48 protein-coding genes, 1 tRNA gene and 1 pseudogene (2 of these 50 only partly in view) are annotated in these 57,671 nt (G+C 59.8%); 31 read left to right on the top strand and 19 right to left on the bottom strand.

Going from position 1 to position 57,671, the window contains the following annotated elements; all coding sequences use genetic code 11:
- The 11 genes from AB7M25_RS03200 to AB7M25_RS03150 all read left to right on the top strand — a co-directional run.
- Positions 1 to 237, top strand: partial view of an LPS-assembly protein LptD gene (locus tag AB7M25_RS03200; protein ID WP_429386681.1) — the final stretch only. The gene continues 2,574 nt to the left of window position 1, outside the view; only the last 237 of its 2,811 coding nucleotides appear in the window; its start codon lies off the left edge, out of view; the stop codon is at positions 235 to 237.
- Positions 212 to 1,534 (top strand): peptidylprolyl isomerase SurA, encoded by a 1,323-nt coding sequence (surA, locus tag AB7M25_RS03195; RefSeq protein WP_429386679.1) that lies wholly within the window; start codon positions 212 to 214, stop codon positions 1,532 to 1,534. Before AB7M25_RS03200 ends, surA begins: the two co-directional genes overlap by 26 nt.
- Positions 1,531 to 2,520, top strand: coding sequence for a 4-hydroxythreonine-4-phosphate dehydrogenase PdxA (pdxA, locus tag AB7M25_RS03190; RefSeq protein ID WP_454236971.1), 990 nt, complete (start codon positions 1,531 to 1,533; stop codon positions 2,518 to 2,520). Before surA ends, pdxA begins: the two co-directional genes overlap by 4 nt.
- Entirely contained in the window at positions 2,517 to 3,335 is an 819-nt protein-coding gene (rsmA, locus tag AB7M25_RS03185; RefSeq protein ID WP_429386677.1) for a 16S rRNA (adenine(1518)-N(6)/adenine(1519)-N(6))-dimethyltransferase RsmA, read from the top strand. The genes pdxA and rsmA overlap by 4 nt, the downstream gene beginning before the upstream one ends.
- A gap of 115 nt (positions 3,336 to 3,450) precedes the next feature.
- Complete coding sequence (apaG, locus tag AB7M25_RS03180; protein WP_007980214.1) at positions 3,451 to 3,831, top strand: Co2+/Mg2+ efflux protein ApaG; 381 nt, start codon at positions 3,451 to 3,453, stop codon at positions 3,829 to 3,831.
- Entirely contained in the window at positions 3,831 to 4,712 is an 882-nt protein-coding gene (locus AB7M25_RS03175) for a symmetrical bis(5'-nucleosyl)-tetraphosphatase (RefSeq protein ID WP_429517738.1), read from the top strand. The genes apaG and AB7M25_RS03175 overlap by 1 nt, the downstream gene beginning before the upstream one ends.
- A 33-nt stretch (positions 4,713 to 4,745) precedes the next feature.
- Positions 4,746 to 5,075, top strand: a complete 330-nt coding sequence (glpE, locus tag AB7M25_RS03170) for a thiosulfate sulfurtransferase GlpE (RefSeq protein ID WP_104450002.1) — start codon at positions 4,746 to 4,748, stop codon at positions 5,073 to 5,075.
- Positions 5,076 to 5,372: 297 nt separating this feature from the next.
- A complete protein-coding gene (locus tag AB7M25_RS03165) occupies positions 5,373 to 7,295 on the top strand; it encodes a PrkA family serine protein kinase (protein ID WP_007980217.1) in 1,923 nt (640 codons plus the stop codon).
- Between the two features lie 204 nt (positions 7,296 to 7,499).
- Positions 7,500 to 8,771 carry a YeaH/YhbH family protein gene (locus AB7M25_RS03160; protein WP_007980218.1) on the top strand — a complete coding sequence of 424 codons (1,272 nt, stop codon included), beginning with the start codon at positions 7,500 to 7,502 and terminating at the stop codon, positions 8,769 to 8,771.
- Positions 8,768 to 10,330, top strand: coding sequence for a SpoVR family protein (locus tag AB7M25_RS03155; protein WP_007980219.1), 1,563 nt, complete (start codon positions 8,768 to 8,770; stop codon positions 10,328 to 10,330). The genes AB7M25_RS03160 and AB7M25_RS03155 overlap by 4 nt, the downstream gene beginning before the upstream one ends.
- Before the next feature lie 63 nt (positions 10,331 to 10,393).
- Complete coding sequence (locus AB7M25_RS03150) at positions 10,394 to 11,617, top strand: multifunctional CCA addition/repair protein (RefSeq protein WP_429517740.1); 1,224 nt, start codon at positions 10,394 to 10,396, stop codon at positions 11,615 to 11,617.
- A gap of 85 nt (positions 11,618 to 11,702) precedes the next feature.
- On the opposite strand, the gene folK is transcribed toward AB7M25_RS03150, so the two are convergent.
- Both folK and folB read right to left on the bottom strand, forming a co-directional pair.
- On the bottom strand, positions 11,703 to 12,221 hold the full coding sequence (folK, locus tag AB7M25_RS03145; protein WP_429386670.1) for a 2-amino-4-hydroxy-6-hydroxymethyldihydropteridine diphosphokinase: 519 nt from the start codon (positions 12,219 to 12,221) through the stop codon (positions 11,703 to 11,705).
- Positions 12,212 to 12,568, bottom strand: coding sequence for a dihydroneopterin aldolase (gene folB / locus AB7M25_RS03140; protein ID WP_007980224.1), 357 nt, complete (start codon positions 12,566 to 12,568; stop codon positions 12,212 to 12,214). The genes folK and folB overlap by 10 nt, the downstream gene beginning before the upstream one ends.
- 74 nt (positions 12,569 to 12,642) lie before the next feature.
- Between folB and plsY the strand changes: the two genes are divergently transcribed.
- The gene (gene plsY / locus AB7M25_RS03135) at positions 12,643 to 13,212 is read left to right on the top strand and encodes a glycerol-3-phosphate 1-O-acyltransferase PlsY (protein WP_007993197.1); all 570 of its coding nucleotides are present in this window, start codon (positions 12,643 to 12,645) and stop codon (positions 13,210 to 13,212) included.
- Positions 13,213 to 13,234: 22 nt separating this feature from the next.
- On the opposite strand, the gene tsaD is transcribed toward plsY, so the two are convergent.
- Positions 13,235 to 14,260 carry a tRNA (adenosine(37)-N6)-threonylcarbamoyltransferase complex transferase subunit TsaD gene (gene tsaD / locus AB7M25_RS03130; protein WP_429517741.1) on the bottom strand — a complete coding sequence of 342 codons (1,026 nt, stop codon included), beginning with the start codon at positions 14,258 to 14,260 and terminating at the stop codon, positions 13,235 to 13,237.
- Between the two features lie 199 nt (positions 14,261 to 14,459).
- Here tsaD and rpsU point away from each other — a divergent pair, with 199 nt between their 5' ends.
- The 5 genes from rpsU (at position 14,460) to AB7M25_RS03105 (ending at position 23,000) form a co-directional block, all read left to right on the top strand.
- Positions 14,460 to 14,675 (top strand): 30S ribosomal protein S21, encoded by a 216-nt coding sequence (gene rpsU, locus AB7M25_RS03125; protein WP_002551877.1) that lies wholly within the window; start codon positions 14,460 to 14,462, stop codon positions 14,673 to 14,675.
- Between the two features lie 480 nt (positions 14,676 to 15,155).
- Positions 15,156 to 17,123: a DNA primase gene (gene dnaG / locus AB7M25_RS03120; protein WP_429386667.1), complete on the top strand. Its 1,968-nt coding sequence runs from the start codon at positions 15,156 to 15,158 to the stop codon at positions 17,121 to 17,123.
- A gap of 67 nt (positions 17,124 to 17,190) precedes the next feature.
- Positions 17,191 to 19,038, top strand: a complete 1,848-nt coding sequence (gene rpoD, locus AB7M25_RS03115) for an RNA polymerase sigma factor RpoD (protein ID WP_104450007.1) — start codon at positions 17,191 to 17,193, stop codon at positions 19,036 to 19,038.
- A 123-nt stretch (positions 19,039 to 19,161) separates the two neighbouring features.
- On the top strand, positions 19,162 to 22,908 hold the full coding sequence (locus tag AB7M25_RS03110) for an EAL domain-containing protein (protein WP_454236970.1): 3,747 nt from the start codon (positions 19,162 to 19,164) through the stop codon (positions 22,906 to 22,908).
- 15 nt (positions 22,909 to 22,923) lie between these two features.
- A tRNA-Ile gene (locus AB7M25_RS03105) sits at positions 22,924 to 23,000 on the top strand.
- Positions 23,001 to 23,073: 73 nt separating this feature from the next.
- On the opposite strand, the gene AB7M25_RS03100 is transcribed toward AB7M25_RS03105, so the two are convergent.
- Together AB7M25_RS03100 and AB7M25_RS03095 are read right to left on the bottom strand one after the other, a co-directional pair.
- Positions 23,074 to 23,379, bottom strand: coding sequence for a helix-turn-helix domain-containing protein (locus tag AB7M25_RS03100; RefSeq protein ID WP_429517742.1), 306 nt, complete (start codon positions 23,377 to 23,379; stop codon positions 23,074 to 23,076).
- Positions 23,372 to 23,589 (bottom strand): annotated as a pseudogene (locus tag AB7M25_RS03095) (hypothetical protein). Before AB7M25_RS03095 ends, AB7M25_RS03100 begins: the two are co-directional and overlap by 8 nt.
- A gap of 484 nt (positions 23,590 to 24,073) precedes the next feature.
- Here AB7M25_RS03095 and AB7M25_RS03090 point away from each other — a divergent pair.
- Positions 24,074 to 24,382 carry a DUF3077 domain-containing protein gene (locus AB7M25_RS03090; protein WP_126047892.1) on the top strand — a complete coding sequence of 103 codons (309 nt, stop codon included), beginning with the start codon at positions 24,074 to 24,076 and terminating at the stop codon, positions 24,380 to 24,382.
- A 92-nt stretch (positions 24,383 to 24,474) separates the two neighbouring features.
- On the opposite strand, the gene AB7M25_RS03085 is transcribed toward AB7M25_RS03090, so the two are convergent.
- On the bottom strand, positions 24,475 to 25,155 hold the full coding sequence (locus AB7M25_RS03085; RefSeq protein WP_454236969.1) for a peptidase M41: 681 nt from the start codon (positions 25,153 to 25,155) through the stop codon (positions 24,475 to 24,477).
- Positions 25,156 to 25,230: 75 nt separating this feature from the next.
- Here AB7M25_RS03085 and AB7M25_RS03080 point away from each other — a divergent pair, with 75 nt between their 5' ends.
- Positions 25,231 to 25,962 carry a hypothetical protein gene (locus AB7M25_RS03080; protein WP_454236968.1) on the top strand — a complete coding sequence of 244 codons (732 nt, stop codon included), beginning with the start codon at positions 25,231 to 25,233 and terminating at the stop codon, positions 25,960 to 25,962.
- Between the two features lie 60 nt (positions 25,963 to 26,022).
- On the opposite strand, the gene AB7M25_RS03075 is transcribed toward AB7M25_RS03080, so the two are convergent.
- Positions 26,023 to 28,377, bottom strand: a complete 2,355-nt coding sequence (locus tag AB7M25_RS03075; RefSeq protein ID WP_454236967.1) for a glucose/quinate/shikimate family membrane-bound PQQ-dependent dehydrogenase — start codon at positions 28,375 to 28,377, stop codon at positions 26,023 to 26,025.
- Between the two features lie 186 nt (positions 28,378 to 28,563).
- Between AB7M25_RS03075 and AB7M25_RS03070 the strand changes: the two genes are divergently transcribed.
- The 10 genes from AB7M25_RS03070 to AB7M25_RS03025 all read left to right on the top strand — a co-directional run bounded on the left by AB7M25_RS03070 (position 28,564) and on the right by AB7M25_RS03025 (position 39,592).
- Positions 28,564 to 29,025: an Lrp/AsnC family transcriptional regulator gene (locus tag AB7M25_RS03070; RefSeq protein ID WP_007980298.1), complete on the top strand. Its 462-nt coding sequence runs from the start codon at positions 28,564 to 28,566 to the stop codon at positions 29,023 to 29,025.
- Between the two features lie 287 nt (positions 29,026 to 29,312).
- Complete coding sequence (locus AB7M25_RS03065; RefSeq protein WP_454236966.1) at positions 29,313 to 30,995, top strand: flavin monoamine oxidase family protein; 1,683 nt, start codon at positions 29,313 to 29,315, stop codon at positions 30,993 to 30,995.
- A 12-nt stretch (positions 30,996 to 31,007) separates the two neighbouring features.
- Complete coding sequence (locus tag AB7M25_RS03060) at positions 31,008 to 31,802, top strand: carbon-nitrogen hydrolase family protein (protein WP_217836530.1); 795 nt, start codon at positions 31,008 to 31,010, stop codon at positions 31,800 to 31,802.
- A gap of 38 nt (positions 31,803 to 31,840) precedes the next feature.
- The gene (gene pqqF, locus AB7M25_RS03055; protein WP_429517753.1) at positions 31,841 to 34,270 is read left to right on the top strand and encodes a pyrroloquinoline quinone biosynthesis protein PqqF; all 2,430 of its coding nucleotides are present in this window, start codon (positions 31,841 to 31,843) and stop codon (positions 34,268 to 34,270) included.
- A gap of 157 nt (positions 34,271 to 34,427) precedes the next feature.
- The gene (gene pqqA / locus AB7M25_RS03050) at positions 34,428 to 34,502 is read left to right on the top strand and encodes a pyrroloquinoline quinone precursor peptide PqqA (protein WP_003444522.1); all 75 of its coding nucleotides are present in this window, start codon (positions 34,428 to 34,430) and stop codon (positions 34,500 to 34,502) included.
- Positions 34,503 to 34,583: 81 nt separating this feature from the next.
- Entirely contained in the window at positions 34,584 to 35,495 is a 912-nt protein-coding gene (gene pqqB / locus AB7M25_RS03045) for a pyrroloquinoline quinone biosynthesis protein PqqB (protein WP_429517754.1), read from the top strand.
- Positions 35,496 to 35,631: 136 nt separating this feature from the next.
- Entirely contained in the window at positions 35,632 to 36,384 is a 753-nt protein-coding gene (gene pqqC / locus AB7M25_RS03040) for a pyrroloquinoline-quinone synthase PqqC (protein ID WP_429517756.1), read from the top strand.
- Positions 36,381 to 36,656, top strand: a complete 276-nt coding sequence (pqqD, locus tag AB7M25_RS03035; protein WP_008051583.1) for a pyrroloquinoline quinone biosynthesis peptide chaperone PqqD — start codon at positions 36,381 to 36,383, stop codon at positions 36,654 to 36,656. Before pqqC ends, pqqD begins: the two co-directional genes overlap by 4 nt.
- On the top strand, positions 36,628 to 37,800 hold the full coding sequence (gene pqqE / locus AB7M25_RS03030) for a pyrroloquinoline quinone biosynthesis protein PqqE (RefSeq protein ID WP_429517759.1): 1,173 nt from the start codon (positions 36,628 to 36,630) through the stop codon (positions 37,798 to 37,800). Before pqqD ends, pqqE begins: the two co-directional genes overlap by 29 nt.
- A complete protein-coding gene (locus AB7M25_RS03025; protein WP_429517761.1) occupies positions 37,766 to 39,592 on the top strand; it encodes a S9 family peptidase in 1,827 nt (608 codons plus the stop codon). The genes pqqE and AB7M25_RS03025 overlap by 35 nt, the downstream gene beginning before the upstream one ends.
- A 102-nt stretch (positions 39,593 to 39,694) precedes the next feature.
- Here AB7M25_RS03025 and AB7M25_RS03020 read toward each other — a convergent pair whose 3' ends face one another.
- The 4 genes from AB7M25_RS03020 to AB7M25_RS03005 form a co-directional block, all read right to left on the bottom strand.
- Positions 39,695 to 39,853 (bottom strand): YqaE/Pmp3 family membrane protein, encoded by a 159-nt coding sequence (locus AB7M25_RS03020; protein ID WP_003228885.1) that lies wholly within the window; start codon positions 39,851 to 39,853, stop codon positions 39,695 to 39,697.
- An 83-nt stretch (positions 39,854 to 39,936) separates the two neighbouring features.
- Positions 39,937 to 40,257 carry a helix-turn-helix domain-containing protein gene (locus AB7M25_RS03015; RefSeq protein ID WP_007980317.1) on the bottom strand — a complete coding sequence of 107 codons (321 nt, stop codon included), beginning with the start codon at positions 40,255 to 40,257 and terminating at the stop codon, positions 39,937 to 39,939.
- The gene (locus AB7M25_RS03010; RefSeq protein WP_007980319.1) at positions 40,250 to 40,606 is read right to left on the bottom strand and encodes a type II toxin-antitoxin system RelE/ParE family toxin; all 357 of its coding nucleotides are present in this window, start codon (positions 40,604 to 40,606) and stop codon (positions 40,250 to 40,252) included. The genes AB7M25_RS03015 and AB7M25_RS03010 overlap by 8 nt, the downstream gene beginning before the upstream one ends.
- A 252-nt stretch (positions 40,607 to 40,858) precedes the next feature.
- The gene (locus AB7M25_RS03005; protein WP_429517763.1) at positions 40,859 to 42,142 is read right to left on the bottom strand and encodes an aspartate aminotransferase family protein; all 1,284 of its coding nucleotides are present in this window, start codon (positions 42,140 to 42,142) and stop codon (positions 40,859 to 40,861) included.
- 169 nt (positions 42,143 to 42,311) lie between these two features.
- Here AB7M25_RS03005 and AB7M25_RS03000 point away from each other — a divergent pair, with 169 nt between their 5' ends.
- Positions 42,312 to 43,241, top strand: coding sequence for a LysR family transcriptional regulator (locus AB7M25_RS03000; protein ID WP_429517765.1), 930 nt, complete (start codon positions 42,312 to 42,314; stop codon positions 43,239 to 43,241).
- A 227-nt stretch (positions 43,242 to 43,468) separates the two neighbouring features.
- Here AB7M25_RS03000 and AB7M25_RS02995 read toward each other — a convergent pair whose 3' ends face one another.
- The 4 genes from AB7M25_RS02995 to AB7M25_RS02980 form a co-directional block, all read right to left on the bottom strand.
- Positions 43,469 to 45,247: an acyl-CoA dehydrogenase C-terminal domain-containing protein gene (locus tag AB7M25_RS02995; RefSeq protein WP_429391658.1), complete on the bottom strand. Its 1,779-nt coding sequence runs from the start codon at positions 45,245 to 45,247 to the stop codon at positions 43,469 to 43,471.
- A gap of 263 nt (positions 45,248 to 45,510) precedes the next feature.
- Positions 45,511 to 47,307, bottom strand: coding sequence for an acyl-CoA dehydrogenase C-terminal domain-containing protein (locus AB7M25_RS02990; RefSeq protein WP_454236965.1), 1,797 nt, complete (start codon positions 47,305 to 47,307; stop codon positions 45,511 to 45,513).
- An 85-nt stretch (positions 47,308 to 47,392) separates the two neighbouring features.
- A complete protein-coding gene (locus AB7M25_RS02985) occupies positions 47,393 to 48,685 on the bottom strand; it encodes a GGDEF domain-containing protein (protein ID WP_104450023.1) in 1,293 nt (430 codons plus the stop codon).
- Positions 48,686 to 48,836: 151 nt separating this feature from the next.
- The gene (locus tag AB7M25_RS02980; RefSeq protein WP_454236964.1) at positions 48,837 to 50,924 is read right to left on the bottom strand and encodes a cytochrome-c peroxidase; all 2,088 of its coding nucleotides are present in this window, start codon (positions 50,922 to 50,924) and stop codon (positions 48,837 to 48,839) included.
- Positions 50,925 to 52,081: 1,157 nt separating this feature from the next.
- Between AB7M25_RS02980 and AB7M25_RS02975 the strand changes: the two genes are divergently transcribed.
- Positions 52,082 to 53,863, top strand: a complete 1,782-nt coding sequence (locus AB7M25_RS02975) for a hypothetical protein (RefSeq protein ID WP_454236963.1) — start codon at positions 52,082 to 52,084, stop codon at positions 53,861 to 53,863.
- Positions 53,864 to 53,943: 80 nt separating this feature from the next.
- Here the strand turns inward: AB7M25_RS02975 and AB7M25_RS02970 are convergent, their stop codons facing one another.
- The 4 genes from AB7M25_RS02970 to bioC form a co-directional block, all read right to left on the bottom strand.
- A complete protein-coding gene (locus tag AB7M25_RS02970; protein ID WP_429391649.1) occupies positions 53,944 to 55,749 on the bottom strand; it encodes a phenylacyl-CoA dehydrogenase in 1,806 nt (601 codons plus the stop codon).
- 279 nt (positions 55,750 to 56,028) lie between these two features.
- Positions 56,029 to 56,325 carry a pyrroloquinoline quinone biosynthesis protein PqqE gene (locus AB7M25_RS02965; RefSeq protein WP_454236962.1) on the bottom strand — a complete coding sequence of 99 codons (297 nt, stop codon included), beginning with the start codon at positions 56,323 to 56,325 and terminating at the stop codon, positions 56,029 to 56,031.
- A gap of 122 nt (positions 56,326 to 56,447) precedes the next feature.
- Positions 56,448 to 57,128, bottom strand: coding sequence for a dethiobiotin synthase (gene bioD, locus AB7M25_RS02960; RefSeq protein WP_429386619.1), 681 nt, complete (start codon positions 57,126 to 57,128; stop codon positions 56,448 to 56,450).
- Positions 57,125 to 57,671: the 3' portion of a malonyl-ACP O-methyltransferase BioC gene (gene bioC, locus AB7M25_RS02955; RefSeq protein ID WP_429517773.1), read on the bottom strand. 266 nt of this gene lie beyond the right edge of the window; 547 of the gene's 813 nt are visible here — the last part of the coding sequence; its start codon lies beyond the right edge, outside the window; its stop codon occupies positions 57,125 to 57,127. Before bioC ends, bioD begins: the two co-directional genes overlap by 4 nt.

The following is a 57,671-nucleotide window of genomic DNA, read 5'->3' as shown; positions in this document are numbered from 1 at the left end:
GAAGCCTTCGGTGGCTTCGAGTACGACAGCTGCTGCTGGAAACTGCGCCTGATCAACCGTTACTTCGTTGATTACGACGAGTTCAGCCAGCAGGCACCGGAAAACGAAAAAGGCGACCATGGCGTCTTCCTCCAAATTGTTCTGAAGGGACTCGGCGGCCTCACCGGCGCCAAGGCAGAGAGCTTCCTCGACAAAGGCATTCAAGGTTATCGTGAACGTGAAGACCAAGCTTTCTGATTGTCTGCGCCCGCTGATGCTGGGCGCGCTGTTCCTGAGTACGGCGGCCAGTGCCGCCGTGCAGTCCATCGACAAAGTGGTGGCCATCGTCGACAACGACGTGGTCATGCAGAGCCAACTGGACCGACGCGTCCATGAAGTTCAGCAAACCATTGCCAAGCGTGGTTCTGCCGTACCGCCGGCCAGCGTGCTGGAGCAGCAGGTACTTGAGCGCCTCATCGTCGAAAACCTGCAATTGCAGATCGGCGAGCGTTCCGGCATCCGCATTACCGACGAAGAGTTGAACCAGGCCGTGGGCACCATTGCCCAGCGCAACAACATGTCGATCGAGCAGTTCCGCGCCGCCCTGACTCGCGACGGTCTGTCCTACGACGACGCACGCGAGCAAATTCGTCGCGAAATGGTCATCAGCCGCGTGCGCCAGCGTCGGGTCGCCGAACGCATTCAGGTCTCCGAGCAGGAAGTGAAGAACTTCCTGGCGTCCGACCTGGGCAAAATGCAGCTGTCCGAAGAGTTCCACCTGGCCAACATCCTGATTCCTACGCCGGAAAGCGCCAACTCCGAAGCGATTCAGAGCGCCGCCAAACAGGCCGATGCGATTTACCAGCAGCTCAAGCAAGGCGCTGACTTCAGTCAGTTGGCAATCGCCAAATCCGCCAGCGAGACCGCTCTGGAAGGTGGTGACATGGGCTGGCGTAAAGCCGCTCAGTTGCCTCCGCCGTTCGATCGCCTGCTGAGCACCATGCCGGTGGGTGATGTCACCCAGCCAATGCGTACCCCGGGCGGCTTCATCATCCTGAAGATCCTCGACAAGCGTGGCGGCGAGACCCAGATGCGCGACGAAGTGCATGTACGTCACATCCTGGTCAAGCCGAGCCCGATCCGCGACGCAGCGAAAACCAAGGCCCTGGCCGAATCGCTCTACAGCCGTATCGAGGCTGGCGAAGACTTCGGTGAGCTGGCGAAAAACTACTCGGAAGACCCGGGTTCCGCCCTCAACGGCGGCGACCTGAACTGGATCGACCCGAACGTGCTGGTGCCCGAGTTCCGCGAAGTGATGGCCAAGACCCCGCAAGGTCAGCTGTCCAAGCCGTTCCAGACTCAATACGGCTGGCATGTCCTGGAAGTCCTCGGCCGTCGCGCCACCGACAGCACCAGCCAGGCTCGCGAGCAGCAAGCCATGACCGTTTTGCGTAACCGCAAATACGACGAAGAGCTGCAAACCTGGCTGCGTCAGATCCGTGACGAAGCGTACGTGGAAATCAAACTCCCTGGCGCCGACCAGGCAGCACAGTGAAACCCCAACGTTTCGCGCTGACACCCGGTGAACCAGCCGGCATAGGTCCCGACCTGTGCCTGCTGCTCGCCTCACAAGCCCAGCCCCATCCCCTGATTGCCATTACCAGCCGCGACCTGCTCATCGAGCGGGCCGCGCAACTGGGCGTGGCGGTCGACTTGCTGCCGGTCACCCCGGACAACTGGCCGGATGCACCCGCGCCAGCCAACAGCCTGTATGTCTGGGACACACCGCTCAACGCCAAGGTCATCGCCGGACAACTGGACAAGGCCAACGCTGCGTTCGTCCTGGAAACCCTGACCCGGGCCGGCCAAGGCTGCCTGAGCGGGGATTTTGCCGGCATGATCACCGCGCCTGTGCACAAAGGCGTCATCAACGAATCCGGCATCGCCTTTTCCGGGCACACGGAATTCCTTGCCGACCTGACCCACACCGCGCAAGTGGTGATGATGCTGGCCACTCGCGGCTTGCGCGTGGCCCTGGTGACCACTCACCTGCCCCTTCGCGAGATTGCCGATGCCATCACGCCGGAGCGTCTGGAGCGCGTCACGCGAATCCTGCACGCCGACCTGCAAAACAAGTTCGGCATCGCCCGGCCGCACATCCTGGTCTGCGGGCTCAACCCGCATGCCGGTGAAGGCGGGCACCTGGGCCATGAAGAAATCGATATCATCGAACCCACATTAGAGCGCCTGCGCGGCGAGGGCATGGACCTTCGCGGCCCCCTGCCCGCCGACACTCTGTTTACCCCCAAATATCTGGAGCACTGCGATGCGGTGCTGGCGATGTACCACGACCAGGGCCTGCCGGTGCTGAAGTACAAAGGCTTCGGCGCGGCAGTCAACGTGACCCTCGGCTTGCCGATCATCCGTACGTCGGTCGACCACGGCACCGCCCTGGATCTGGCCGGCAGCGGCAAGATCGACACCGGCAGCCTGCAAGTCGCCCTGGAAACCGCCTACCAGATGGCCGAGACCCGTTTATGACCGAGCAATACCAACACAAGGCGCGCAAACGCTTTGGCCAGAACTTCCTGCACGATGCCGGCGTTATCGACCGCATACTGCGTTCCATTCATGCCAAGGCAGAAGATCGCCTGCTGGAGATCGGCCCGGGCCAGGGCGCACTGACCCAAGGCCTGCTCAGCAGCGGCGCGCAACTCGACGTGGTGGAGCTGGACAAGGACCTGATCCCGATCCTCAACCAGCAGTTTGCCGGCAAGAGCAACTTCAACCTGCATCAGGGCGATGCGCTGAAGTTCGACTTCAACAGCCTGAATGCCGCGCCAGGCAGCCTGCGAGTGGTCGGCAACCTGCCGTACAACATCTCCACGCCGCTGATTTTTCACCTGCTGCACAACTCGCACCTGATCCGCGACATGCACTTCATGCTGCAAAAGGAAGTGGTCGAGCGCCTGGCTGCCGGCCCTGGTGGTGGTGACTGGGGCCGTCTGTCGATCATGGTTCAGTACCATTGCCGGGTCGAACACCTGTTCAACGTCGGCCCGGGCGCGTTCAACCCGCCACCGAAAGTCGATTCGGCCATCGTGCGCCTGGTGCCCCACGCGGTACTGCCGCACCCGGCCAAGGATCATCGCTTGCTGGAGCGCGTCGTGCGCGAAGCGTTCAACCAGCGCCGCAAAACCCTGCGCAACACCCTCAAGCTGCTGCTGAGCAATGCCGAAATCGAAGCCGCCGGCGTCGATGGCAGCCTGCGTCCCGAGCAGCTCGACCTGGCCGCCTTCGTGCGCCTGGCTGACAAGCTCAGCGAGCAAGCGCCACAAAAGCCTGCTACCAACTGACAGGCGATGAGCGCTATCGGGTAGGACGCCACTCTGGTCTACTACCCGATACTTGGCCTAGACTGAACTCCATCAGCTACGCCCCGCGTCCCGCTTCGTTTTTAAGGCCCCTTGCATGTCCGATCCTCGTTATCAGGTCGACGTCAGCGTCGTCACCCGCTATCTGGCAGAACAATCGCAACCCGAGCACGACCGTTTTGCCTTCGCCTACACCATTACCGTGCAAAACAATGGCGAAATGCCCGCCAAACTGCTTTCACGACACTGGGTCATCACCGATGGTGACGGGCATGTCGAAGAAGTCCGCGGCGCAGGCGTGGTAGGCCAGCAGCCACTGATCGACCCGGGCAAGAGCCACACCTACAGCAGCGGCACGGTGATGACCACCAAGGTCGGCACCATGCAAGGCACCTACCAGATGCTTTCCGACGACGGCAAACATTTCGATGCCATCATCGCGCCCTTCCGCCTGGCGGTGCCCGGAGCCCTGCACTGATGGCAACCTACGCCGTCGGCGACCTGCAAGGCTGCCTTCAGGCCCTGCAATGCCTGCTCAAACAAGTAGCGTTCGACCCTCAACGCGATCGCCTGTGGCTGGTGGGCGACCTGGTCAACCGCGGCCCGCAGTCGCTGGAAACCCTGCGCTTCCTCTATAGCATCCGCGAATCGCTGGTGTGCGTGCTCGGCAACCACGACCTGCACCTGCTGGCGGCCGGACGCAATATCGAACGCCTGAAGAAGGCCGATACCCTGCACGAGATCATTGAAGCGCCGGATAGCGCCGAACTACTCGAATGGCTGCGCCAGCAAAAGCTCATGCACTACGACGAACAACGCAACGTGGCACTGGTCCATGCCGGCATTCCCCCCCAGTGGTCGCTGCGCAAAGCCTTGAAGTGTGCAGCCGAAGTCGAGACCGCCTTGCGTGACGACAACCTGCTGCCGCCCTACCTTGACGGCATGTACGGCAACGATCCGGCGAAATGGGACAACGACCTCAAAGGCGTGACGCGCCTGCGGGTGATCACCAATTATTTCACCCGCATGCGTTTTTGCACCGCCGAAGGCAAACTCGACCTCAAGAGCAAGGAAGGCCTCGATACCGCGCCACCAGGCTACAAACCCTGGTTCCAGCACAAGGAACGCAAGACCAAGGGGCTGAAGATCATCTTCGGTCACTGGGCAGCACTGGAAGGCAATATCAATGAGCCTGGCATCTCGGCCCTCGACACCGGCTGCGTCTGGGGCGGCGCCCTGACCCTGATGAACGTCGACAGCTTTGAGCGCCTGTCCTGCAAATGCGACGAACACGGCCATGCCGTGCCGCCAGTCGCCTCATCCATTCCCCACACATCGCCAGCCAGCGTACCGCGCTAGACTGCCCATTCTGCCGAGCCACAGGAGCCCGCCATGAGCGAATTCAAACGTATCCCCCCGGAACAGGCCCAGGCCCTGCGCGAACAAGGCGCAGTGGTGGTCGACGTCCGCGACCCGGCCACTTTTGCCGCCCTGCATATCGCAGGCTCGAAGCATCTGGACAATCATTCCCTGCACGCTTTCATCCAGGGCGCCGACCTCGATGCGCCGACCGTGGTGGTCTGCTATCACGGCAATTCCAGCCAGGGTGCGGCCGCCTACCTGATCAGCCAGGGCTTCTCCGACGTCTACAGCATGGATGGCGGATTCGAGTTGTGGCGTACGACCTATCCGGCGGAAACGGCGCAAGGCACTGCCGAATAATTTTTTTGTAACGTTGCAGGCCCCGACTCCCGCGGGCTAGCGCGGTGGCAGACGAACGGTCTGCCACAACTAATTACGTATCTCGCCTTTACCTCCCGAATTCCCAACTATCCTTAAGCCCAGGCCATCCAAAACAGGGGAGAGCCGGTACACCGGCGCACGGGTCATCGGGAGTAGCTTTCGGAGTCGTCAGCTCCGGGAGAGTTCTGGGGGGTAAACAGCAATCGCCTGTTCGGTTGCTGCCAGCATCGACTGAGTGATCCGGCGTCGGCTCCACGTATCGAGCGAGGTGACGTCATGAGTATCTTTAGCCACTTCCAACAACGCTTCGAGTCCACACGCCAGGAAGAACTCTCACTGCAAGAGTATCTTGAGCTGTGCAAAAAAGACCGCAGCGCCTACGTTTCCGCCGCCGAGCGTCTACTGCTGGCCATCGGTGAACCGGAACTGCTCGACACCTCGACCAACTCGAGGCTTTCGCGCATCTTCTCCAACAAGGTCATACGCCGCTATCCGGCCTTTGAAGACTTCCATGGGATGGAAGAATGCATCGACCAGATCGTGTCGTATTTTCGCCACGCCGCTCAAGGCCTGGAAGAGAAGAAACAGATCCTGTACCTGCTCGGCCCTGTCGGTGGCGGTAAATCGTCCCTGGCCGAGAAGCTCAAGCAGCTGATGGAAAAAGTGCCCTTCTACGCGATCAAGGGCTCGCCGGTTTTCGAGTCGCCCCTGGGTCTGTTCAACTCCACTGAAGATGGAGCGATCCTCGAGGAAGACTTCGGCATTCCACGGCGCTACCTCAACACCATCATGTCGCCATGGGCGACCAAGCGCCTGGCCGAATTCGGTGGCGACATCAGTCAGTTCCGCGTGGTGAAGCTCTACCCGTCGATCCTCAACCAGATCGCCGTGGCCAAGACCGAACCTGGTGACGAAAACAACCAGGACATTTCGGCACTGGTGGGCAAGGTCGATATCCGTAAACTGGAGGAGTTCCCGCAGAACGACGCCGACGCCTACAGCTACTCGGGCGCCCTGTGCCGGGCCAACCAGGGCCTGATGGAATTCGTCGAAATGTTCAAGGCGCCGATCAAGGTGCTGCACCCGTTGCTGACCGCCACACAGGAAGGCAACTACAACAGTACCGAAGGCCTTGGCGCGATTCCGTTCACCGGGATCCTGCTGGCGCACTCCAACGAATCGGAGTGGCACACCTTCCGCAACAACAAGAACAACGAAGCTTTCATCGACCGGATCTACATCGTCAAAGTGCCGTACTGCCTGCGGGTCAGTGACGAAGTGAAGATCTACGACAAGCTGCTGTTCAACAGTTCGCTGGCCAAGGCGCATTGCGCGCCGGATACCCTGAAGATGCTGGCCCAGTTCACCGTGCTCTCGCGCCTTAAAGAGCCGGAAAACTCCAACATCTATTCGAAGATGCGCGTGTACGACGGCGAGAACCTCAAGGACACCGACCCGAAAGCCAAGTCGATCCAGGAATACCGCGACAACGCCGGCGTCGACGAAGGCATGAACGGTCTGTCGACCCGCTTCGCGTTCAAGATCCTGTCGAAGGTGTTCAACTTCGATCCGCACGAAATTGCCGCCAACCCGGTACATCTGCTCTATGTGCTGGAACAACAGATCGAACAGGAACAGTTCCAGGCCGAGACCCGCGAACGCTATCTGCGCTTCCTCAAGGAGTACCTGGCACCGCGCTACATCGAATTCATCGGCAAGGAGATCCAGACTGCCTACCTCGAGTCCTACAGCGAGTACGGCCAGAACATCTTCGATCGCTACGTGTTGTACGCCGACTTCTGGATCCAGGACCAGGAATACCGCGACCCGGAAACCGGCGAAATCCTCAACCGCGTAGCCCTGAACGAAGAACTGGAGAAAATCGAAAAACCGGCCGGCATCAGCAATCCGAAGGATTTCCGCAACGAAATCGTCAACTTCGTCCTACGGGCCCGGGCCAATAACAACGGCAAGAACCCGACCTGGCTCAGCTACGAAAAACTGCGGGTGGTCATCGAGAAGAAAATGTTCTCCAACACCGAGGACCTGCTACCGGTCATCAGTTTCAACGCCAAGGCCAGCAAAGAGGACCAGCAAAAACACAACGACTTCGTCACACGGATGGTCGAGCGGGGCTACACCGACAAACAGGTACGACTGCTGTCCGAGTGGTACCTGCGGGTCAGAAAATCACAATAACCCGCTGCCGGTCAGACCGGTTGTCGTCAGCCAGAGACCTGTGTGCGCTTTTTCTGTTACACAGGCCTCTGGAAGGTGTTCGAAAGTCGGTAGCGAGTTCAGGCAGCATCCAAGGCGCTTGGGGGAGCGTTCAACATCCCTCGGCTCTCGGTTCGATGCTGTATCACCGCTCGCCCCTTTCAGGACAGCTTCTAAGGAGCAGTCATGAGCTATGTGATCGACCGACGTCTCAATGGCAAGAACAAGAGCACGGTGAACCGCCAGCGGTTTCTGCGGCGCTACCGTGATCACATTAAAAAGGCTGTCGAAGAGGCGGTCAGCCGGCGCTCCATTACCGATATGGAACACGGCGAACAAATCAGCATTCCCGGCCGCGACATCGACGAGCCGGTGCTTCACCACGGGCGCGGTGGCAAGCAGACGGTCGTGCACCCGGGCAACAAGGAGTTCACCAGTGGCGAACATATCGCCCGACCACCGGGAGGCGGTGGCGGTCGAGGCCCCGGCAAGGCCGGCAATTCCGGCGAAGGGATGGACGAATTCGTCTTCCAGATCACCCAGGAAGAATTCCTCGAATTCATGTTCGAGGATCTCGAACTGCCCAACCTGGTCAAACGCAACCTGACCGGCACCGACACCTTCAAGACCGTGCGGGCCGGGATCAGCAACGAGGGCAACCCGTCGCGGATCAACATCATCCGCACCCTGCGCTCAGCTCACGCCCGCCGCATCGCCCTGTCCGGCAGCAGCCGGGCAAAACTGCGTGAGGCCAAGGAAGAACTTCTGCGACTCAAGCAGGAAGAACCAGACAACTTCGGCGATATTCAGGAAATCGAAGCTGAAATCGAAAAACTCAGCGCGCGCATTCACCGCGTGCCGTTTCTCGACACGTTCGACCTCAAGTACAACCTGCTCATCAAGCAACCCAACCCCAGTTCCAAGGCCGTGATGTTCTGCCTGATGGACGTGTCCGGCTCGATGACCCAGGCGACCAAGGACATCGCCAAGCGCTTCTTTATCCTGCTGTACCTGTTCCTCAAGCGTAACTACGACAAGATCGACGTCGTGTTCATCCGCCATCACACCAGTGCCCGCGAAGTGGATGAAGAAGAGTTTTTCTACTCCCGGGAAACCGGCGGCACCATCGTCTCCAGCGCCCTGAAACTGATGCAGGAGATCATGGCCGAACGCTACCCGAGTAACGAGTGGAACATCTACGCCGCCCAGGCCTCCGATGGCGACAACTGGAACGACGACTCCCCGATCTGCCGCGACATACTGATCAACCAGATCATGCCATTCGTGCAGTACTACACTTACGTTGAGATCACCCCGCGCGAACACCAGGCCCTTTGGTTCGAATACGAGCGCATTGCCGAAGCCTTTTCCGACACGTTTGCCCAGCAACAACTGGTCTCGGCCGGGGATATCTATCCGGTCTTCCGTGAACTCTTCCAGCGCAGGTTAGTGACATGACCGCCAAAGAGCAGAAGCGCCAACCCATTTCCACCGGCTCCGAATGGACGTTCGAGCTGATCCAGGCGTACGACCGCGAAATCAGTCGCATTGCGGCGGGTTACGCCCTCGATACGTACCCGAACCAGATCGAAGTGATCACCGCCGAACAGATGATGGATGCCTACGCCTCCGTCGGCATGCCTCTGGGTTATCACCACTGGTCCTACGGCAAGCACTTCCTCAGCACTGAAAAATCCTACACCCGCGGCCAGATGGGCCTGGCGTACGAGATCGTGATCAACTCCGACCCGTGCATCGCCTACCTGATGGAAGAAAACACCATCTGCATGCAGGCGCTGGTGGTGGCCCATGCCTGCTACGGGCACAACAGCTTTTTCAAAGGCAATTACCTGTTCCGCACCTGGACCGACGCCAGCTCGATCATCGATTACCTGGTGTTTGCCAAGCAGTACATCATGCAATGCGAGGAACGCCACGGCATCGACGCGGTCGAGGACCTGCTCGACTCCTGCCATGCGCTGATGAACTATGGCGTCGACCGCTACAAGCGCCCCTATCCGATTTCCGCGGAAGAAGAGCGCCGCCGGCAAAAGGACCGGGAGGAACATTTGCAGAAACAGATCAACGATCTGTGGCGAACCATTCCCAAGGGCGCGGACAAGTACAGCGACAAGGACAACGCGCGCTTCCCCGCCGAACCTCAGGAAAACATCCTGTACTTCATCGAAAAACATGCGCCGCTGCTGGAGCCATGGCAGCGGGAAATCGTGCGCATCGTGCGCAAGATCGCCCAGTACTTTTATCCACAGCGCCAGACTCAGGTGATGAACGAAGGTTGGGCCACGTTCTGGCACTACACCTTGATGAACGATCTGTACGACGAGGGCCTGGTCACCGACGGCTTCATGATGGAATTCCTGACGTCCCACACCAGCGTGGTGTTCCAGCCGGGCTTTGACAGCCCCTACTACAGCGGCATCAACCCCTACGCCCTGGGGTTTGCCATGTACCGCGACATCCGTCGCATGTGCGAAGAGCCCACGGAAGAAGATCGCCGTTGGTTCCCGGACATCGCCGGTACCGACTGGTTGGCAGCCATCAAGTTCGCCATGAGCAGCTTCAAGGATGAGAGCTTCATCCTGCAGTACCTCTCACCCAAGGTGATCCGTGACCTGAAGCTGTTCAGCATTCTCGATGACGACCAGAAGGACGACCTGCTAGTGCCCGCCATTCACGACGAAGGTGGCTACCGTATCATCCGCGAAACCCTGGCCGCGCAGTACAACCTGGGCAATCGCGAGCCCAACGTGCAGATCTACAGCATCGACCGCCGGGGTGACCGCTCCCTGACCCTGCGTCACCAGCAACACGACCGCAAACCGCTGGGCGACTCGACCGAAGAAGTGCTCAAACACCTGCACCGCCTCTGGGGCTTCGACATTCACCTGGAAACCCTGCAAGGGGACACCGTGATGAAAACCCACCATGTGCCGCCCCGAAACGAGCACAGCGAAGGTGATTACGGTCGACTGGACCTGGCTGTCATCCATCTTTGATCCGCTTTGCGCCTCCGAAAGCTCGATGCAAGGGTTATCCTGTCGAGCTAACGGAGGTTTTTTATGCGTATTTATAAAGTCGGTGGTGCAGTACGTGATCGCCTGCTGGGCAAACCGGTCACCGATATCGACTGGGTCGTGGTCGGCGCCACCACCGAAGAAATGCTCGCCAAGGGCTTTCGCCCGGTGGGCGCGGATTTCCCGGTGTTCCTTCATCCCAAAAGCGGTGAGGAATACGCCCTCGCCCGCACCGAGCGCAAAAGCGGGCGCGGTTACGGCGGGTTCACTTTTCACGCAAGCCCTGAAGTCACCCTTGAAGAAGACCTGATCCGTCGCGACCTGACCATCAACGCCATGGCCGAAGACGATCAGCAGAACCTGACCGACCCCTACCACGGCCAGCGCGATCTCGAAGCTCGCCTGCTGCGCCATGTTTCCCCGGCGTTTGCCGAGGATCCACTCAGGGTCCTGCGCGTCGCCCGCTTTGCCGCGCGATATGCCGCGCTGGGCTTTACCGTCGCCCCTGAAACCCTGGAACTGATGCGTCAACTCAGCGAGTCAGGCGAGCTTGAGGCGCTGACTCCCGAACGCAGCTGGAAGGAAATCTCCCGCGCCCTGATGGAAGATCAGCCACAGGTGTTTATCGAAGTGTTGCGCGCATGTGGCGCACTCAAGGTACTGATGCCGGAGGTCGACGCACTGTTCGGCGTCCCGCAGCCCCCGGCCCATCACCCGGAAATCGATACGGGCGCACATACCCTGAGCGTGTTGCAGCAAGCAGCACTGCACAAACAGCCGCTGACCGTGCGCTGGGCCTGCCTGCTGCACGACCTGGGCAAGGGCCTGACGCCAGAGGAGGAATGGCCGCGGCACATTGCCCACGAGTTCAAGGGCCTGAACCTGATCAAAGCGGTCAACGAACGCTTCAAGGCGCCGAGAGACTGCCAGGAACTGGCAATGCTGGTGGGCGAGTACCACACCCATGGGCATCGGGCCCTTGAGCTGAAGCCCTCGACATTGCTGGAATTGTTGCAAAGCTTCGACGTTTACCGTCGGCCACAACGGTTCGAGGAGTTCATCGCGGCATGCGAGATGGATGCACGCGGACGCGAGGGGCTGGAGCAGAGAAGTTATCCACAGGCGGATTATCTGCGCGGCGCGGCGACCGCGGCGCGAACCGTTGCGGTTCAGCCGTTGCTGGAGAAAGGGTTCAAGGGGCCGGAGCTGGGTGAGGCGATCAAACGGGAGCGGCTCAAGGCGTTGAAGGCTTACAAAGAAAATACCTGATGAGCAAAAGATCGCAGCCTTCGGCAGCTCCTACACAGGAATATGCGATTCCCTGTGGAGCTGCCGAAGGCTGCGATCTTTTGCTTTAAAGGAAACCGGACGGGGTCAATTGCTCCCCACGCCACTCAAATGCCACCGGCGCCAACACCTGATCAATCTGCGATTCGGCCCACAACCTGGCGAAACTTTTACCGACACCGGGGTGCACGCGATCCGGCGCGATCAACGACAACGGCCACAGAACGAACGCATTTTTCAGGATTTCTGCCCGCGGCAAGATCAAGCCATCGAAGTTTCCCACCAGGTCGCCGAACAACAACACGTCGATATCCAGCGGCAAACCTCGGCGATCCGGTGCGTAACGACCGTTATCCGCCTCAATGAACTTCAGGCGACGATCAAGCTCCATCAGCGGCAGATCGGTATACGCCGATACCACGAAATTGAAGAACGGCCCGCTCTTGATGCCCACCGGCTGGCTTTCGAACACTGCCGAACAGCGGATATCGACAAGGAACGCCGCCAATGCATCGAGCCCCGCCCGCAAATGGGTTTCACGCTCGATATTGCTACCGAGCCCGAGGTACACCTGAGTCAGCGACATCCGCGCTCGATCTCCACGCCCACACCACCAGTGGCAGCCGGGACCGCGCCGGGCTTGGTCAGCTTCAGACGCACCCAGGTGATCTTGAATTCGCTCATCAGCACTTCAACCAGACGCTCGGCAAAGGTCTCGACCAGCTGGTATTGCGCCTGCTCGGCAAACGCCTGGATGCGCGAGGAAACACTGGCGTAGTCGAGCGCCAGGGTCAGGTCATCACCGGCTGCGGCCGGGCGATTATCCCAGGCGAAGCTCAGGTCAAGACGCAGGCACTGTCGGATGCCTCGTTCCCAGTCGTAGGCACCAATCACCGTGTCGACTTCCAGGCCCTCGATAAACACTCTGTCCAAGCACTTCTCTCCGCTACACGACAAGGGCGCAATGCGCCGTTAGAATCAGGGCTTCCTCGCCCGGAATAGTTAGCATGTTTTGGTTATTGGCGATCCTCGCCTACCTGCTCGGCTCTCTGTCCTTTGCCATTTTGCTCAGCCGCCTGACCGGTAACCCCGATCCGCGAATGAGTGGCTCGGGCAATGCCGGCGCCACCAACATGCTGCGCCTGGCCGGCAAGAAACTCGCCATCCTGACCCTGCTCGGCGACCTTTGCAAAGGCCTGCTGCCGGTACTGATAGCGCGTCTTGCGGGCCTTTCGCAGCAGGAACAAGCCTGGATCGGCGTCTATGCCGTCATCGGTCACCTGTTTCCGCTGTACTTCCGCTTTCGCGGCGGCAAGGGTGTCGCCACCGCTGCCGGCATGTTGTTGGGGCTATACCCGCCCGCCGCCCTTCTGGCGGTCTGCGCCTGGCTCTTGACGTTCTACCTGACCCGCACCAGCTCCCTGGCCGCCCTGATCGCCACGCCGCTGACCCTGCCTTTGCTGGCCTGGCAAGAACCGGCGGCCCTGCTGCCCATGAGCACGCTCACCGGGCTGATCGTCTGGCGCCATCGCGGCAATCTACGCGACCTGTTTGCCGGGCGCGAACGGCATTTCTAGCAGTCGGACATGAGCACCGCTATCACAACGCCGACAACTGCTCCATCGGCCAGCGTGCCTGCACGCTGATCGCCAGGCTTTCCTGCTGACCGGCCTGCAAGCGCTGGCAGCCGGCAAAAGCGATCATCGCGCCGTTATCGGTACAGAACTGCGGACGGGCATAAAACACATCGCCCTTCATATCGCCGAGCATTTTCTCCAGAGAAGTGCGCAACGCCTTGTTGGCACTGACGCCCCCGGCGATCACCAGGCGCTTCATGCCCGCGGCTTTAAGGGCACGCTTGCACTTGATGGTCAAAGTCTCCACCACGGCCTGCTGGAACGCCAGCGCGATGTCGCATCGGGCTTGCTCGCCGTCGTCCCCGGCACTGACGCATTGTTGCCAGGTATTCAACGCAAAGGTTTTCAGGCCACTGAAGCTGAAATCCAGGCCCGGGCGGTCGCACATCGGACGCGGGAAGACGAAACGCCCTGCAACACCCTGCTCTGCAAGGCGAGCGATCTCCGGTCCGCCCGGATAATTGAGGCCCATCATCTTGGCCGTCTTGTCGAAAGCTTCGCCGGCAGCATCATCCAGGGTCTCGCCCAAGAGCGTGTACTGACCAATTCCGTCGACCTGAACCAGCTGCGTATGACCACCTGAGACCAACAAAGCGACGAACGGGAATTCCGGCGGTTGCGACTCCAGCATCGGTGCCAGCAAGTGGCCTTCCATGTGGTGTACGCCGAGGGCCGGAATGCCCCAGGCAAAGGCCAGCGCCTGGGCGCAGGAAGCCCCCACCAGCAAGGCACCGACCAGGCCAGGACCCGCGGTATAGGCGATGGCGTCGATCTCGGTCGGCACGCAGTCGGCCTCGGCCAACACCTGACGAATCAAGGGCAGCATGCGTTTGACGTGATCGCGCGAGGCCAGCTCCGGCACCACGCCACCATAGGCGCGGTGCAGGTCGATCTGACTGAAAAGCGCGTCGGCCAACAGCCCGCGTTCACTGTCATACAATGCGACGCCGGTTTCGTCGCAGGAGGTTTCTAATCCCAGTACTAGCATGGGTTTGCGCCTTGTTTAGGCTGAATTCGAAGGCGCGCATAATAGTCGTCGCGGGATGCCCCGACCAGCGGTTTTCGATCAGAGGCTTTGCATTCCGAGCGATGAGGGGTTAACATCCGCAACCCTTAAAAACCGACGTCTTCAAGTGCTCTTTTGCCGCGAGGATGTTGACCCCGGTAATGAATGAAGGTAGCTCTGGATGCCAGCCGTCAAAGTAAAAGAGAACGAACCCTTCGACGTAGCTCTGCGTCGTTTCAAGCGCTCCTGCGAAAAAGCCGGTGTACTGGCTGAAGTTCGTAGCCGCGAATTTTACGAGAAGCCAACTTCTGAGCGTAAGCGCAAAGCAGCTGCTGCTGTTAAGCGTCACGCCAAGAAAGTTCAGCGCGAACAGCGCCGCGCCGTTCGTCTGTACTAATACACAGACGACCGTAGCAAGCTTCTGCCAAGCCCGGCCCTCAGCCGGGCTTATGGCATTTGCGTAAAACGCTTGATGCTTCACTGTCGAAGCCGCAGACGCGACCGAGACAAATCTGCTTCACCGCGTCAGACCTGGCTCTTTTGCCAGCGGTGCACGTCTTTTCTGACGAGCCTTTCAAGGCTACTGACGAGCACACCCACTGATTCCTCTCACGACGATCAGCCCAAGGCACCTGCCTGCGTGCCGAATGATGAGCTATCCGAGGCCTGTGTTTGGCCGCAGCGGATTCAGCGCAACACATTCAAACAGTCGGATACTGATTGGCATTAACGTCAGTGGATTTTCGGCAGATACACTTCCCGACAGCGATTACGCAGACGACACTGGTCGAGCCGCACACTTTGCGCGCCTCAATCAATGCCCGCGTTCGGTCGCCGTACGTTTCGGGCTCCTTTCAGCGCAGATGACGAGAACGCCATGGCCGGGTTAATTCCCCAGAGCTTCATTGACGACCTTCTGAACCGCACCGACATCGTCGATGTGGTCAGCTCGCGCCTGCAATTGAAAAAGGCCGGCAAGAACCACACCGCCTGCTGCCCGTTCCACAAGGAAAAGACGCCCTCGTTCAGCGTCAGCCCCGACAAGCAGTTCTATTACTGCTTCGGCTGCGGCGCTGGCGGCAACGCCCTCGGCTTCATCATGGACCACGACAACCTGGATTTCGTCCAGGCGGTCGAAGAGCTGGCCAAAGCCGCCGGCATGGAAATCCCCCGCGAAGAAAGCGGCCGCCCGCACAAGCCGCGGCAGCCGACCGATTCGCCGCTGTATCCGCTGCTCAGCGCTGCTGCCGACTTTTATCGCCAGGCCTTGAAAAGCCATCCATCGCGCAAGGCCGCCGTGGATTACCTGAAAGGTCGCGGGCTGACCGGCGAAATCGCCCGGGACTTCGGTCTGGGCTTTGCACCGCCTGGCTGGGACAACCTGTTCAAGCATTTGAGCAGCGATACCCTGCAACAAAAAGCCATGATCGATGCCGGCCTGCTGATCGAAAACGCCGAAAGCGGCAAACGTTACGACCGCTTCCGCGACCGAGTGATGTTCCCGATCCGCGACAGCCGCGGTCGCGTCATCGCCTTTGGCGGCCGGGTATTGGGCGACGACAAGCCGAAGTACCTGAACTCCCCGGAAACCCCGGTGTTCCATAAGGGCCAGGAACTCTACGGCCTGTACGAAGCGCGCAAGACCAACCGCAACCTCGACGAGATCATCGTCGTCGAGGGTTACATGGACGTCATCGCCCTGGCCCAGCAAGGCCTGCGCAATGCCGTCGCGACCCTGGGTACCGCCACCAGCGAAGAGCACCTCAAGCGACTGTTTCGTGTCGTGCCCAGCGTGCTGTTCTGCTTCGACGGCGATCAGGCCGGTCGCAATGCGGCGTGGCGGGCACTGGAGGCAACACTGTCGAGCTTGCAGGACGGTCGTCGTGCACGTTTTCTGTTCCTGCCCGAGGGCGAGGACCCGGACACCCTGGTCCGCTCCGAAGGCACCGACGCCTTCCGCGCACGGATCAACCAGCATGCCCAACCTCTGGCCGATTACTTCTTCCAACAATTGACGGAAGAAGCCGACCCGCGCTCGCTCGAGGGCAAGGCCCACATGGCCACGCTCGCCGCACCGCTGATCGACAAAGTCCCGGGCGCCAACCTGCGCACCCTGATGCGTCAGCGCCTGAGCGAAATCACTGGCCTGAGCGGCGAAGCGGTGAGCCAGCTGGCACAAAGCCCCCCGCAGGAAGCGCCGCCGGCCTACGACCCGGGCATCGATTACGACGCGATGCCCGACTACAGCGACTATCATCAGCCGCAGGCACAGGACATGTATGTGCCGCAGCAGGAATGGACGCCAAAGAAGCCCGGTGCAGGAGGCAAGAAATGGGACAAGAAACCGTGGGACAAGAATGGCAAACGGGGCGGTGATCGCGATCAACCCCGCGCGCCACGGGTGCCCGCCGCCGTAGAGCCGCCGACCCTCGCCGCCTTGCGCACGCTGCTGCATCACCCGCAACTGGCCGAGAAAGTCGAGGATGCCGGGCATTTCGCCGCCGAGGATCACACCAACACACAATTGCTGGTGGCGCTGCTCGAAGCCGTGCAGAAGAATCCCAAGCTAAACTCAATTCAGCTGATTGCCCGCTGGCACGGCACAGAGCAGGGTCGTTTGCTCAAGGCCCTGGCGGAAAAGGAATGGCTGATTGATGGAGACAACCTTGAACAACAGTTTTTCGACACCATTACTAGCTTGTCAGCCCGCCAACGCGAGCGAAACCTGGAACAACTTCTTCGAAAAGCACGTCAAAGTGAATTGAGCACCGAAGAGAAAAACCAACTGCGCGACCTTTTAAGTCGCAATGTTTCCGCATCAAACCCGACCTCAACTGGCGCGTGAGGTCATAGCTCAGGTATAATCCTCGGCTTGTTTTTTGCCCGCCAAGACCTTCAGTGGATAGGGTGTTATGTCCGGAAAAGCGCAACAGCAGTCTCGTATCAAAGAGTTGATCACACTTGGTCGTGAGCAGGGCTACCTGACTTACGCGGAGGTCAACGACCACCTGCCGGAGGATATTTCAGATCCGGAACAGGTGGAAGACATCATCCGCATGATCAATGACATGGGGATCAACGTATTCGAGGTTGCGCCAGATAAGGATTCCCTTATGCTGGCCGACGCCGATACCGACGAAGCCGCAGCCGAAGAGGCCGCTGCAGCGTTGGCTGCGGTCGAGACCGACATTGGTCGCACTACCGACCCGGTGCGCATGTACATGCGCGAAATGGGTACGGTGGAGCTCCTCACACGTGAAGGCGAAATTGAAATCGCCAAGCGTATTGAAGAGGGCATCCGTGAGGTGATGAGCGCCATCGCGCACTTCCCTGGCACGGTTGATCATATTCTCTCCGAGTACACCCGCGTCACCACCGAAGGTGGCCGCCTGTCCGACGTCCTGAGCGGTTATATCGACCCGGACGACGGCATCGCGCCGCCTGCGGCAGAAGTGCCGCCACCGATTGACGCGAAAGCCGTCAAGGCGGATGACGACGCCGACGACGAAGACGGTGAAGCCTCGGATGACGAGGAAGAAGCCGAAAGCGGTCCGGATCCGATCATCGCCGCCCAGCGTTTTGGCGCTGTGGCCGATCAGATGGAAATTACCCGCAAGGCGCTGAAAAAGCACGGTCGTCACAACAAGGCAGCGATTGCCGAGTTGCTGGCTCTGGCCGACCTGTTCATGCCGATCAAACTGGTACCGAAGCAATTCGAAGCCCTGGTCGAGCGTGTTCGCAGTGCCCTGGATCGCCTGCGTCAGCAAGAGCGTGCAATCATGCAGCTCTGCGTTCGTGATGCGCGCATGCCGCGTGCAGACTTCCTGCGCCAGTTCCCGGGCAACGAAGTCGACGAAAGCTGGAGTGACGCCCTGGCCAAAGGCAAAAGCAAATACGCTGAAGCCATTGGTCGTCTGCAGCCGGACATCGTCCGTTGCCAGCAGAAGCTGACCGCGCTGGAAACCGAAACCGGTTTGACCATCGCCGAGATCAAGGACATCAACCGTCGCATGTCGATCGGTGAGGCCAAGGCCCGCCGCGCGAAGAAAGAGATGGTTGAAGCCAACTTGCGTCTGGTGATCTCGATCGCCAAGAAGTACACCAACCGTGGCCTGCAGTTCCTCGATTTGATCCAGGAAGGCAACATCGGCTTGATGAAAGCGGTAGACAAGTTCGAATACCGTCGCGGCTACAAGTTCTCGACTTATGCCACCTGGTGGATCCGTCAGGCGATCACTCGCTCGATCGCCGACCAGGCCCGCACCATCCGTATTCCGGTGCACATGATCGAGACGATCAACAAGCTCAACCGCATTTCCCGGCAGATGCTGCAGGAAATGGGTCGCGAACCGACCCCGGAAGAGCTGGGCGAACGCATGGAAATGCCTGAGGACAAGATCCGCAAGGTATTGAAGATCGCTAAAGAGCCGATCTCCATGGAAACCCCGATCGGTGATGACGAAGACTCCCATCTGGGTGACTTCATCGAAGACTCGACCATGCAGTCGCCAATCGATGTTGCAACCGTTGAGAGTCTCAAAGAAGCGACTCGCGAAGTGCTGTCCGGCCTCACTGCCCGTGAAGCCAAGGTACTGCGCATGCGCTTCGGTATCGACATGAATACCGACCACACCCTCGAAGAGGTTGGTAAGCAGTTTGACGTGACCCGTGAGCGGATTCGTCAGATCGAAGCCAAGGCGTTGCGCAAGCTGCGCCACCCGACGAGAAGCGAGCATCTACGCTCCTTCCTCGACGAGTGATCACAAAACCCCCGGCCCAGGCCGGGGGTTTTGTTTTATGGCAGATTAATATCTCCACACCTCCCCTCCGCCTTGTAGCCCGTCTACACTCGAAACATTCCCCAGAGCCATAACGAGACCGTTATGCCCAGACTGCCGACCGTGCTTTTTTTGCTGTCGCTGATGACCTGGACCGCAACGGCTGGCGCGCTGACTCTAACTGAGGATGAACGTAGCTGGCTGGCGGCTCACCCGGACTTGCGCCTGGGTGTCGATGCATCGTGGCCGCCCTTCGAGTTTCGCGACGATGAGGGCAGCTATCAGGGCCTTGCCGCGGATTACATCGAGGTCATTCGCCAAAGGCTGAAAACCCGGCTCACGCCCATCGAGCCGGTGAGTTGGACCGCCGTCCTGGAACAAGCCAAAAAGGGCAAAATCGATCTGCTGCCGGGCATCATGTCGACCCCGGAACGCCAGAAATACCTGTCGTTCACCCGCCCCTATCTGGATTTTCCGATCGTCATCCTGGCCCATGTCAGGGGCGCCCAGCCACACAACCTGCAAGACCTGTATGGCCTGAAAATCGCCGTGGTGGAAAACTACGCCCCCCACGAACTGCTGCGCACCCACAATCCCGACCTGAACCTGGTGGCAATGCCCAATGTCAGTTCGACGTTACAGGCGCTGGCCACCGGTGCAGTGGATGCGGTGGTGGGCGATCTGGCGTCCAGCGTCTGGAGCCTGCGTCAGCTCAAGCTCGACGGGTTATATGTCAGCGGTGAAACCCCCTATCGCTATCAGCTGGCCATGGCAGTACCCCGCGACAACGCAATCCTCGTCGGCATTCTCGACAAAGTCCTGGCGGACATGAGCCCCGCCGAAATCAGCGCCATTCAGGAGCATTGGGTCGGTAACGTCATCGATCATCGAACATTCTGGAATGACCTGCTGGTGTATGGCCTGCCCGGATTGCTGCTGCTGACCCTGGTGCTGGCGGCAGTTATCCGCATCAACCGCCGCTTGAGTTCGGAAATCGCCCGCCGTGTCGATCTTGAACAGGAACTTCGCAGCAGCGAGTACCACTACCGCGGCCTGGTAGAGAGCCTGTCGGCCATCGCCTGGGAAGCAAAGGTCACCGACTACACCTACAGCTATGTATCGCCCCACGCCGAAGATCTTCTTGGCTACCCCCTCTCCCATTGGCTGATTCCGGGCTTCTGGCGCAACATCATTCACCCCGCCGACCTGATTCGTGCCCAGACTTTCTGCGATCACGAAGTGCTGGCCGGGCGCGATCACCGCCTCGATTACCGGGTGATCACCGCCGACGGGCGCTGCCTATGGGTGCGCGACATCGTCAGCCTGATCGAACACGGGCATGAGCCGGTGATGCGCGGGTTGATGATCGATATCACCGACGCCAAGCGCACCGAAGAAGCGCTGCGCCTGTCGGAACAGAAATTCGCTTCCGTGTTCCAGCAATGCCCTGACATTCTGGTGATCGCACGCCTGAGCGACGGTTGCCTGCTGGAGGTCAACGAAGCGTTCGAAGAACAGATCGGCCTCAAGGCCGAGGACGTCATTGGACTGACCGCCACCGACCTGAACATCTGGGGGATTCCCGGCGTTGGTCCGAGTCTGTTGCAACGCTTGCAGGCCGGCAGCATCCGCAACCTGGAAATGCCCTTTCGTCGCAGTAACGGCCAGGTGTTCACCGGGCTGATCTCCGCTGAACCGTTCGACCTCGACATGACGCCGGCGCTGGTGGTCGTGGTGCGGGACATCACCCAGCTCAAGGAAACCCAGCAACAACTGCAAACGTCCGAAGAGAAGTTCGCCAAGGCTTTCCATGCGTCTCCCGACGGCCTGCTGCTGTCGCGGCAAAGTGACGGCTTGCTGATGGAGATCAACGAGGGTTTCAGTCGCATCACCGGATTCAACAGCGCCATGTCGGTGGATCGTTCGGTGCTGGACCTGGGGATCTGGGTCAATCTCAATGAACGCAAACAAATGCTCGACCTGCTGCATCGGGACGGTTTTGTCCGCGACTTCAGTTGCCATATCCGCCGCAGCGACGGGCAGATCCGCCTCTGTGAAGTGTCCAGCCGTCCGCTGCCGATCGGCGATGACGACTGTATGCTGACCATCGCCCGAGACATCACCGAGCGGCACCTGATGCAGGAAAAACTGCAACAAGCCGCCACCGTGTTCGAAAGCACCGCCGAAGGCGTGTTGATCACCGATACCCAACAGCACATCAGCGCGGTCAACCGTGCCTTCACCGAAATCACCGGTTACAGCGAAAGCGAAGCGCTGGGCCACACGCCGCGCCTGCTCGCTTCGGGCTTGCATGACAGCGCGTTCTACGCGGCCATGTGGCATCAATTGACTGCCGAAGGTCATTGGCAGGGCGAGATTTCCAATCGGCGCAAAAATGGCGAGCTGTACCCGAGTTGGCTGACCATCAGTGCCGTGCGCAACCGCGACAAGTTCATCACCCACTTTGTCGCGGTATTCGCCGACATCTCCAGCCTCAAGCATGCCCAGGCCAAGCTCGACTACCAGGCGCACCACGACCCGCTCACCGGCCTGCCGAACCGCACGCTGTTCGAAAGCCGCTTGCTGACGGCACTCAACAACCAGCATGAAAACGGCGGCCAGGGTGCCGTGCTGTTCCTTGACCTTGACCGATTCAAGCACATCAACGACAGCCTCGGCCACCCGGTGGGCGACCTGCTGCTCAAGGGCATTGCCGCACGCCTCAAGGAGCAGTTGCGTGACATCGACACCGTGGCACGCCTGGGCGGTGACGAGTTCATTATCCTGCTGCCGGGCCTGCAACAATCCAGTGATGCCGACAACATCGCCACCAAATTGCTCAATTGTTTCGCCGCGCCGTTCCAGGCCGGCGAACACGAGTTTTTCATCAGCGCCAGCATCGGCACCAGCCTCTATCCCAAGGATGGCTGCGACGTTGCCACACTGATCAAGAACGCCGACGCGGCGATGTACCGCTCCAAGGCCAAGGGCCGCAATCGCGTCGAAAGCTACACCCGCGACCTCACCGCCCAGGCCAGCGAACGCGTGGCGCTGGAGCACGAACTGCGCCGCGCCATCGAACGCAACGAATTGCACCTGTGTTACCAACCGAAAATCAGCCTCGACGACTACAGCCTGGTCGGCGCCGAAGCCCTGATCCGCTGGCGCCACCCGACCTTTGGCGACGTGCCGCGAGAACACTTCATCCCGCTGGCTGAAGAAAACGGCATGATCCTGCAAATCGGCGACTGGGTCCTGGAAACCGCCTGCCGGCAGATGGCCGAATGGCACCGGCTGTACGAAAGCCCCAGCCCGCTGTCGGTCAACCTTGCCGGCGCCCAATTGCGTCAGCCCAACCTGCTGGGCCGCATCGAACAGTTACTCAAGGACAACGGCCTCAACCCCGGATTCCTGCAACTGGAAATCACCGAAAACTTCATCATGAGCCAGGCCGAAGAAGCGCTGGCGGTGCTGCATCAACTCAAACATCTGGGCGTGCAACTGGCCATCGATGACTTCGGCACCGGCTACTCGTCCCTGAGCTACCTCAAGCGTCTGCCACTGGACATCCTCAAGATCGACCAGTCCTTCGTCCGCGGCCTGCCGGACGATCCCCACGATGCGGCGATCGTACGCGCCATCATCGCCCTCGGGCGCAGCATGCAATTCACCGTGATTGCCGAAGGCGTCGAGACCCAGGCGCAACAGCAATTCCTCGCCACCGAGGGCTGCGAACAGATCCAAGGCTACATCGTCAGCCTGCCCTTGCCCGCCGACGAATTCGCCGCGACGTTTCTTCGTACAACCGTAATGGCTTTTTCGGATAGCACAGCCGCGAAACCGTCGCTATAATCCGCGACCTACTGAGGGCCTATAGCTCAGTTGGTTAGAGCAGAGGACTCATAATCCTTTGGTCCACGGTTCAAGTCCGTGTGGGCCCACCAAACAAGAAAGCCGCGCAATGCGCGGCTTTTGCGTGTCTGGCTGATCGGTTTTTGCAGAGACGTTTTTATCGCCTCAATGGGCAAAGTTCTCGATCTTCACCTGTCCGTCGGGAAAGGTTGCGATGATTTCCAGCTCGCCGCCCATGGCGCGGATGTAATTGCGCAACGTGCTGATGTACATGTCGGTTCGTCGCTCCATCCTGGAAATTGCCGCCTGATTGACGTGTAGCGCCTTGGCCAAGGTCTCCTGGCTCAGCTCCTGGGCCTTACGCAACTCGTGCAGAGGCATTTCTTTAAGATGCTGTTGGAACTGCCGCTCTGCGTCAGCGCGAGATTCCGCCGTCATTCGAGCTTGGAGCTCAGCAAATTTCTTAGCCATCGTTGCGGCCCTCAGTGCGCAGTGTTTCCAAATGTTCGTCATACAAGTTATCCGCCAGCGGGACATGTTCGTCGTACCAGCGGTCTTGACCAGGCTTGGCCCAAAGAGCTCCAGCAGATCAACGCTGGCCGAGACAGAAGCCTGCTCCTTTGCATGCAGCCCCTCCCACCAGCCTCCAAGTTGATCGGTGTACTCAACATCCCAGCCCATACAATATGCCGCCCAAGGAATATGACCTCAAGGGAATAACTCTATGGGTTTGAGCGGCCGTCCGACCACCCCCTGTTTCTTGCTGAATTGTTAAGGACAGTTTCCAGCCACGCCTGAACGTTGAATCTTTGACACACTTGCTTGATCGAAATATCGGATGACGCCTTAGGACCTTGTAGGCAAACTCCGAATCTTGCTTTTGGGCACTTTGCCGCCTTGTTGCGCTTTTCTTTGACGGGATAGTCTCCGGACGTCGCTGAGCATTCAGCGATCGGGCTTGGAAACCCGTCGGATCACAGCGCAACAGCATCCCCACCACGATTCCAGACGTTTGTGACGACTGCGAACTCTGTGTTATGGCAGCTGTGCGCGGGACGCCTTTGGGCGTGCCGGATCTTTGGTCCCCGGTTTCCAACCTGCGCACAGCCGCCACCCATTCGCTTGGAAACGAACGTGGCGACTCCTCGAACGCTGGAGTATGACCATGACCAAAACAGATTCGCCCGCACCTTCAGAGCTGAAAACCATTGGCTTCACGCCCTTCCTGTTTCTCTCGGACCAACCACTGTTCCACGTCTGTCGCAACGTTCCCATCGCCGACGCCCTGGCCCAAGCCTCCGACCTGCTCTACCTCGCCAAGTCCCTGACTGTCGATGCCGCCTACGCCCAAGACTCCGACCGCCACGCCTGGGCCGCGCATTACCTGACGACGATGAGCAAAGCGGTGATTGATGATGTGGTGAAGGTGTTGACGCGGCGGCCTGTTCAAACGAGAGCGGAAGCAGATCAGTAAAACAACGAATAATCACAGAGCCAGAAAATTCCCAAAAGGGGACCGAGCGTTCCCTTTTTGGGGCTTATAGAGCCAGTCGCTTCGACCCTTCGTTATTTCCAGTGCGGAACGGCATCACTGTTGCTGTCCGTCCAAACACGTGGCGATGAAATGGACTGCACTACCCGCAGCCGTTCCAGTACCTGCCCCGCCATCACAACCTCATAGGTATCCGCCGGCCTGCCCCACTGCTCCACGATGACCATGTTGTCCACCAGCATCCCTGCCAGTTCGGCAATCGTCTCGGCCTGATCCTCTATGATTTTTTGAGTCCGGCCCCAAATCCGGTCAGTCACCGCTTTAAGCTGCGCCGCTATTCGCTCAGACGACGCTGGATCGGTATCGGGGTAGGCGAGGTTGCGCAACAGATGCTGTAGCTCCCTGATTTTTGCGTAATCCTGCTCCGCGCCCTGCTCACCTTTGAGGATGCCTGTGGCTTTGAGCTTATCGACGCGTTTGGCGGCGGAAGGTTTTGAAGGCAGTGTCTGCGCCATTGCGCCAGCCAGGAGAACCATCATCCGGGCTTCCAGGTGTTCCTTCATCGCTTCCATCGACGAAATTGACCGCGCCAGGTTGATGGATGCCCCTCCTTGATGCCTCAAGTCCATGGTCACTGTCAGGGTCACGCCGCCCGTGGCAAAGCCCAAGGCGCGGGCTACTACGTAGTGCCCCATTTCGTGATGTGCGATCTGCCCCGCATGCACCCGTACAGAGCGCGGCATCTTGTTCGTCATTTCCATCACCTCCCTTCACTTCTGCTGTACTTTTCTTGCGAAATCTCGTCCATCTCAAAAATAAAGGAGCATCAAATGAGCAGCATGGAAAAGGATTTTCCGACGAACCCTCTCGAAGAAACTTTCAAGGTTCTTGAATACTTAAGTCAATGCGAACCTCGAAAGGCAGCTTCTCGGCGCACAGGAAAAGAAATGCAAGCAGCACGCTTCGCCAATCGAGCTCTATTGGTTGGTGCAATCGGGCTCGGGCTTGCCGCATTGCTAGCCTACTGGCACACGTCCCAATCACCCTTACCAAATATGATGAAAAACGTCGCGCTCGTTCTAATAGTGATATCCACTGTATCTACACTCGCGTCCCTGCTGGCCCCAATCTTTGCGTCGGCACGGACTCTAGTCCGATGGAAAACCATCAGTTTGAGAAACATGCTGGCCGACATCGAGCATGAAAACGCCTTTGTCGAAACACTAAAATCTCACCATGAAAAAGCCTTAGCAAATGCAAGATACTGGCTCGAACTCAAAGTGAATCGCGCAGAAGCCCGTGTCGCCTATTTCTTTGGAGAAAAAGCCGCAGGGCTGGCTTTACTAGGTACAGCCTACGTTTGCGCCAAGGAATTTGGTGGTTTCCCATGGTTAAGTCAGACCTTGATGGCTGGGCCTGTGACTGGAAGTCTGGGGGACACCATTTTGATAATGGTGATCGCATTGATCCTCGGAGTTTCAATCGGTGCAATTCTTCTCAAACATGTGAACGCACGGTATCGCTTTCAGATCGAACTCATCGACAACGCTCTGCGGCAGTAAAAACTCTCGGTAAGAAAAAGCCGCGCAATCGCGCGGCTTTTCTGACTCAAGCTTCAGCCCTTATTTGGGCAAAGCGTAGGCAATCACATAATCCCCACGATCCGTCGACTGACGCGCACCGCCGACCGTCAGCAGGATGTACTGCCTGCCGGTTTTCGGTGAAACGTAGGTCATCGGCCCGGACTGGCTGCCCACCGGCAGGCGCGATTTCCAGATTTCGTTGCCGTTGCCGGTGTCGAAGGCGCGCAGGTAGAAGTCTTGGGTGCCGGCGAAGAACAGCAGGCCCGACTGGGTGGCGAGCGATGCGCCGAGGGTCGGCATGCCGATCGGGATCGGCAGGTGCATGCGGATGCCCAGCGGGCCGGTGTCCTGTACGGTGCCGACCGGGACTTGCCACATCAGTTTGTGGGTCTTGAGGTCGATGGCCGACAGGGTGCCGAACGGTGGTTTCTGGCACGGAATGCCGACCGCCGAGAGGAAGCGCTCGCGCATGGCGCCGAACGGTGTGCCTTCCTGCGGCACCACGCCCATTTCGATGCCGCTGGCGCCGGCTTTGATCTTGTCGCGCGGGATCATGTAGTTGGCCAGGCCCAGGCGCATGTCGTTGACGAACATGTAGTTCGTGTTCGGATCAACCGAAACGCTGCCCCAGTTCATGCCGCCCAGCGAGCCCGGGAATTGCAGGGCGCGGTCCATGCCCGGTGGGGTGTAGACGCCTTCGTGGCGCATGCCTTTGAACTGGATGCGGCACATCAACTGGTCAAACGGCGTGGCGCCCCACATGTCGGACTCGGTCAGGGTCTTGTTGCCGATTGAAGGCATGTCGACCGAGAACGGTTGGGTTGGCGAGTAGCGCTCGCCGGGAACCTTGCCTTGCGGCACCGGACGTTCTTCGACGCGGGCAATCGGCACGCCGGTTTCGCGGTTGAGCAGGAAGATCTCGCCCTGTTTGGTGACTTGCGCCAGGGCTGGCTGGGTGCCGCCCTTGTCGTCCGGCACGTCGTACAGCAGCGGCTGTGCCGGCAGGTCGAAGTCCCACAGGTCGTGGTGAGTGGTCTGGAAGTGCCAGCGCACCTGACCGGTTTTCACGTCGATGGCGACGATGGACGAGCTCCACTTGTCGTCGAACTCGGTGCGTTGACCGCCAAAGAAGTCTGGCGTCGCGTTGCCGGTCGGCAGGTAGACCAGACCGAGCTTGGCGTCGTAGGACATGGCCGACCATACGTTCGGCGTGCCACGGGTGTAAGTCTCACCGGCCGGCGGACGTTTGGTGGTGTTCGGATTGCCCGGATCCCACGCCCACACCAGTTCGCCGCTGCGCACGTCGTAGGCTCGCACCACGCCCGGCGGTTCGCCGGTGGAGTAGTTGTCGGCCACGCGGCCACCGACGATCACCACGTCCCCAGCGACCAATGGGGTCGAGGTTTGCTGGTAGTAACCGGGCTTCACTTCGCCCATGTCGGTGGTCAGGTCGACGGTGCCCTTGTTACCAAACTCTTCGCAGGGCTTGCCGGTGTCGGCATTGATGGCGATCAGGCGGGCATCGCCGGTCGGCAGAAACAGACGTTTCGTACAGGCGGTTGGCTGATTGTCCGAAGACGCCGGGGTTTCGGAATAGCCCAGGCCACGGCAACGCTGCCAGTTGGGCGCGGTGCCTTGCGGGTCGAACTTCCAGCGCTGGGCGCCGGTGTCGGCATCCAGGGCGAAGACTTTGCCGTAGGCGGTGCAGGTGTAGACCGTGTCACCGATCTGCAGCGGGGTGTTCTGGTCTTCGGCGCCGGCACCGGTACTTTGCGGGATATCGCCGGTGCGGAAGGTCCAGGCGACCTGCAACTTGTCGATGTTGCCTTTGTTGATCTGGTCCAGCGCAGCAAAGCGGTTGCCGGCGGTGGTGTTGCCCCAGTGCGCCCAGTCTTTCTGTTCGGCGCCCGGAGTGACCGGAGTTACCGCAGGTACAGTGGTGTTTTTGACCACGTGGGTCGGCACGAACATGTAGGCCATCGTCGCAACGACGCCCACGCCCAGAATGCCAGCCAGACCGTAAGCACCACGCCCGCCGGTCGCACCTGATGCGCGGACCAGGGTCGGATAGATCAGGGCGACGACCAGCCCGATCACGGCGAAGGTCAGCACCCGCGAGACCAGCGGCCAGTATTCGAGACCGGCATCCCATACCGCCCAGATCGCGGTGAGGACCAGCGCCGCACCATACAGCCAGGCGCCCAGCGGCTTGCGACGGGCAATCAACAGGCCGGACACCAGCATCGCCAGGCCCATCAGCAGGAAATACCCACTGCCACCCAGCGCAATCAGATAGCCGCCGCCACCCGCCAGGCCGAGCCCGATCAGTGCAATCAGCACACCCAGCCCCGCCAGCAACCATTTGCTGCCGGCGGCAGCCCCAGAATTGTTCATGTCGGACATTTTCCCCATTTGTGACAATGGGCGGAATAATGTACTAACTGGTTACTTATGGCAATTTGTCGCAGACAGAAATGTCATGAACGGTTCTGAAAGCAGATCAGCGATCCGTCGCGAGCGTCGTACAGAATCTGCCTGTAACATGCTTGCGCACTGATCCATCCCGCTGGAGATAACCCTTTGCCTGACACTCGCCCGCCCGTTCTCGACGAAATCGACCGCCAGTTGATTGCAGCCCTGCAGATCAACGCCCGCGAGAGCGTGGCCATGCTCGCCCGGCAACTGGGCATCGCCCGCACCACCGTCACCTCGCGCCTGGCGCGGCTGGAAAAGGCCAAAGTGATCACCGGCTACGGCGTGCGCCTCGGGCAGCGGGTGGTGGATGGCGGGTTGCAGGCGTATGTCGGGATCACGGTGCAACCGCGTTCCGGCAAGGAGGTGTTGCGCCGCCTGAGCGCGATGGCGCAGGTACAGCAGTTGTGTGCGGTGAGTGGCGAATTTGATTATGTGGCGTGGTTGCGCACCGATTCGCCGGAGCAGCTGGATCAGTTGCTGGATCAGATTGGCAGTGTGGATGGGGTGGAGAAGACTACGACGTCGATCATCCTGAGTAGCAAGATTGATCGGGGGCAGCCGGTTTGAGGTTTTCCCGGCGGTTTTGGGGGCCTGACAGGCCTGCAAAGACCTGTAGGAGCTGGCTTGCCAGCGAAGGCGTCCGGACCATCAACACAAAATTCAACGGCCTCTTCGCTGGCAAGCCAGCTCCTACAGTGGGCAGTGTGTGCAATTAGTTCATCATATCGACCAATAAAATAGCAAAACGACGACACTTTGCGTCTTATTAACGTGTTCTGTGCTCTCTAGAATGGCTGGCATCTTTTCCTATACTCAGATGCGCATTCCGCGTCGGGTCGCCAGCAAGGTCAGCCATGAACAAGAACAATCGCCATCCTGCAGACGGTAAAAAACCAATCACCATTTTCGGCCCGGACTTTCCCTTCGCCTTCGACGACTGGATCGAACACCCGGCCGGCCTGGGCAGCATTCCGGAACACAATCACGGTGCCGAAGTGGCGATTGTCGGCGGCGGGATTGCCGGTCTGGTGGCCGCGTATGAGCTGATGAAGCTGGGGCTGAAACCGGTCGTCTACGAAGCCTCGAAAATGGGTGGACGTCTGCGTTCCCAGGCCTTCAACGGCGCCGAAGGCATCGTGGCCGAACTGGGTGGCATGCGCTTCCCGGTGTCGTCCACCGCGTTCTATCACTACGTCGACAAGCTCGGCCTGGAAACCAAACCGTTCCCCAACCCGCTGACGCCCGCGTCGGGCAGCACGGTCATCGACCTCGAAGGCCAGACCCATTACGCACAGAAGCTGTCGGACCTTCCTGCGCTGTTCCAGGAAGTGGCTGACGCGTGGGCCGACGCCCTGGAAGCCGGTTCGCAGTTCTCGGATATCCAGCAAGCCATTCGCGACCGCGATGTGCCGCGCCTCAAGGAGCTGTGGAACACCCTGGTGCCACTGTGGGACGACCGCACCTTCTATGACTTCGTCGCCACGTCCAAAGCCTTTGCCAAGCTGTCGTTCCATCACCGCGAAGTGTTTGGCCAGGTCGGTTTCGGCACCGGCGGCTGGGACTCGGACTTCCCGAATTCGATGCTGGAAATCTTCCGCGTGGTGATGACCAACTGCGACGATCACCAGCACCTGGTGGTCGGCGGCGTGGAACAAGTGCCCCAAGGCATCTGGCGCCATGTGCCAGAGCGTTGTGCACACTGGCCGGCCGGCACCAGCCTCAGCTCCCTGCACAGCGGCGCACCACGCACCGGCGTGAAGAAGATTGCCCACGCACAGGGCGGCCGTTTCGCCGTCACCGATAACTGGGGCGACACCCGCGAATACGCCGCCGTGTTGACCACGTGCCAGAGCTGGCTGCTGACCACCCAGATCGAATGCGACGAAACCCTGTTCTCGCAAAAGATGTGGATGGCCCTGGACCGCACCCGCTACATGCAATCGTCGAAAACCTTCGTGATGGTCGACCGCCCGTTCTGGAAGGACAAGGATCCGGAAACCGGCCGCGACCTGATGAGCATGACCCTCACCGATCGCCTGACCCGTGGCACCTACCTGTTCGACAACGGCGACGACAAGCCCGGGGTGATTTGCCTGTCGTACTCGTGGATGAGCGACGCGCTGAAAATGCTCCCGCACCCGGTGGAAAAACGCGTGAAACTGGCGCTGGATGCACTGAAGAAGATCTACCCGAAAGTCGACATCGCCGCGCGGATCATTGGCGATCCGATCACCGTGTCCTGGGAAGCCGACCCGCATTTCCTCGGCGCGTTCAAAGGCGCACTGCCCGGTCACTACCGCTACAACCAGCGCATGTACGCGCACTTCATGCAGGACGACATGCCGGCAGAACAGCGCGGGATCTTCATCGCTGGCGACGACGTTTCGTGGACGCCAGCCTGGGTTGAAGGCGCGGTTCAAACCTCGCTCAATGCGGTGTGGGGCATCATGAAACACTTCGGCGGTGCAACTCACGCCGAGAATCCGGGTCCAGGAGATGTGTTCAACGAGATCGGACCGATCGCCCTGCCCGAGTAAGAGGAATCCGAAATGCGCGTAGCCCTTTACCAATGTCCACCGTTGCCGCTGGATGTCGCCGGCAACCTGCAACGCCTGCAACAACTGGCGCTGGAGGCAAAAGGCGCGGACCTGCTGGTGCTGCCGGAGATGTTCCTGACCGGCTACAACATCGGCGTCGATGCCGTCAGCGTGTTGGCGGAGGTGTACAACGGTGAGTCGGCGCAGCAGATCGCACGCATTGCCAAGGCAACCGGGATTGCCATCTTGTATGGCTATCCCGAGCGCACCGAGGACGGGCAGATCTACAACGCCGTGCAGCTGATCGACGCCAATGGCGAGCGCGTGTGCAACTACCGCAAGACGCACTTGTTCGGCGACCTCGATCACTCGATGTTCAGCGCAGGTTCCGATGAGTTTCCCATCGTTGAGCTCAACGGCTGGAAGCTTGGTTTCCTGATCTGCTACGACCTGGAGTTTCCGGAAAACGCCCGACGCTTGGCCTTGGGCGGCGCCGAGCTGATTCTGGTGCCGACCGCGAACATGATTCCGTTCGATTTCGTCGCCGATGTCACCGTGCGTTCCCGCGCCTTCGAAAACCAATGCTATGTGGCTTACGCCAACTACTGTGGTCATGAAGGCGACATCCACTATTGCGGCCAGAGCAGCATTGCTGCGCCGGATGGCAGCCGTATCGCTCAGGCGGGACTGGATGAATCGCTGATTGTCGGTGAGCTGGATCGACAGTTGATGGTCGATTCCCGTGCCGCCAATCGCTACCTGATCGATCGTCGTCCCGAGCTTTACGGCGAGCTGAACAAGTCCTAATCCGCTAGCATTGGCACTTCACTGTTCTGGAAGTGCCCATGCCCGCGCTGAATCACCCTCGCCCCCACACTGAAACCCTGGCCAATGGCTTGCGGGTGACGCTGCGTCATGCCCCGAATCTGAAACGTTGCGCAGCAGCGTTGCGGGTCGCTGCGGGCAGCCATGATGTGCCGCTGGCGTGGCCCGGCCTGGCGCACTTTCTTGAGCATTTGCTGTTTCTGGGGACTGAGCGTTTTCCTGCCGGGCAAGGGTTGATGGCCTACATCCAGAGTCATGGCGGCCAGATAAACGCGCGAACCAGCGAGCGCACCACAGACTACTTTTTCGAACTGCCACCCCAGGCATTTGCCGGTGGGCTGGAGCGTCTGTCAGACATGCTCGCCCATCCGCGTATGAATCCGGACGATCAGCAGCGGGAACGGGAAGTGCTTCAGGCGGAGTTTGTCGCCTGGTCGCAGGATGCGGCAGCGCAGCAGCAATTTGCACTGTTCGACGGACTGGCAGAAGCACATCCGCTTCGCGGTTTTCATGCCGGAAATCGCGCCACCCTGCCTGTGGAGCAACCCGAGTTTCAGCAGGCCCTGCAGGATTTTTATCAGCGGTTTTACCAGACCGGGCAGATGACGTTGAGCCTGGCCGGACCGCAAAGCCTCAAAGAGCTAAGGACCCTGGCTGAAGCGTTTGGTAACGTCATCGCCGAGGGAGAAAGCATTGAGCAACACGCTCCTGTGCCACTGATGTCGACCTCGCAAAGAAGTTATCAACAGGCTGAAGAGCGGCGACTGGATTGGCTGTTCGCCCTCGAATCGCTGCCCGAGTCTTGCGCCGAGGCGCTGGCATTCTTGTGCCACTGGCTGAATTCGGCAAAACCCGGTGGCTTGTCGGCGGACCTGCGCGAGCGCGGGCTGGCCGATCACCTGAAAGCCCAGCCGCTGTACCAGTTCGCCGGGCAAGCCTTGCTTCATATCGAATTCACCCTGCCCGTCGCCAACTCGGCAACAGGGATTCAAGAACGCCTTATGGACTGGCTAAGTTTTTTTGCCCAGCAGGACTGGACCCCGTTGCGCGAAGAATACGCAACCCTGCGCCAGCGCCAGGAACAGGTCAGCAGCGCCTTGCAATTGGCCCGACTGGACAGCGAACAACGCGAAGTCGGGTTATCTGGCCTAGGCGTTACAGCGCTCAAGCAAATCCTCACTCAAATCGGCGCTGTGGATAACTTCAGCGGCCCATGGCAGTTGCCCGCCCCCAACCCGTTCCTGCGCACCGAAACACCCGCGCCCAACGCCGGACTGATTCGTGGCCAGACCAGCGCCCACCGTGGCCTGCGTAGCTTTGCCCAGGATCGCTCGCGCAGCCGTCGTGAACGTTCGCCGATGCAATTCAGCCAGGCATTGCCGGACAACAGCGCGGAAGGTGCGATTTATCTGCGCTGGCGTCTGGACTCGAGTCCCGCCAGCGTCCTTCAGTCCCGACTGGAAAATAACCTGCAAGCGCTGCGCGAAGACGCGCGTCAGGCCGGTGTGGATGTTTCTTTCAGTGCCTCGGGCAACGAATGGCTGCTGAAAATGACCGGACTGCAGGAGCCAATGCCCAGCGTTCTGGAGCATGCGCTGAAAGAGCTGACACAACCTGACGCTGCCGTCTCACAAGCCGCGCCGGAAAGCGTCGCGCTGATCCCCATTCGACAATTGCTCAAGGCATTGCCCGATCACTGCCTTGCGCACACCGCGAACACGGACGACGCGCAGCAACTCTGGTCGAGTGCACGCTGGGATGGCCTGGCGATTGGCCTGTCCGCCCAGACTCAAGCGGCCATGGGCCTGGCCTTGAGTCGTGTACCCGGCACGCCGGACAATCAATTGACCCCGCCGCCGACCATCCCGTCACAACGTCTGTGGAGCGCCGTCGACAGCGATTCCAGCGAGCACGCACTGCTGCTGTTTTGCCCTGCCGCGACCGGGGAATTGGCCGACGAAGCCGCGTGGCGCCTGCTTGCGCACTTCTGTCAGACGCCGTTCTACCAGCGCCTGCGCGTGGAGTTGCAGCTGGGTTATGCGGTGTTCAGCGCCCTGCGCCAGATTCACGGGACAACCGGATTACTATTCGGTGTGCAATCACCGAACGTAGCGCCGGCAGATCTGCTGCAACACATCGAACAGTTCCTCAGCGGTTTGCCCATGCTGATCAATGCCCTCGACGACAACGCGTTCATCGCCGGGCGCCAGACCTTGGCCGAGCAATTTTCCCTGGTTGCATTGCCCACTGCCCAGGCTGCGGAATTGCTTTGGCAGGGCAAACTGGGCGGCCGCTCGTCGGATTATCTGACGCAATTGCCCGAGGCCATTTTGCAAATTGACCGGGTCGCTCTACTGGCGGCGGTCCGACGCCTGAATCAGGCCGAGGGCGGCTGGCGCTGCCTGGCCAGTTCCACCAGCCCAGGCACGCCATGGCAAGCGGCAAAATGATCATTACCGGGGCGGTAAGGAGCTTTCTCAAAGTTTCACGGGCAATCTCTTTGAAATTTTGAGTAACATAGCAACCTAACTATTTGGAACATCTCTGACCTGAGGTGGACTAAACCTATAGATAGCGCTGTCCCACCTACCTGAAGGAGTTCAATTGATGGCCTGGACCAAACCTGCCTACACCGACCTGCGTATCGGCTTTGAAGTCACCATGTACTTCGCAAGCCGCTAATCTCTGCTTTGGCAGATGTGCAGCACAACGCCTCGGTTATCCGAGGCGTTTTATTTTCAGCATTGAATTGATGGAGCGTCCATGTTTGTCCAGATTCTAGGTTCCGCCGCCGGCGGCGGCTTCCCCCAGTGGAACTGCAACTGCGCGAACTGCGCAGGCTTTCGCGACGGCAGCCTGCGGGCCAAGGCGCGGACGCAGTCGTCCATCGCGATTTCCGATGACGGCGTGAACTGGGTGCTGTGCAACACCTCCCCGGACATCCGCGCCCAACTCCAGGGCTTCGCCCCGATGCAGCCGGGCCGCGCCCTGCGCGATACCGGGATCGGCGCGATCATCCTGATGGACAGCCAGATCGACCACACCACCGGCCTGCTCATGCTGCGTGAAGGGTGCCCGCATCAGGTCTGGTGTACGGACATGGTCCACGAAGACCTGAGCAGCGGCTTTCCGCTGTTCAATATGCTGACTCACTGGAACGGTGGGCTGAACTGGAACCGCATCGAGCTCGATCAAAGCTTCACCATTCCCGCCTGCCCGAACCTGCGCTTCACCCCGTTGCCGCTGCGCAGTGCCGCGCCGCCCTACTCCCCGCACCGCTTCGACCCGCATCCGGGCGACAACATCGGCCTGATCGTCGAAGACCGGGGCACTGGCGGCAAACTGTTCTACGCACCGGGCCTGGGCAAGGTGGATGCCGCGCTGCTGGAGATCATGGCCGGCAGCGATTGCCTGCTGGTCGATGGCACGCTGTGGGATGACGATGAAATGCAGCGTCGTGGCGTAGGCACCCGCACCGGTCGGGAAATGGGCCATCTGGCGCAAAACGGCCCCGGCGGCATGCTCGAAGTGCTGGAGCAACTGCCCACGCAACGCAAGGTGCTTATCCACATCAACAACACCAACCCGATTCTCGATGAAGATTCGCCCGAGCGCGCGGAGCTGGATCGGCGCCAGGTTGAAGTGGCGTATGACGGCATGAGTATTGTGCTGTAGCTGAGGGCCCCTTCGCTGGCAAGCCAGCTCCCACAATGTTCTGTGGCGCACATAAAACCTGTGGGAGCTGGCTTGCCAGCGATGATGTCCGACCAGACACCAAAGATTTCAACGGTTGTTCCCCCGGAGAACCCCGATGACCGACACCCCGATGTCCCCCGCCGAATTCGAAGCGGCCCTGCGCGCCAAGGGCGCCTACTACCACATCCATCACCCCTACCATGTGGCGATGTACGAAGGCCGGGCGACCCGCGAGCAGATCCAGGGCTGGGTCGCCAACCGTTTCTACTACCAGGTGAACATTCCCCTGAAGGACGCGGCCATTCTGGCGAATTGCCCCGACCGCGAGATCCGCCGCGAGTGGATTCAGCGCTTGCTCGACCACGACGGCGCGCCCGGTGAAGACGGCGGCATCGAAGCCTGGCTGCGACTGGGCCAGGCCGTCGGCCTCGACCCGGACCAGTTGCGTTCCCAGGAGCTGGTATTGCCCGGCGTGCGCTTCGCCGTGGACGCCTACGTCAACTTTGCCCGCCGCGCCAGCTGGCAGGAGGCCGCCAGCAGTTCGCTGACCGAACTGTTCGCCCCGCAAATCCACCAATCGCGCCTGGACAGTTGGCCGCAGCATTACCCATGGATCGACCCGGCCGGCTACGCGTATTTCCGCACGCGCCTGAGCCAGGCACGGCGTGATGTCGAGCACGGCCTGGCGATCACGCTACAGCACTACACCACCCGTAAAGGCCAGGAGCGCATGCTGGAAATTCTCCAGTTCAAACTGGACATTCTTTGGAGCATGCTCGATGCCATGAGCATGGCCTACGAACTGAAACGCCCGCCGTATCACAGCGTGACCGGAGAACGGGTCTGGCACAAAGGAATCACCTTATGAGTTTCGATCGCAGCAAGACCCCGACCTGGCGTCCCGGCTACCGTTTCCAGTACGAACCGGCGCAGAAAGGCCACGTGCTGCTGTACCCGGAAGGCATGATCAAGCTCAACGAAAGTGCCGCACTGATCGGTGGCTTGATTGACGGTGAACGGGATGTCGCGGCGATCATCGCCGAACTCGACCAACAGTTCCCCGGCGTACCCGAACTCGGTGACGACATCGAGCAATTCATGGAGGTAGCCCGTGCGCAGCACTGGATCGAACTTGCCTGATTCATCAGTGCAAGTGCCGCCCAAACCTGAAGTCGGCCTGCCGCTGTGGCTGCTCGCCGAGTTGACCTATCGCTGCCCGCTGCAATGCCCTTACTGCTCCAATCCGCTGAATTTCGCCGAACAGGGCAAAGAGCTCAGTACCGAACAGTGGATCAAGGTATTCCGTGAAGCGCGGGAAATGGGCGCCGCGCAACTGGGCTTTTCCGGCGGTGAACCGCTGGTGCGCCAGGACCTCGCCGAGCTGATTACCGAAGCCCGCAAACTGGGTTTCTACACCAACCTGATCACCTCCGGCATCGGCCTGACCGAGCAGAAAATCAGCGACTTCAAGAAGGCCGGCCTCGATCACATCCAGATCAGTTTCCAGGCCAGCGACGAGCAGGTGAACAACCTGCTGGCCGGCTCGAAAAAGGCCTTTGCACAAAAACTGGAAATGGCCCGGGCGGTGAAGGCCCATGGTTATCCGATGGTGCTGAACTTCGTGACCCATCGGCACAACATCGACCAGATCGACCGCATCATCGAGCTGTGCATCGCACTGGAAGCGGACTTCGTCGAGCTCGCCACGTGCCAGTTCTACGGTTGGGCGCAGCTCAATCGCGTCGGGCTATTGCCGACCCGGGAGCAACTGGTGCGCGCCGAACGCATCACCAATGAATACCGCGCCAAACTGGAAGCCGAAGGGCATCCGTGCAAGCTGATTTTCGTCACCCCGGACTATTACGAAGAACGCCCGAAAGCCTGCATGAACGGCTGGGGCAGTATTTTTCTGACAGTCACGCCGGACGGAACCGCCCTGCCCTGTCACGGCGCCCGACAGCTGCCGGTGCAGTTTCCCAACGTGCGCGACCACAGCATGCAGCACATCTGGTACGACTCGTTCGGTTTCAATCGCTTCCGCGGTTACGACTGGATGCCCGAGCCGTGCCGCTCCTGTGACGAGAAAGAAAAAGACTTCGGCGGCTGCCGCTGCCAGGCGTTCATGCTCACCGGTGATGCCAGCAACGCCGACCCGGTGTGCAGCAAGTCGCCACAACACGGCGTGATCCTCAAGGCTCGCGAAGAAGCCGAACACGCGACCCAGACCATCGACCAACTGGCCTTTCGCAATGAACGAAACTCACGCCTCATCGCCAAGAGCTGAACCTTTCAGCGCTGCCAAAGCCGTGGCTGCCGGTATCGACTTTGCTGAACTGCAGGTCGGTCGGCAGGGCCTGTTCTGGAACGAGTACCGCCCCGAAGACGCGGCGTGCCGGATCTGGCATTGGCGTGAGGGCACAGCGAAATGCCTGACGCCGCCGGGGTTCAGCGTACGCAGTCGGGTGTACGAATATGGCGGTGGAGCGTTTTGCCTGACAGACGACGGCATCGTTTTCGTCAACGAGGCCGACCAGCAGTTGTATCGGCAAACACTGCAAGGCAATACGCCCGAGAGGCTGACGTCCGGTGCGTGCCGTTATGGCGATCTTCAATTCGCCAACGGGCAAGTGCTGGCGGTCGAGGAGCATCGCGACCAACACCGACTGGTGGTGATCGATCTGTTGGATGGCACACGCCACGTGCTGGCCGAAGGTGCTGATTTCTACGCGGCACCGACGCTGAGCCCTGATGCCCGGCGTCTCGCCTGGATCGAATGGAGTCGCCCGGATCAGCCATGGACAGCGACCCGCTTGATGGTTGCCGAACGCCTCGCCCATGGCGGGTTTGCCGAGGCGCGTTGTGTGGCGGGCGACGGCGCTCAAGAGTCGGTGCAACAGCCACGGTTTGATGCTGACGGTCGCTTGTACTGCCTGACGGATCGCGCCGGTTACTGGCAGCCATGGGTGGAATCCGGGAAAGGCCTGAGCCCATTGCCAAGTGCAGCCGCCGACCATGGCCCGGCGCCCTGGCAACTCGGCGGCAGTACCTGGTTGCCGCTGGGCGACGACAGGTATCTGGCCAGTTGGAGCGAGGGCGGGTTTGGCCGATTGGGCATAGGCGGCGACTCCTGCGCCGACTTCACTGGCGACTACAGCCGCTTCCGCCATCTCGCCGTGGATGGGCAGTTCATTTATTGCATTGCAGCGTCGCCCGTCAGCTCAACCGCCGTCATCGCCATCGACCGTCAAAGCCGGCAAGTGAAGGTACTGGCCGGCGGCATCGCACCGCTTCCTCCCGAACGGATCAGCCGCCCGCAGACCTTGCGCTACCCAAGTGGCTCAGGCGAAGCACACGGCTTCTACTACCCGGCAATGACCGGCGCGGCGAAACCGCCACTGGTGGTGTTCATCCATGGCGGCCCGACGTCGGCGTGCTACCCAATGCTCGATCCGCGCATCCAGTTCTGGACACAGCGGGGCTTCGCCGTGGCCGACCTCAACTACCGCGGCAGCAGCGGGTATGGCCGGGCCTATCGTCAGGCGCTTCATTTGAACTGGGGTGATGTGGATGTCGAAGACGCTTGCGCCGTGGTCAGTTACCTCAACGAACGCAGCCTGATCGACGGCGACAAGGCCTTCATTCGTGGCGGCAGCGCCGGCGGCTACACAACGCTTTGCGCCTTGGCGTTTCACAACGTGTTCTGTGCCGGAGCCAGTCTGTATGGGGTCAGTGACCCGGTAGCGCTGGGGCGCGCGACCCACAAATTCGAAAGCGACTATCTGGACTGGTTGATCGGCGATCCCCTGCTGGACGCCGAACGCTATGCCGCCCGCACTCCGCTGCTGCATGCCAGCAACATCCGCGTGCCGGTGATCTTCTTTCAGGGAGAACTGGATGCCGTGGTCGTCCCGCAACAGACCCGCGACATGGTCTCGGCGCTGCGGGACAACGGCATCCTGGTCGAAGCGCATTACTACGCCGATGAACGCCATGGCTTTCGCAAGGCCGGCAATCAAGCCCATGCGCTGGAGCAGGAGTGGTTGTTTTATCGAAGGGTGATGGAGCACGCCAGCTGAAATCGGTGGTGCTCAAATCGCTGGCAAGCCAGCTCCTACAGAACGCTGATCTCCTGTAGGAGCTGGCTTGCCAGCGATAGCGATCTATCCAGCGCCGCAGATTCAGCGCTTGGCGATGATGTACACCGCATGCACGATCCCCGGAATGTAACCGCACAATGTCAGCAGAATATTCAGCCAGAACGCCCCGCCGAATCCTACTTGCAAAAACACACCCAGCGGCGGCAACAGGATGGCGATGATGATGCGAATAAAGTCCATGGGGCAGCTCCTGATTGGGGTGGACTCGTTCGAGCCCTACAGCTAATCGACCTGTGCCGTTTGTCAGGGTTCAGCCCGATTCCTCAGGCCAGTATTTCCAGACCGTGTTTCTGCACGATACTCAGCAACTTCAACGCCATGCCACTGGGGTGCTTATCCCCTGCTTCCCATTGCTTGACCGTGGAAGCGCTGGTGTTCAGGTAGCGCGCAAACACCGGTTGGCTGACATTGTTGCGTTCGCGCAATGCCTTGATCTCCTCAGCGGGAATCGCATTCGGCACCGTTGCAAGACAAGACTCATCGAATTCACGCATGGTCGCCTTGCTGATTGCACCGATGGCGTACAAGGCACTGGCCGATTCGTGGATCGATTCCGATAGCTCACTTTTGAATTTTTTACTCATTTGGTATCTCCACAAACTCCTTTGCATCCAGCAAGCGCTGAATTTCCATTTCGGTCAGCCCACCATATGTCTTGGCCAACTCTCGCAAGTCGAGCAAATGCCTGGGACTGATGTTGCTCTGATCTTTCTTCGCATACAGGAACTGATAGATCCAATAAGCACCTCCCTTGGCCAGGATAATCGAGCGATGGCGGTTGGAGTTCAAACGCTTCTTCCAGACCCCGCCACCCAGATTGTCAGCCTGGCCATTGAGCATTTCGGTGAATGCCTCCCGGAGTTCGTCATCACCGATCCAGGCCTTGGCGGCCTGCATCGCAAAACGTTTTGTCTTGAACAGCCTCGGCGACATAGGTATCCCTTCCGCAAAAACATACCACCCAGTGGTATGGATTTCAAAGCCAACGCCAAAACAAAGTTCAATCGCTGGCACCGGCACTCCCTGCCGATGCACGCTAGAAAGCCATTGATGGGCTAACCGCTCAAGCCGAAATTGCCTTTGGCAAAAACCAGCCACAAAAAAACGCCCCACGCCAAAAGTGTCGGGCGTGAGGCGTGCGTATTACCGCGAGACGGTTCGGGAATGTGTGCAGGGCGCGTCGGATCAGACGGCAATCCCTTTGCGGCATTGCAATTGCGCGGTGCGTACTCGGGAGAAGGCGCGCGCCAGGCGCAGGAGCATTTCATCGATGTTGGCGTTGCTGACATTCAGCGCAGGGGTAAAGCGCAGGCAGTCGGGTTGCGGGGCGTTGAGCAACAGGCCTTCGTAGAGCGCGGCCTTGACTACCGCGTCAGCGGAATCGTCCGACAGCGTCAGCCCCCACAGCAGCCCTTGTCCGCGCAACTCACCGTGACCGTAACGATGGGCCAAACGCCCCAAGCCTTCACGCAGGTGCTGACCGGCTTCTGCGACGTGCTTGAGGAAAACCTTGTCCTGCACCGCATCGAGTACCGAAAGTCCCGCTGCGGTCATCAGTGCATTGCCATGATGGGTACCGGTCATCTCGCCGGGTTCGAAACAGCAGGCCTTGCCCCGCGCCAGCAGCGCGGCCAATGGCACTCCGCCGCCCAAGCCTTTGCCGAGCACGACGATATCCGCCGTGACCCCGCAGGACTGTTGCGCGAGCAAGGTGCCACAACGGCCGATGCCGGTTTGCACTTCGTCGAAGATCAGCAAGATGCCGAGTTCACGGCACAAGCGTTCGACGCCCTTGAGGTAATGCGCGGTGGCCGGGATCACACCGGCTTCGCTCTGGATCGGTTCGAGCATGATCGCAACGGTCCGTTCATCCACGGCCGCATGCAATGCCGGCAGGTCATTGAACGGGACATGGCTGAAGCCCGGCAGTTGCGGCTCGAATCGGTTGGTTAATGTCGAACTGTCCGACGCCGACATCGTCGCCAGGCTACGGCCATGGTTACCGTTGTTGGCCACAATGATTCGCGACGCGCCACCGCGATGCTGTTGCCCCCATTTGCGCGCCAGCTTTATCGCCGCCTCACAGGCTTCGCTGCCGGTATTGAGCAGGTAGGCCTGATCACTGCCGGTGCTGGCACACAGACGCTCGGCAAGTCTGAGCATGCCGCGGTTATGCAGGCCGAAACCCGGATTGATCAGCGCTTGAGCCTGGGCAGTGATGGCGTTGACCAGTACTGAAGGGCTGTGACCCAGGCTGTTGGCCCCGCCGCCCTGGGAAAAATCCAGGTACGCACGGTCATCGCTGTCCCACAACCATGAACCCTGGCCACGCACAAACACCTGTTTCGGCCGCTCGACACCGGGCATCAAGTACTCGCTGGAAAGACTGTTGTCTTTGGAAGGCAGGGAGGCGTCCATGACCAGATCATCAAGACTGGGAGGACTACGGCGCAGACTGAACAGGTTCATCTGAAACAACCTCTTTTGAGGTTTTTTGCCTTACCTATGTAAACACCATCGAAGCAAAGGGTATTCATCGCGCTCTGTGGCCCTGTAAGCCCTGTGAATGCGGTTAGACTAGGCTCAGGCAAGGCATTCAGCCATTTCGATTTCCCAGCATTTTCGATAAGTAATACTTATGGATTTCAAGCAACTGCGTTATTTCGTCGCGGTCTATGAAGAAGGCCATGTGGGCCGGGCCGCCGAGCGCCTGTCGATCTCCCAGCCGGCGCTGTCCCAGCAAATCCGCCACCTCGAGCAAAACCTCGATGTGAGCCTGTTTGAACGCAACAGCAAACGCCTGTTGCCGACCCTCGCGGCCCACACGCTGTACAACCACGCCCTGCCTTTGCTCGATGGCCTGCAACGGGCACGGGAGGCGCTCGGCAACTTCAAGGGGCAGGCGCTGCGCACCCTGGCCATCGGTGTATTGCAGACGGTGCATACCAGCCTCGTTCCACAGATGCTCGAACGCGTGCGCAAGGCGCAGCCGCATCTTGTCGTGCAGATCTACGAACTGACCGGACTGGAAATCGAGCGGCGACTGCTCAACGGTTCTCTGGATATCGGTATCGGCTATCTGCCACCCCGCCAGCCTGGTCTGCATGGCGTGATGCTGTACGAAGATGAACTGACCCTGGTCATCCCGGCAGAGCACCCGCTGCGTGAATTCAAGAAGGTGTCCATGAGCCAGGCCGCCGAGCTGCCGATGTTGCTGCTGGGCGAGGAATTTCAGATCCGGCAGATCTGGCAAACCCAACTGGCGAACCTCGGACGCCGCCCACAGGTGCAAGCCGAACTGAACAACATGGCCGGCATCCTCGACAGCCTGCCGCATACACGCCTGGCGACGGTGCTGCCCGGACGCTCGCAAAAGACCCATGGCAACCACGAATTGCTGTGGAAGCCCCTGAGCGAACCACGAGTACCCCTGAAAGTCGGGTTGGTGTGTCGGGATGTGCAACGGCAGCAGGCCTCGCTGGCCTTGCTGCGGACATTGCTGGAAGAAGTGATAAATGGCCCGATTGAACGTTTGAACAGCCCGCAGGCCCTGGACGGGCTGAGCTAGAAACTTTTCTTCGGGCAAAAGAAAACCCCGCCGAAGCGGGGCTTTGCAGACTGTTTCCCTGACATCCATTTCACTCCGCCATCCTGGCAGAATCCTACGTGTCCCTGTTGTTGCTTTGCGCTTCCTGCGCTACGTCCATGACAAGTAGATTAGCTGTGGATCCAATTTGCATCTATGGGAGAACAGCAGCACGTTATGTAAGAGAATGCTTACAAACCATTACTTCATCAGAATTGTCCTGCATCCAGCAGGAACAACGATTCGCTACCGGCCTTGACCGACGCGCTCAACGAGTGAATCCGCGGCAACAGACGGGCGAAATAGAACCGTGCGGTGCCCAGTTTGCTGGCGTAGAAATCGTCTTGCGCTTCCTTGCCCAAAGCGGCCTTGGCCATCAGGGCCCACATGTAGGCATACGCCACGTAGCCGAACACCTGCAGGTACTCGACCGATGCCGCGCCGATTTCGTTCGGATTGCTCTTCGCCCGATCCAGCAACCACGCGGTCAGTTCGTCGAGGGTGGTGACGGCATCGTTGAGCGGTTTGGTGAACTCCGCCAGGTCAGCGCTGGCCGTTGCGGTGAAGTGACGAATCTCGTCGGCGAACAGGTTGTAGAACGCCCCGCCGCTGCCGACGATCTTGCGCCCCACCAGGTCCAGCGCCTGAATGCCGTTGGTGCCTTCGTAGATCTGGGTGATGCGCACGTCACGCACCAGTTGCTCCTGGCCCCACTCGCGGATGTAACCGTGGCCGCCGAACACCTGCTGGCCGTGAACGGTGGTTTCCAGACCGAGATCGGTCAGGAACGCCTTCGCCACCGGGGTCAGCAAGGCCACCAGGTCTTCCGCACGCTTGCGGGTGGCGGCATCTTCGCTGAACTTGGCGGTGTCCAGTTGCATGGCCACGTAAGTGGAGAATGCACGGCCACCCTCGTTCGAGGCTTTCATGGTCAGCAGCATGCGACGCACGTCCGGGTGGACGATGATCGGGTCAGCCACTTTGTCCTTGTTCTGCGCGCCAGTCGGCGAACGGCTTTGCAGACGGTCACGGGCGTATTCCACGGCGTTCTGGTACGAGCGCTCGCCCGTGGCCAGGCCCTGGATACCGACACCCAGACGCTCGTAATTCATCATGGTGAACATCGCCGCCAGGCCTTTGTTCGGCTCGCCGACCAGGTAACCCACGGCCTCATCGAAGTTCATCACGCAGGTCGCGGACGCCTGGATGCCCATCTTGTGTTCGATCGACCCGCAGTTCGCCGGGTTGCGCGCGCCCAGGCTGCCATCGGCATTGACCATGAACTTCGGCACCAGGAACAGCGAAATGCCTTTCGGCCCTGCCGGTGCATCCGGCAACTTGGCCAGCACCAGGTGGATGATGTTTTCGGTGAGGTCGTGTTCGCCACCGGTGATGAAGATCTTGGTGCCGCTGACCTTGTAGGAACCGTCGGCCTGAGGCTCGGCCTTGGTGCGAATGATCCCCAGGTCAGTACCGGCGTGCGGCTCGGTCAGGCACATGGAACCGGCCCAGATGCCGGCGTACATGTTCGGCAGGTACGCCGCTTTCAGCTCTTCGCTGGCGTGGGCGTTGATCGACAGGCAGGCACCGGCGGTCAGCATCGGATACAGACCGAACGACAGGCTGGCGGAGTTGACCATTTCTTCGACCTGGGCCGAAACGGCTTTGGGCATGCCCATGCCGCCGTAGGTCGGATCGCCACCAACACCGACCCAGCCGCCTTCCGCGTAGGTCTGATAGGCCTGCGGGAAACCCGCCGGCGTGGTGACGGCACCGTCGACCCAATGGCAACCTTCCTCGTCCGCGGCACGGCTCAGCGGGGCAATGCTTTTGCTGGTGACTTTGCCGGCTTCTTCCAGGATGGCTTCGACCGTTTCCGCATCGACGGTCTCGGCCAGCGCAGGCAGTTCGGCCCAGAGTTTGGCGACCTCGAATACTTCATTGAGGACGAAGCGCATATCGCGCAGGGGCGCTTTGTAGTCAGCCATGGCAAACCTCGCAAGATCTATACAGGTGATTCACAGGAAGAGTGTTTTCGTTAGGTCGGAGTGTACCCCAACAACTTTTGAGACACATAGGGTCAACTCATGACCATTTTGTAATTTTTAGTCATTGCGATATGGAGAGGCGAAACATAAGAACTGTAGGAGCGAGCCCGCTCGCGAAAAAACCCAAGGCGCCACTGGACATCTGGTTTTACGCGTTATCGTTCACGACCATCGCGAGCAAGCTCGCTCCTACAGGGTAGGTGTCAGAGCGCAAACATCTCGGCCGGCAGTTGCATCAGACAATCACTCCCCGCTTCGATGGCCGCCCGATGAGCGGCGGTGCGTGGCAACAGACGCTTGAAGTAAAACTCGCTGGTCGCCAGTTTGCCCCTGCAGAAGCCGGCATCACCGCTGCCAGCATCGAGCTGCGCCTGAGCCACCAGCGCCATGCGCAACCACAGGTAGCCAAGGATGATGTAACCGCTGTACATCAGGTAATCCACCGACGCGGCACCGACTTCGTCCGGGTTTTTCATCGCCGCCATGCCGACCTTGGTAGTCAACTCGCCCCACTGCTGGTTCAGTTGATTGAGCTGCGCCACATGCCCGGCCAGTTGTGGATGTTCGGCGTTCGCCGCACAGAACTTGTGGACGATCCTGGTGAACCCGCGCAGCAGCTTGCCCTGGCTGCCGAGTACCTTGCGCCCGAGCAAGTCCAGTGCCTGAATGCCGTTGGTGCCCTCATAGATCGGTGCGATCCGGCAGTCGCGTACCAGTTGTTCCATACCCCACTCACGAATGAACCCGTGGCCGCCAAACACCTGCATGCCATGGTTGGTCACTTCCAGGCCGGTGTCGGTCATGAAGGCTTTGCAGATCGGTGTAAGGAAGGCCAGCAGGTCTTCGGCATCCTGGCGCGCCGTTTCGTCCGGGCTCAGGTGTGCAACGTCGAGCAACTGTGCGGTGAAGTAGGTCAGCGCGCGGTTGCCTTCGTTGAAGGCTTTCATGGTCAGTAACATCCGCCGCACATCAGGGTGCACGATGATGGGGTCGGCGGCTTTTTCCGGGGCTTTCGGGCCGGTCAGCGAGCGCATCTGCAAACGGTCGTTGGCGTATTTGATTGCGCCCTGGAAGCTCGCCTCGCCCAGACACAGACCTTGCATGCCCGTGCCCAACCGCGCGTGGTTCATCATGGTGAACATGCAGTTCAGGCCCTTGTTCGGCTCGCCGATCAAAAAGCCCTTGGCCTCGTCGAAGTTCAGCACGCAGGTGGCGGAAGCCTTGATGCCCATCTTGTGTTCGATCGAGCCGCAGGACACGCCGTTGCGCTCGCCCGCTTCTCCCGCCGCGTCGGGCAGGAACTTGGGCACGATAAACAGCGAAATACCTTTGGTCCCGGCCGGTGCGTCCGGCAATTTGGCGAGCACCAGGTGAACGATGTTGGCGCTCATGTCGTGCTCGCCCGCAGAGATGAAGATCTTGCTGCCGGAGATTGCATAGCTGCCATCGGCCGCTGGCACGGCACGGGTCTTGATGATGCCCAGGTCGGTGCCGCAATGGGCTTCGGTCAGGCACATGGTGCCGGTCCATTGGCCAGCGGTGAGCTTCTTCAAATAGGTCTGCTTCTGCGCCTCGGTGCCGTGGGCGTGGATCGCCGACATCGCACCGTGGGTCAGGCCGGGGTACATGCCCCACGAGGTGTTGCTGGAACCCACCATCTCGCTGATGACCAGGCCCAGAGAGATCGGTAACCCTTGACCGCCGTAAACCGGGTCCGCCGCCAGGCCATGCCAGCCGCCCTCGACATATTGGGCGAAGGCCTGCTTGAAGCCCGCGGGCGTGGTGACCACGCCGTTGTCGAAATGGCAGCCTTCTTCATCGCCGCTGCGGTTGAGCGGCGACAACACGTTTTCGCAGAACTTCGCGCCTTCTTCGAGGATCGCATTGACCATGTCCGGGCTGGCATCGGTGGCCCCCAGCGCAGCGTAGTTACTGTGAAAGTCGAAGACGTGGTCGATCAGAAAGCGCATGTCGCGCAAGGGAGCTTTGTACTCAGGCATGGTCATTCTCCGTCGGCAGTTTTTTCCAACCTACTGCCGCCGACACTACGCCACAATCAATGTCCAGTCGCTGAATGCGCGATCATCACTCAACCATAGCGGCGTCCATGCGCACGGCGCCGCGGCGGTTCTGCCCGAACGCCATCACGCAGTTACGCCCGGCGCCCTTGGCGCTGTAGAGCGCCTGGTCAGCGGATTTGAGCACCTCTTCCGGGGTTCGTTGATCGATCCGTTCGGCAACGCCGATACTGACCGTGACCGATACACTCGACGCACCGGAACCGGCACGCCGCTGGCGCCCCTGATTGTCGTCCTGCGGGCGGTTTTCCTGATTACGCAGCTGAATGTTGTACGTAGCAATAGACTCGCGGATGACTTCCAGGTGCGGCATGCACTCTTCGAGGGTCTTGCCTGCAAACACCAGGGCAAATTCCTCACCGCCATAGCGATACGCCTTACCGCCACCGCCAATTTTCGACAGTTTGCTGGCCACCAGCCGCAGTACCTGGTCGCCGACATCGTGACCGTGGGTATCGTTGAATTTCTTGAAGTGGTCGACGTCGCTCATGGCCAACACGTAGTTGCGCCCCAGCCGTTGCATGCGTTCATTCAGCGCACGGCGGCCCGGCAGCCCGGTCAGTTCGTCGCGGAAGGCCATTTGATAGGCTTCGTGGGCAACGGCGGCGGCGATCATCAGCATCACCTGGCTGCACATGATGTTCAGCGTGAACGGCAGGATGAAGGTCTTCGGCAGCATCCAGAACAATCCGAGCAATCCCACCAGTTGCGCGGCATGCAGCGGTCGCGGGTTGCGCCAGTATTGCCAGGTCAGCAGCACAAACGCGGCAATGAACACCGGATAGGACAACTGGATCAGACTCATCCAGGCGCCATGCAAGGCGGGCCAGCGAATCTCCGACAACCAGATCAGCAGCGCATGTGGATAACTTTGCTCAAGCCCCAGCGCCACGCTGCCGACCGCCAGCAATACGGCGAATCGCGCCACCATGTCCTGGAACAGATGGGTGCGTTCCTGCCACGCCGCGAATACCCCATACAACAATGGCAGCAGCAGGCAACACAGGTGAAAGACCACGGCGGCATCGTCACGCACCTTGCCGTTGTCGCGGTAATAGTCGGTCTGGGTGTCGAGCAGGAAGTAGGCGATGTACACCGTGACCATCAGAAACAGTTCACGCTGGCGTCGGTACACCGCGCAATAGGCGCCACCGAGCAACAACACCAGGGTAGGCAGCACGTTGAACAGCGAGGTGAAAAAGACGTTCAGATCCTTGATGTACGCAGCCGCAAGCCCCGCCAGCAACAGCAGCAATGACGGCAGGAAATGACTGAAACGTACAGCAGATGAGCGCGGCAAGGGTAAAGCTCCGACCCGTCAGATCAATAGATGGCAATGTGCCCACTACTGTAACGGCAGAGACCCCGATTTACTGAGTGAAATACTGAGGTATTTGTAAAAGGGCACCACTGGCATCCATCAGATGCCAGCGGCGCAAGGGGAAATACGGTTACAGGTCGTTGTTGAACGGTTGCAGCGGACCTTCCAGACGTGTGCGACCTTCGGCACCGACCGGTCTGAGCTGGATGTCGGCGTCCTGCGCCTGCCTCGTCGTGATCTTCGGACTGGCCGGTTTTTGCCCGACGGAGTTTTCATCACCCTTTTCGCCCTGAGGCAGTACCAGCGAAGGGTGATCGAACGGCGCCCGTTCCCACGCCACCCGAGGATCGGTCAACCCGACCTCCATGAACTTGACCAGCGCATCCACTTCATCCGGGGTGAGGTTCAGCCGGGTCATGTCCGGGTCGAGGTTCGAGCCGTTGTGCTGATTGACCGCCGGGTGCTCGAAGCCACTGGTGTTGCTGGCATCCTCGCCACGCCGATCGCCGCCACGATTGTAGAACTCCATGACTTGCTGCAGCGTTGCGCGACTGCCGTTGTGGAAGTACGGGCCGGTCAATGCGATGTTGCGCAAGGTCGGTGTCTTGAAGGCGCCATCGACCGCGTCGCGGAAATCGACATTGGGCTTGAGCGTCGCATCACAAGGGATGGCCGGGCTCAAACGCGCTTCGAAGGTGCACACGTCGACGTCCAGCGGGTCAGGGATCGTGCCGCCCTTCAGTACGGTGTTGTACTGACGGGTGAAAGACAACGGATTACCCCACGCATCCGAGCCACCGAGTGCCAGGTCTTCCGAGGTCGGGCGCACCCCGGTGTTGTAGAAGCCGTTGTCATAGAGTGTGGTCAGGTTGTCGGCCATGACCATCCGTTCGATACGTTCCCGAGGATGGAACAGCAAGCGGCTGCCGGCGTTGGTCAACTCCGCGCCGCCGTGGCAATTGACGCACTTGCCTTTGCCCAGGAACAGGTTCATGCCCTGGACCTGCTGGCTGTTCATGGCGGTGTGATCGCCCTGCAAATAGGCATCCAGCGGTGCCTGGTCCGAGATCAGCGTGGACTCATACATCTGAATCGCCAGCCCGAAGAACAGCGGGAAGTTCGCCTCCATCTGGGTGTATGGCGCGCCGCCCAGCGAGACCTGCTGCGTGGCATTCCACAAGCGCGGCTGGAACGCGTTCTTGATCAGTTCACGGTACGTCGGCCGACGGGCACCGGATACCGGCCCGAGCACCGAATCAGTGGATGAAATCCGCTGCTGCTTGAGCATCAAGGTGTCGAGCATGCGCCGGCCGATGTCGGCGAAGGTACGCCCGCCGCAGGACATTTCCACCGGGCTGCCGGGTGGCCCTACCGCTTGCGAGGCGGCGGAAGCATCCTTGAGCGCCAACCTGACTTTGGTCGCCACGCCACTGCGATCGCTGGTCACGAAAATCCCGGCGTCAGGGTCGCGATTGCCGAACGGTGAGAAGCCGTTGAAGACGTTATTGGCCCGGCCATCCCAGAAGTTGCGCACGTTGAACGCGGCGTTGATCACCGTGGGTGCGTTGCGTCCGGTGCTGCGGCGAACATTGATCCCGCCCACCTGGAAGATGCCGTCCGGTTGCTGAATGCATTTGTCGAAACGCGCCTGATGGGGCTTGACGAAGTTGGCGTCGAACACGCCTTGCGAGCCGATCACATCGTCAGTCGAGTAGATAATTGCCGAATTGCGATCCAGGGGATCTGCCAGCACATGGGTCGGGAAGTCGCTTTTCTTCAGCAGGTAGTTCGGACCGCCCTTGCCTCCTGATTTGGTGGTGTAGCTCGGCACGTCACCCGGAATGTCCGAGGCGGTGAACGGTTTGTTGAAGATCGACGAGACGTTCGCGTTGGTGTTCGCCTGGCCGGGGTTGATCTGGTTGGTGGTGCGGTGATCGGCGCCCGCGTGGAAGTGACATGACGCGCAAGCCGTGGAACCGTCACTGCCGATCTCCATGTCCCAGAACAGTGCCTTGCCCAGAAGCACTGCCGCCGAGCGATTGAGCACGTAGTCGGTCATCAGGTCGACTTTGCGTCCGCCTTCGGTTCCCGATGGGTCGGGCGGGAGCAGCCCACGCAGCGATTGCACAGTGGGCACGTCCGGCACGGGCGGATCGACCGCTACCGGATCAGCGGCCCAAACGTTCATGACAGGCAGGCCGGTGACGAAGAGAGTCATCGCCATCGCCCGGGCCAAACAGGTGGTTCGCAAGATGCTCAAATACTTAAACATGACGACGTTCCCGATTCAGTACGGAGTAGTCAGGCTCCGCGGTTACCCTGTTGCGAGATGAGCTCATCGCCATGAATCTTGCTGTTCGCTCGAATAACCACATCAACTTTAAGTTACATGGGCAATGCGAGACCTAACTGGCAAAGCACTCTCGTGACTCAGGCATTCTTAAACAATGATATTTCGCAGCACTGGTTAGCGCCTCACGAAACTCTAGACGTAACAAAACATTTCAGCAGGAAAATTTCAATATTTTTTAATTAAAACGAATCAAGAAACCCTACTAATAACAGCAACTGCGCACTATTCCTCAGTTCTGGTTAAACTTTACCCATTATTGGGTGACATTCCCCGGACAGCCAGTACCTGGCGATCACCAACGGCCTCTAAAGCCAGATTTTAAAGGGCACAACGGCACCAGACGCGTTTTTTTGAAGTTGGCAGAGTATTTGCTCCTCCAACCACCGCGATGTAAACGGCACTTTAAAAAACCCTGAAACTCCGCATCGCCAGCCAATAAAAATCTCACCCAGACATACAACAACCATTCGTGCGCAAGTTGCACTGCGCTAGCTATTGTCTTTTTATTTATAACTCCCACACAAGACTACTTTCTCACCCTTTCTTCAAGACCCCTCTTGCACACCTGCGACTTTAGTAGTATTTAATAGGCAACACTTCTCAACCACCATTCATTGAGACACACTTACCTAAAGTTTTCACAGCGCTCCAAACTTGGGTATATATCCCCACCTATTTTGGTGTTAACCACATAACACTCAACTATGTGTATATCACCAACTTCAGCGCAGCCCGCATGTTTGCTGACTGACAAGCGATTGTGTCAATCAGGCACGACTACTGCTATGTGCCCCTCAGGCTCAAGGAAATGTCTCTCGCGATTGCGTCCGTAACCGGCCGACGCACGCAGGTGAAAGCATCCGAACGGCAAGTGTCGACCTTACACAGGCACTGACTCCGCTGGATCGAGCCCCCGTTCGACACTCACGGCTTTGCGTTTCTCTTGCGCAGGATCAAGCGCATCAGCAGATCTGTGATCTCGATTGGCCGGCAATTGGTCCTGCAAGATTCTGGAGTGAGCCATGAGCTTATCTTTGTTCGAAAAAACGCTCGCGATACCGCTGCTGCCTCACAAACGATTCAACGGCATCTTCAGTCGCCATGTTCTGCTCGCCGGTGCCGTCGCCATCGCGCTGGTCATAGGTGGTGGTGGAGATGCATTTGCCAAAAACGGAGCGGGTGGCGGCGGTGGCGGTGGTGGCGGGACTGCAAAGCCCCCGGGCTTACCCTCGCCGTTCACGACACCCACACTGCCCGATCCGATTTTTACAAACCCGACTGCGATTCATGGGTTTGACGTTACCGGCTTTATCCAGAACATGACCCTGGACACCACCAATACGAATTGCCCCAATACCAGCGACCCGGGCCGCTTTGGGGGGACCGTTCAGTTGAACGGCGTCACGATTGTTGTCCCTTGCAACACCGTTATGCAGATGCCGGCCAACACCCTGACCTGGGCCGAATTCGTCAGGGGTGGAACCCTGGCGCTCGGAAAATCTCCGGCGGCCTATCCCTCGTTCGAGATCCATGTGGTAGGCAATACCGTCTCCAACAAGCAGATTGCCGGGCTGATCTTTGTCTCCCAGCAATCAGTCAACGCCGGGAGCGGTGTCATCACCCGGATCGACTACACCAATGGCAACCTCGAAGTTGACAGCGGAAACCCGACGCAACCCACGATCATTCAGATCAACGACCCGAACGGACGTTTTGGTCGCGCCCAAAGCCCCGACCCACGTTTCTCCGTCGATGATGCCAACCCGACCATCCATGCCGCCACCGGCTACCCGATGTGCGTGCCGCGCACGATCTCCGGGGACGATGCGCTCTGCCCACAGAAAAACCGGCCAAAAGTGGTCACCCCGACCACGACCAACAACTGCCGCAACTTCAGCCAGGCCGGCGTCACGCCTCCGGCCAGCGGGGAGCTATCGGGTCCAGCGGTGGGCCAGGTCTATTGCAGCCAGTACGTCATGAAGAGATTCAGCGATGCGACACGCACGGCGACGGACCCCGATCCGAACCAACAGGCCCCCTTCGAAGTCGGCGACTTCATCAGTTGGTCCGGTACTCTGTTCAAGTCAGCAACAACGGGCCTCCCGGACTTTGTCTCTGCACACACGATCGAGGCGAATGTCGGGATCTACACTCAACCGGGTTCGCAGCCCAGCTACCTGGCTATCGGGGAATTTGGCATCGGCACGGCCGACCCGGCCGCAACGGCCATCAACGGAGTAGCCCAGGAGACGCAGGACCGGATTTTCCTTGAAGCCTCGACCACCGACATCAAGACCCCAGTCGACATTTACCTGATAGATGTCAATCCATCGACGGGCGTGCAAACCAATCGCTGGATTACCCCCTATGAGATGACGGGTGAATGCAACCCTGCGCTGGGCCTTGCGGTCAGTTGCCTGGGAGCCTCGGGCGGCATTACCACACAGAACACCGGTCCTCAGCCACAACGCGCCAGACTACGTGCGACCAAAGCGCCCGCCGGGCTGCTTAGCCAGCCGACACGTACCTTGCGCGTCGTTGCACGGTCACTTTGCGTTCCACAGCAAAGCCTGTCCCAGGCCGGCGTGGACAGTTGCATCCAGAATGCGGGCCGGCTGACCGTCGCCAATGGGCTGATTGCCGGACAGTATGTGGCGCCGGTGTTCGAGTTCATCTTTCCGGAAGGCGTCAAGCCTGGCGATCCGGTGGTACCTAACGACTTCTGGCACCTGCCGTTCATACGTAATGGCGAAGGCGCGACCACCCCGACTGGCGTCGGCCCCCTGAATCCGACGCCATGGTGATCAAGGCCTGAGCACAGCGCAAAAAAAAACCGCCGCTCCCGGAGGAAGCGGCGGTTGCTTTTAAAGGACTGCGTCAGGACTTAGTAGCCCAGGTCAAAGTTCTCTTCTTTCATGTCCATCAGGTTGTTGGCGCCCGACAGCATGGTTGCGACGTGAGTACGGGTACGCGGCAGGATGCGCTGGAAGTAGAAGCGCGCAGTCTGCAGCTTGGCGGTGTAGAACGCCTCTTCGGAAGTGCCGGCAGCCAGTTTCTCGGCAGCCAGACGCGCCATGTCAGCCCAGAAGTAGGCCAGGCAGGCGTAACCGGAGTACATCAGGTAGTCCACGGAGGCCGCGCCGACTTCTTCGCGATCTTTCATGGCGGCCATACCGACCTTCATGGTCAGCTCGCCCCATTCCTTGTTCAGTGCAGCCAGCGGCGCGACGAACTCTTGAACCGCTTCGTTGCCTTCGTTGGTCTGGCAGAACTTGTGGACGATCTTGGTGAAGCCTTTCAGAGCCTCGCCTTGGGTCATCAGCACTTTACGGCCCAGCAGGTCGAGTGCCTGGATGCCGGTGGTGCCTTCGTACAGCATCGAGATGCGGCTGTCGCGAACGTTCTGCTCCATGCCCCACTCGGCGATGAAGCCGTGGCCGCCGTAGATCTGCACGCCGTGGTTGGCCGACTCAAAACCGACTTCGGTCATGAAGGCTTTGGCGATCGGCGTCATGAACGCCAGCAGTGCGTCGGCTTTCTTCTTCTCTTCTTCGTCCACGCCGTACTTGACGATATCGACCTGCTTGGCGGTGAAGTAAACCATCGCGCGGTTGCCCTCGGCGAACGCCTTCATGGTCAACAGCATGCGACGTACGTCAGGGTGCACGATGATCGGGTCAGCGGCTTTGTCCGGCGCTTTCGGACCAGTCAGCGAGCGCATTTGCAGACGGTCGCGAGCGTATTTCAGGCCGCCCTGGAAACCGACTTCGGCGTGGGCCAGGCCTTGCAGCGCGGTACCCAGACGAGCGGTGTTCATGAAGGTGAACATGCAGTTCAGGCCTTTGTTCGCCGGGCCGATCAGGAAACCAGTGGCGCCGTCGAAGTTCATCACGCAGGTGGCGTTGCCGTGGATGCCCATCTTGTGTTCCAGGGAACCGCAAGACACTTCGTTACGCGTGCCAACCGAGCCATCGGCGTTCGGCAGGAACTTCGGCACGATGAACAGGGAGATGCCTTTGGTGCCAGCCGGTGCATCCGGCAGGCGGGCCAGTACGATGTGGACGATGTTGTCGGCCATGTCGTGCTCACCGGCCGAGATGAAGATCTTGGTGCCGGAGACTTTGTAGGAACCGTCGGCCTGAGGCTCGGCCTTGGTGCGCAGCATGCCCAGGTCGGTGCCGCAGTGCGGTTCGGTCAGGCACATGGTGCCGGTCCATTCGCCGGAAACCAGCTTGGTCAGGTAAGCCTCTTGCTGCTCAGGGGTGCCGTGCTCGGAGATGGTGTTCATCGCACCGTGCGACAGGCCCGGGTACATGCCCCACGACCAGTTGGACTCGCCGACCATTTCACTGATGGCCAGGCCCAGGGATTCCGGCAGGCCTTGGCCGCCGTGCTCGACGTCATGAGCCAGGCTCGGCCAGCCGCCTTCAACGAATTGCTTGTAGGCTTCCTTGAAGCCAGTCGGCGTCTTAACGCCGGACTCGCTCCAGGTGCAACCTTCGAGGTCGCCCACACGGTTCAGCGGAGCCAGTACCTGCTCACAAAACTTGGCGCCTTCCTCAAGAATGGCGTCAACCATGTCCGGAGTTGCGTCGGCACAAGCCGGAAGGCTCTGATAGTGCGCTTCGTAGCCGAGCAGTTCGTCACGAACGAAGCGAATATCACGCAAGGGGGCCTTGTAGTCAGGCATAGCGATAAACCTCTGCTGATGTAACCGGGAATGAACGACCGCATTGATTTGTTGTTGCGATCAAACAGTTGTTTGAAACATACGTTTACGCCCAAATCTTGTCAAGCGTCGATCTTTTGCCGTTCGTCATCGCAGGGATCGAACAGTCAGGCACACGACACCGCCGCCGCGCTGCCGAAGCAGCCCGTCACCCTGAAAAGATTAGTTGAGCAAGAAAGACTTACGTACAAAAACGCCGCGAACAGGCGCGGCGTTGGAAGGTGCGGATTCGGCTAGGAATCAAGCGTAGGTATCGATCAATGTTCCAAGCACTTCATCGGCGGCCTTGGCGACTTTCACGCCCAGCTCCGCCTGAATCTTGCCTTGGGCCATTTCGACCACGTTGCTGGCCAGGTCCGATTGCTGGCTGCGATCAACCGATCGCAGACGATCGACCTGCGCCTCGGAGGACTGGCTGGTGAGCGAACGCTCGAGGGTGGTGTTGGCGATCTGCCCGGCGGCTTGATCGACTCGGTTCTGCCCTGTCTGAAGGGTGCTCAGACCGGCATAAAAAGCGGTGTTTCCTGAGATTTCCATGGGAGAACTCGTCCTTTCAAAGGATCAACAACAACCATTGAAGCAGAGTGGCCGGCAAAACGCCCGTCAAAAACACTAATGGCACAGTGCCTTGCCATAGGCAAAGCCCACATTGCCAAACGTCAGTCCAACAGATCCAGTTGCAAGTGCTCGGCCACGGCTTCTGCCGTCACGGCCTTGAGTTTGGGCACACGCCCCAGGCACGGCGCCGGAAGGCGCTCGGCCAGGGTGGCGAGGTTTTCCTCCAGTCGCGAGGTCTTCGGGTCGATGATGTTGGCCACCCATCCCGCCAGTTGCAAACCGTCCCGGGCGATCGCTTCGGCGGTCAACAAGGCATGGCTGATACACCCCAGACGCACGCCGACCACCAGGATCACCGGCAGCTGCAATGCGATGGCGAGGTCCGACAGATTGTCCTGATCCGCCAAGGGTACGCGCCAGCCGCCAGCGCCTTCGATCAGGGTGAAGTCGGCCCGCAGGCCCAGAATCTGCCGCATCGGCGCCAGCAACGACTGCACCGTCAACGCCACGCCCGCCTCCCGTGCCGCCAAGTGGGGGGCAATGGCCGGTTCGAAGGCCACCGGATTGACCTGTGCATAGGTCAGCGGCAGCGAACACTCCGCCATCAAAGCCAGTGCATCGGCGTTGCGCAGGCCTTTGGGCGTCACATCGCACCCGGAAGCGACCGGCTTGCCCGCCGCCGTGCTCAACCCCGCCGAGCGCGCCGCATGCAGCAGCCCCGCAGCGACCGTGGTTTTACCGACATCCGTATCCGTGCCGGTGATGAAATAGGCTGCGCTCATAAGGGTTTCTCCAAAATGGCGTACACCACTTGATAAGTGGCCGGCAGGCCTCGGGCCTGACGAAACTGCTCATAAGCCTCGATCAATCCCAGAATCCGCGCCCGGCCGGTCAAGCCACCCGGGCGCCCGGGATTGAGGTTGTGCGCACCCAGCGCCTTGAGCTCATGGGTCAGGCTGCGCACATCCGGGTAATGCAGCACATGCGCAAGGTTTTGCAGACTGACCATCCTCAAGCCGCTGGCCGCACACAACTGCTGATAAACACCAAACTCCCGGAAGCGGTTGACGTGCACCATGCCATCGACCTGTCGCCAGCTGTCGCGCAGTTCAAACAACGTCCCTGTACAAAGACTAGCAAACGCAAAAATGCCACCCGGTTTCAGCACTCGATAAGCTTCACTGAGCACCGAGCCGAAGTCCGCACACCACTGCACCGCCAGGCTGGAGAAGATCAGGTCGCAGGTCGAGTCCTGCAGTGGCAAACGCTCGGCATCGCCCGCCACGAAATGTGTGGCACCACCCAACGGCCGGGCGTGGTTGAGC

The organism is Pseudomonas sp. AP3_22 TE3818 (assembly GCF_053628995.1).
This window is presented reverse-complemented; position numbering and strand designations above follow the sequence as displayed.

Bases quoted from the DNA above. Each gene is read 5' to 3' on its own strand.
- rsmA (WP_429386677.1), top strand. From the start codon at position 2,517: ATGACCGAGCAATACCAACACAAGGCGCGCAAACGCTTTGGCCAGAAC.
- apaG (WP_007980214.1), top strand. From the start codon at position 3,451: ATGTCCGATCCTCGTTATCAGGTCGACGTCAGCGTCGTCACCCGCTAT.
- AB7M25_RS03175 (WP_429517738.1), top strand. From the start codon at position 3,831: ATGGCAACCTACGCCGTCGGCGACCTGCAAGGCTGCCTTCAGGCCCTG.
- glpE (WP_104450002.1), top strand. From the start codon at position 4,746: ATGAGCGAATTCAAACGTATCCCCCCGGAACAGGCCCAGGCCCTGCGC.
- AB7M25_RS03165 (WP_007980217.1), top strand. From the start codon at position 5,373: ATGAGTATCTTTAGCCACTTCCAACAACGCTTCGAGTCCACACGCCAG.
- AB7M25_RS03160 (WP_007980218.1), top strand. From the start codon at position 7,500: ATGAGCTATGTGATCGACCGACGTCTCAATGGCAAGAACAAGAGCACG.
- AB7M25_RS03155 (WP_007980219.1), top strand. From the start codon at position 8,768: ATGACCGCCAAAGAGCAGAAGCGCCAACCCATTTCCACCGGCTCCGAA.
- AB7M25_RS03150 (WP_429517740.1), top strand. From the start codon at position 10,394: ATGCGTATTTATAAAGTCGGTGGTGCAGTACGTGATCGCCTGCTGGGC.
- folK (WP_429386670.1), bottom strand. From the start codon at position 12,221: ATGTCGCTGACTCAGGTGTACCTCGGGCTCGGTAGCAATATCGAGCGT.
- plsY (WP_007993197.1), top strand. From the start codon at position 12,643: ATGTTTTGGTTATTGGCGATCCTCGCCTACCTGCTCGGCTCTCTGTCC.
- tsaD (WP_429517741.1), bottom strand. From the start codon at position 14,260: ATGCTAGTACTGGGATTAGAAACCTCCTGCGACGAAACCGGCGTCGCA.
- rpsU (WP_002551877.1), top strand. From the start codon at position 14,460: ATGCCAGCCGTCAAAGTAAAAGAGAACGAACCCTTCGACGTAGCTCTG.
- dnaG (WP_429386667.1), top strand. From the start codon at position 15,156: ATGGCCGGGTTAATTCCCCAGAGCTTCATTGACGACCTTCTGAACCGC.
- rpoD (WP_104450007.1), top strand. From the start codon at position 17,191: ATGTCCGGAAAAGCGCAACAGCAGTCTCGTATCAAAGAGTTGATCACA.
- AB7M25_RS03110 (WP_454236970.1), top strand. From the start codon at position 19,162: ATGCCCAGACTGCCGACCGTGCTTTTTTTGCTGTCGCTGATGACCTGG.
- AB7M25_RS03100 (WP_429517742.1), bottom strand. From the start codon at position 23,379: ATGGCTAAGAAATTTGCTGAGCTCCAAGCTCGAATGACGGCGGAATCT.
- AB7M25_RS03090 (WP_126047892.1), top strand. From the start codon at position 24,074: ATGACCAAAACAGATTCGCCCGCACCTTCAGAGCTGAAAACCATTGGC.
- AB7M25_RS03085 (WP_454236969.1), bottom strand. From the start codon at position 25,155: ATGACGAACAAGATGCCGCGCTCTGTACGGGTGCATGCGGGGCAGATC.
- AB7M25_RS03080 (WP_454236968.1), top strand. From the start codon at position 25,231: ATGAGCAGCATGGAAAAGGATTTTCCGACGAACCCTCTCGAAGAAACT.
- AB7M25_RS03075 (WP_454236967.1), bottom strand. From the start codon at position 28,377: ATGAACAATTCTGGGGCTGCCGCCGGCAGCAAATGGTTGCTGGCGGGG.
- AB7M25_RS03065 (WP_454236966.1), top strand. From the start codon at position 29,313: ATGAACAAGAACAATCGCCATCCTGCAGACGGTAAAAAACCAATCACC.
- AB7M25_RS03060 (WP_217836530.1), top strand. From the start codon at position 31,008: ATGCGCGTAGCCCTTTACCAATGTCCACCGTTGCCGCTGGATGTCGCC.
- pqqF (WP_429517753.1), top strand. From the start codon at position 31,841: ATGCCCGCGCTGAATCACCCTCGCCCCCACACTGAAACCCTGGCCAAT.
- pqqB (WP_429517754.1), top strand. From the start codon at position 34,584: ATGTTTGTCCAGATTCTAGGTTCCGCCGCCGGCGGCGGCTTCCCCCAG.
- pqqC (WP_429517756.1), top strand. From the start codon at position 35,632: ATGACCGACACCCCGATGTCCCCCGCCGAATTCGAAGCGGCCCTGCGC.
- pqqD (WP_008051583.1), top strand. From the start codon at position 36,381: ATGAGTTTCGATCGCAGCAAGACCCCGACCTGGCGTCCCGGCTACCGT.
- AB7M25_RS03025 (WP_429517761.1), top strand. From the start codon at position 37,766: ATGAACGAAACTCACGCCTCATCGCCAAGAGCTGAACCTTTCAGCGCT.
- AB7M25_RS03020 (WP_003228885.1), bottom strand. From the start codon at position 39,853: ATGGACTTTATTCGCATCATCATCGCCATCCTGTTGCCGCCGCTGGGT.
- AB7M25_RS03015 (WP_007980317.1), bottom strand. From the start codon at position 40,257: ATGAGTAAAAAATTCAAAAGTGAGCTATCGGAATCGATCCACGAATCG.
- AB7M25_RS03010 (WP_007980319.1), bottom strand. From the start codon at position 40,606: ATGTCGCCGAGGCTGTTCAAGACAAAACGTTTTGCGATGCAGGCCGCC.
- AB7M25_RS03005 (WP_429517763.1), bottom strand. From the start codon at position 42,142: ATGAACCTGTTCAGTCTGCGCCGTAGTCCTCCCAGTCTTGATGATCTG.
- AB7M25_RS03000 (WP_429517765.1), top strand. From the start codon at position 42,312: ATGGATTTCAAGCAACTGCGTTATTTCGTCGCGGTCTATGAAGAAGGC.
- AB7M25_RS02995 (WP_429391658.1), bottom strand. From the start codon at position 45,247: ATGGCTGACTACAAAGCGCCCCTGCGCGATATGCGCTTCGTCCTCAAT.
- AB7M25_RS02990 (WP_454236965.1), bottom strand. From the start codon at position 47,307: ATGCCTGAGTACAAAGCTCCCTTGCGCGACATGCGCTTTCTGATCGAC.
- AB7M25_RS02980 (WP_454236964.1), bottom strand. From the start codon at position 50,924: ATGACTCTCTTCGTCACCGGCCTGCCTGTCATGAACGTTTGGGCCGCT.
- AB7M25_RS02975 (WP_454236963.1), top strand. From the start codon at position 52,082: ATGAGCTTATCTTTGTTCGAAAAAACGCTCGCGATACCGCTGCTGCCT.
- AB7M25_RS02970 (WP_429391649.1), bottom strand. From the start codon at position 55,749: ATGCCTGACTACAAGGCCCCCTTGCGTGATATTCGCTTCGTTCGTGAC.
- AB7M25_RS02965 (WP_454236962.1), bottom strand. From the start codon at position 56,325: ATGGAAATCTCAGGAAACACCGCTTTTTATGCCGGTCTGAGCACCCTT.
- bioD (WP_429386619.1), bottom strand. From the start codon at position 57,128: ATGAGCGCAGCCTATTTCATCACCGGCACGGATACGGATGTCGGTAAA.